The organism is Paracoccus sp. TRP, from assembly GCF_000185925.1.
In the GTDB taxonomy this organism is placed as follows: domain Bacteria; phylum Pseudomonadota; class Alphaproteobacteria; order Rhodobacterales; family Rhodobacteraceae; genus Paracoccus; species Paracoccus kondratievae.
Genome location: NZ_AEPN01000024.1, coordinates 1 through 55,341, shown reverse-complemented (window position 1 = coordinate 55,341; position 55,341 = coordinate 1). Strand labels below are relative to the sequence as shown.

The window sequence follows — 55,341 nt, the reverse complement described above, 5'->3', positions numbered from 1 at the left end:
CACCGTCGATTCCTTGGGGTTCGACACAAAGCTTGCCGCCACGGTGGCATCAATCCACATGCCGCATTTGCCGGTCTGGAACAGCGCGAGGTTCTCGTTGAACCCGTTGGACGAGGCGCCGGGCGGGCCGGCCTCATTCATGATGGTGACATAGTCGGTCAGCGCCTTTTTCCACTTCTCACCCGAGAATTGGGGCTTCCAGTCCTTGTCGAACCATGGCGCGCCATAGCTATGTGCCATCGAGGTCAGAAAGGCCATATTCTCGCCCCAGCCCGCCTTGCCACGCAGGCAGATGCCGTAGACCTCGGCCTCTTTGTCGGTCATCTTGCGGGCGGCGTCATAGATGAACTCCCATGTCGGGCGTTCAGGCATGGTCAGCCCGGCCTTTTCCATCAGATCGGTGCGATACATGATCATCGCGGATTCGCCATAGAATGGCGCGGCATATAGCTTGCCATCCACCGACAGGCCGGCGCTGATCGGCGGCAGGATATCAGCGGCATCGTATTCCTCGCCCATATCCTCAAGCGGCAACAGCCAACCCTGCCTGGCCCAGATCGGCACCTCGTAATTGCCGACAGTGACGATGTCATATTGCCCGCCCTTGGTGGCGATATCGGTCGTCACGCGCTGACGCAGCACGTTTTCCTCAAGCGTGACCCATTCCAGCGTGATGTCCGGGTTCGCATCGGTGAACGGCTTGCTCATCTTTTGCATGCGGATCATGTCACCGTTGTTCACGGTGGCGATGGTCAGTGTCTCGGCCATGGCTGGCAGCGTCAGCGCCGTCACGGCGCAGGCCCCCATCAAACCGCGCAGCATCATGCTCATGCGATTGTCCTCCCCTACGGATCAGCATTTGCTAATGTGATGAGCAAATGCTCACACATAGTGATGAGGGCTGTCAAGAAAAATCGGCGCGGATCCTATGAGCACCCGCGCCGATAGATGATTTGCGTCAGCAAGCCTTAGCCGCGTCCGCGATAGGGTGGCACGCCCTGATCCGGGATCCAGACCCCCGAGGGCATCGGGCCGGTTTGCCAGAAAACGTCAATCGGCATACCGCCGCGCGGATACCAATAGCCGCCGATGCGCAGCCAGAGCGGAGCGAGGAACCCGGCAAGCCTGCGCCCGATAGAGACGGTGCAATCTTCATGAAAAGCACCGTGATTTCTAAAGCTTCCAAGGTATAATTTCAGCGATTTCGACTCAACAAGCCAGTCACCTGGCACATAATCAATAACCAGATGTGCAAAGTCCGGCTGACCGGTCATAGGGCAAAGCGACGTGAATTCAGGCGCGGTGAAACGTACGTTATAAGCAACATCGGCCTGCGGGTTCTGCACCCGCTCAAGCTCGGCCTTGTCGGGGCTTTCAGGCAGAACTGTTGCGCCACCAAGCTGTTTAAGGCCGCTATAGATCGTTTCGGACATTCTTCGCTCCTATGGTCTTATACGCCGCGCCGGTTGCCCCAGATCAGGACATGCAGTTGCGGCAGAATGTGGGGTTTCAGCCAGCCGCGGCCGACCGTGTTTTCGACCAGCCACAGCAACCGGTCGGCAAGGGCTTGTGGCTCGACCGGGGTTTCAGGGTCGGTTTCAGGGTTGCCGGGTTGCAGGTAAAGCGGCAGGTCGGGATAGCGGGCGGCAACCTCACGCGCCCAATCCAGATCCGCCTGATCGAAAATGACGATCTTGAGCACCCGCCGACCCGCGCCCTCGGCTGCGCTCAGGCAGCGATCAAAGGCATCCCAGTCCACCACCTGCCCGCTAGAGGGCGGCTTGGGTGACAGGACCAGCATGGCCAGATCGCCAAACCACGGCTGCGCAATCGAGCCCTGAGTTTCGCAGGCAAAGCGATACCCCCCGGCCCGCCCCAGCGCGATCAACGGGGCAAAATCCTGAATCGCCGGGTTCCCCCCTGACAGCGAAACGGTCAGCGGCTGGCCAGCCGACAGGCGGCGCACCTCGGCCCAGATTTCCCTGGCCTCCATTGGCCGCCATTCGTGTCGGTGACTGCAGTCCACGGCATGCAAGCTGTCGCACCAATGGCAGCGGTAATCACAGCCGCCAGCGCGGACAAAAACGGTCGGCTCTCCGATCAGGGCACCCTCGCCCTGAATGGTCGGGCCAAATATTTCGGCGATGCGCAGGGTCATGGCCGGTACTCGGCCCAGGTCTTGGGTGTCTCGGAAACACGGACCGCCACCGTTTCAGGCCAGCGCGCCTTGCACCAATCGTGAAAATGCCGCGCCATATTCTCGGCCGTTGAGGGGCCGTCCAGCACTTCATTCAGATGACGATGGTCGAATTGCGTGTCGATATAATGCTTTAACGGCGCAAGCTCATGATAATCACGCACGAAACCATCAGCGTTCAGCGTGGCCGAGGCCAGCTCGACCACCACGATGTAGTTATGGCCGTGTAGCCGGGCGCATTGGTGATCGGGAGGCAGATGGGATAGCTGATGCGAGGCCGAGAAATGAAATTCCTTGGAAATGCAGAACATCACTTCCGCCCCCGGTCAGCGACGGCTTGCAGCCAGAAATCCGGGTCCTCATAGGTGGTCGGGTCTGGGACACCGGCCAGTTGAAAGGCTTCGCGCCGTTCGACACAGGTGCCACAGCGGCCGCAATGCTGCTTACCACCCCTGTAACAGGACCATGTGGCGGCAAAGGGGGTGTTGTGGCGTGCCCCTTCGGCGACGATATCGGCCTTGGTGCGATGGACAAAGGGCGTCAGCAGCGTGATCCGGGCATAGCCGTCAAGTGCCGCGTCCTGCATATGCTGGAACGCCTGGGTAAAGGCCGGGCGGCAGTCGGGATAGATGAAATGATCTCCGCCATGGACGGCGATGGCCACCGCCTCATCCCCCATCGAGGCCGCGACACCAAAGGCAATCGTCAGCATGATGGCATTACGGTTCGGAACCACGGTGATGCGCATGGTTTCCTCGGCATAGTGGCCGTCGGGCACTTCGGCCCCTCCGGTCAGGGCCGAGCCGCCAAGTGCCGCCCCCACGCCGCGCAGATCTATGACGTGGTGGGGCACCTCAAGCTGCCAGGCGGTGGCGACCGCGAATTCCAGCTCTTTGCGGTGGCGTTGGCCATAATCGAACGAGATCAGGCGTGAAAGTTCGCCCCGTGCCGCGACCATATGAGCAAGCGTCACGGAATCGAGTCCGCCTGAGCAGACAACTAAAGTCTTCATATTGTGAACCCTTGTTTTGATAACCGGGTAGGCTGCGACCGGTATGGGCGCCCGGGATAGCGGGCTTTGGCGGGCGGCGCAACCGCCACGCCGGCCCGATCAGGCGGACAGCTCTAGCGGAGGCGTTTTGCCGCTGTCCTCAAGATGCCAGACCGCCTGCCAATGGCCCGCGCTGCGGGTAAGGGTCAGGTAATTGCGTTCGGCGACATAGCGGTGGCGCTGGCCGGGCAGCGGCAGGATGCGGATCGGGTGGCCGGGCAAGGGCGCCTCGCCCAGCCCGGCAAACAGGCCCAGCAGCCGGGCATAGGCGCGCGGAGGCGCACGGTGGGAAATGCCCGAGGCGACAAGCTGATGGATCTTTTGCGCCTGCGGTCCCATTTCGGCCCGTGTGGCAAGGTGGATCTCGCCCGACAGGGCGGTGACGCGCGCATGGTCGCGCCATTGCAGCACCTGCCCCAGCATCCGCCGCCATTCAGCGCGATGTGCCCGGCTTTGCCATTGGTCGCGCAAGTCATCCTCGTAATGCTGCATACGCGGGATCGCCATCATCACCCGCTCGATCAGCGACAGGCGCGGACCAAGCAGCGGGACGCTGGAGACCAGAAAGATATGTTCGCCTTGCGGCGCCAGCGCCTCGACCGATTGCCAGCCCGCCGGGCCCATGATCCGATGACGGTCGCGTTCTGAACGCAGGTCGGGTGCTGCGATGGTCAGGCCGGGCAGTTCGCGTTTCCAGCCAAGGCTGGCACCTGTGGCGTCAAGAAACAGCTCGGGGATGTCGCTTTCAACCGCGCCATGCTGGAACAGCAAATAGGTCTCGCGCGCGGCCTGAAACAGCGCCTGGCCAACGGCCGAGCGCGCGCGCTTTTCAGGCAGCGAGCCCCAGCCGTCACAAATGTCATGGTCGTCCCAGATCGCCAGCGTCGGCACCCGTGCCGCCATCCACGAATAGCCGGGCGCGCGCAGCACATGCAGATAGCGTTCGACAAAACGGTCGCGCAGATGCCGGGCCAGATCTTGCAGCGCGGCAGAGTCATCGACCTCGGGCACGTGATCGGGCCAATCCTCGCTCAGCGGGTGGCCTTGCGTCGCCTCATCAGCATAAATCTGGTCGCCGCCCTGCAATAGCAACGCAAAGGGGGCGCTGGCGTGATCCTGCGCCAACCGCGTCCACATCAGGTTACGTTCATCATCGTCGCGCTCAAGATCGCCGTTTTCCTCGCCATTACAGGAAACGAAGGCAAGGCGCAGATCGCCGCTCAGATCGGTGACGACCTCGTAAAAGCAGTCCGCGAACTCATAACCACGATCAGCGGGCGTCAGGGTAAAGTCGTGGCGCCAGATTGCGACATTGGCAATTTCGGCGATGCGGACAGGTGCGACCCCGGCCGTAGAAACCCGCAGCGACGGAGGCGCTGGCGCATTAAGCGGGCGGATGATGATAGTCGCAAGCCTGATCCCGCCCCCGGCCATGCCGCGAAAATGCAGGATCGGCCCCGCATGACCGGATTCTTGCGCCTCATCCATCATAAACCTGCCTTCTTTATACTGCAGCGATGGATATAGGTGCGGCGCGGGCACCTGCAAACCGGGCCGGCGGCGAACCGCCTCTGGCCCGGCTGCAAAGTGACATTAACCTTCGATACGCTTTCCGTTTTCGGGGTCAAAGAAATGCAGATGCGCCGGATCAGGCACCGCCTCGACCCGGTCGCCGCGATCAAGCGTACTGGTGCCGGGCAAACGCAGAACGAAAGACACATCCGAGCCTTCGATCATGCCATAGCCGAAAGCATCCGCCCCCAGCCGTTCGACCGAGCGCAGCACGACGGGGATTGCCGCCTCGCCCGGTTCGGCCATGCGCATATGTTCGGGGCGCAGACCAAGACGCAGATCGCCCCCACGCGGCACGGGCAGCGGCAGGACCGCGCCCCCCGGCAAGGTCACGCGACCGTCAGCCGCGCTGACCGTAAAGATGTTCATGGCCGGAGAGCCGATAAAGCCCGCGACGAATTCACTGGCCGGTCGCTGATAGACCTCAAGCGGGGTCGCAATCTGTTCGGCCACGCCCTTGTTCATCACGATCAGCCGGTCAGCCAGCGTCATTGCCTCGACCTGATCATGGGTGACGTAAAGGGTGGTCTGGCCTGTGCGCAGGTGCATTTCCTTGATCTGCAAACGCATCTGGACCCGCAGCTTGGCGTCAAGGTTCGACAGCGGCTCATCCAGAAGCAGCGCCGCAGGCTCGCGCACCAGCGCCCGGCCCATGGCGACGCGCTGGCGCTGGCCGCCCGACAATGCGCGAGGCTTGCGGTCCAGATAGGGCTCAAGCTCAAGCATGGTTGCGGCCTTGGCGACACGGCTGTCGATCTCGGCCTTGGACATGCGGGCGATCTTGAGGCCGTAGGCCATGTTCTCGCGCACCGACATGTGCGGGTAAAGCGCGTAGTTCTGGAACACCATGGCAATGTCGCGCTGACGCGGCTCAAGGTCGTTGACCACCTTGTCGCCGATCTCAACCGTACCAGAGGTGATCGCCTCAAGTCCCGCGACCATGCGCAGCAGCGTGGATTTGCCGCAGCCCGAGGGGCCGACAATCACCACGAATTCACCGTCAGCGATCTGCATGTTGATGCCATGGATCACCTGAGTTCCCGCATAACTCTTGCGGACGTCGTTCAGCAGGATGCGGGCCATTTATTTCTCCGTCTCGACCAGACCCTTGACGAACCAGCGCTGCATCAGCACCACCACCAGGATCGGCGGCAGAATGGCCAGCACGCTGGTCACCATCACGAGGTGCCAGGGGGTATCGGCATCAGCAAAAGAAACCATCTTCTTCAGCGCGATGACGATCGTGTTCATTTCGTTGGAATTGGTAACCAGCAGCGGCCACAGATATTGCGTCCAGCCATAGATGAACTGGATCACAAAGATCGCCGCGACATTGGTCAGCGACAGGGGCCACAGGATGTCCTTGAAAAACCGCCACGGCCCGGCACCATCGACGCGAGCCGCCTCAAGCAGCTCATCCGGAATGGTCATGAAGAACTGCCGAAACAGCAGCGTCGCCGTAGCCGAGGCGATCAGCGGCAGGATCAGACCCGGATAGGTGTTGATCAGCCCAAGATCGACCATGACCTTGTAGGTCGGCTGGATACGCACCTCGACCGGCAGCATCAGCGTGATGAAGATCAGCCAGAAACAGGCCATCCGCAGCGGAAAGCGGAAAAAGACGATCGCATAGGCCGAGGCCATCGAGATCGCGATCTTGCCAAGCGCAATCCCCATCGCAACGATGGTGGTATTGGCCAGCAGCCGCCACAGGCTGACCCCTCCAATGCGGCTGACCCCACCCGAGAATGCCTCGGAATAGTTCCGCACCACCTCGGAACCGGGCAGCAGCGGCAAGGGCGGGCGCAGGATCGTTTGCAACGAATGGGTCGAGGCGACAAAGACGTAATAGACCGGGAAGGCCACGACAATCACGCCAAGCACCATCCACAGATGTGCGATCAGCCGGCCCGAACGGCGCGCAGCGAGAGGAGCGGACTCAGCCATAATGCACCCGCCTTTCGATGAAGCGGAACTGGAAGGCGGTCAGCGCAATGACGATGATCATCAGGATCACCGATTGCGCGGCGCTGTCGCCCATGATCAGGTTGACGAAACCGTCGTTATAAACCTTGTAGACCAGCGTTTCCGTCGCCTTGCCGGGGCCGCCACCAGTCACCGCATGGATGATGCCAAAGGTGTCGAAAAGCGCATAAACCGTGTTTACGACCAGCAGGAAAAAGCTCGTCGGTGCCAGCAGCGGAAAGGTGATGGTCCAGAACGTATGGCGGCGCGATGCCCCGTCGATCGCCGCCGCTTCCAGCAGTGAACGAGGAATTGCCTGCAAGCCTGCGACAAAGAACAGAAAATTGTAGCTGATTTGCTTCCATGTCGCGGCAGCGACAACCAGCCCCATGGCCTGTGTGCTGTCAAGCAGCGGGTTCCAGCTGATACCAAGCTGCCGCAGGGGCCAGGCAAGCGTGCCAAAGCTGGGATTGAACATGAAAAGCCACAGCATACCGGCGATGGCGGGCGCCACCGCATAGGGCCAGATCATCAGCGTGCGGTAAAACCCTTTGCCCCGGACAATCTTTTCGGCCTGCACGGCCAGAAACAACGCAATCGCCATGGCGAAAAATGCCACAAGTACCGAAAACACCACCGTCACCCGCATCGAGTTCAGATAGTTCGGATCGCTCAGCACCTTACGAAAATTCGCAAGCCCCACGAAGGTGGTCTTCAGGCCAAAGGCGTCCTCGCGCAGCATTGACTGGCGAAACGCCTGCGCTGCGGGCCAATAGAAAAAGATCAGCGTGATTGCCAGCTGTGGCGCCAGCAGCAGCCAGGGCAACAGCTTGTGCGGAAAGACGGTGCGTCTCATCTGTCCCTCTTTAGGGTCGGGCGGGCGCCGGAACGCCCGCCTTCTGGTTTCAACCGCCCACGGCTTCCTTGATCGCGGCATTGCCGCGTTCGACGGCGTTTTTCAGCGCGGTGGCCGCGTCCTGCTGGCCAGCGAGCATCTTTTCGTATTCTTCGTTCTGGATGTCGCGCAGCTGCGGCAGGTTAGGCGCGCGCACCCCTTTTGAATTCTCGGTCGGCGCCTTGCCCATCATCTGCTGGATCGGCGTTTCGCGGCCCGGGTTCTGTTGATAGAAATCCGAACCTTTGGTCGCCTCATAGGCAGCCATGGTCACCGGCAGATAGCCCGATTGTTCGTGCAGGAACTGCTGAACCTCGGTCTGGGACAGGTAGTTGAAGAAGGCAGCGACGCCCTTGTAGGTCTCGTCCGACTTGCCGCCCATGACCCACAGCGAAGCACCGCCGGGGGTGGTGTTTTGCGGCGCACCCTCGGCGGTCTCGTCATAGGGCAGCTGGCCGATGCCGTAGTTCATGCCCGATTTTACGATATCGCCCAGCCCGCCCGAGCTTTCGGTCAGAATCCCGCATTCGCCAGAGGTAAAGTTCTGCTTGGCCTCGCTGGTGCGGCCGCCGTAGACAAAGACGCCCTCTTTGGCCAGATCGGCAAGCTCTTGGAAATGCTTGACAAACAGCGGTCCGTCAATCTTCAGCTCGGGCGTGCCGGCAAGGCCGTTTTCATTCGTCGCCCAGCTGACGTTGTTCCAGGCGGCAAAGTTCTCGGTGTGAATCCAGGTCAGCCAGGTCGAGGTATAGCCGCAGGTCGCCGCGCCCGACTCTTTGATCTTGCGGGCAGCCGCCCAGACCTCGGCCCAGGTCTTGGGCGGGGTTTCGGGGTCAAGGCCCGCCTTCTGAAAGATGTCCTTGTTATAATAAAGGATCGGCGAGGACGAGTTATAGGGGAAAGACAGCATATCGCCCTCGGGCGTCGAATAATAGCCGACGATACCGGGCAGATACTGGCTCTTGTCGAATTCGTAGCCACCTTCTTTCAGCACTTCGGCGACCGGTTTGATCGCGCCCTGGGCGCCCATCATCACGCCGGTTCCGACGTCAAAGACCTGAATGATGTCCGGGGCCTGCCCGGCGCGAAAGGCCGCAATACCGGCATTCAGCGTCTCGGGATAGGTGCCCTTGAAGACCGGCTTGAGCTCGTAGTCGGATTGGCTGGCGTTAAAGTCATTGGCGATCTTGGTTACCACTTCGGCATTGGCGCCGGTCATCGCATGCCACCACGAAATTTCGGTCTTGGCTTCGGCAGCGACCGGCAGGGCCATCATACCGGCCAGCCAGAACAGGTTTTTCCGCATGGATATTCCTCCGATTCATGCCTTTCGGCGTTCTTGTTCCCGGACGGGGCTGTGAAGGTTGCCCCTGCGCCCGCCATCCGCCCCCCGTTCGAATCTTTTCGAATCTGTTCGAATTTGTCCACTGCCAATGACGCATGTGTCAATTCGCAAACAAACCGACCAGTATGGAAACTGTCGGGGAGGCAAAGCGCCGGTCACGCCTGCCCTGTCGCAGCTCTTTGTAAAAATTACGCGACAACAATATGTAACAAAGATTACTTCATCTTGGCGCATGCCAAAAACTGCGGCTCTGCAGCCTGTATCGCCCGGCTTTTCATCTGCCCGTGGAACAGGCAATAAGGGGCCGCAAATCCACAACGATAGCGTGAAAGCGAACTTCTTTCCCCAAGGAACCTGCGATTCCCGGGGAGCCCGAGGGCAGCAGCCGACGCATGAGCCAAGCAAAATGAACGGGGTTGAGCATTCCCGCAGGCAGACATGTTAACGCGAAGAAAATGACCGGGCCCATGCCTCGGCCGAGGTTCTGGGCGTCAGGGGCGACCCCTTGATCGGTTATGCCGCGATGCGGGTTTTGCTCGCTGCCCCTTGATACCGTGATCAGTGTGGCGCTGCCCACGACACATTCTAAGGGCTGATGGGCGACTATGCCCGCGCCATTCTCAAGAATTCACTGATCCTGTCCCTTGGAAAGCCGGCAATCGGACGCAGGATGCCGGTTATCACCCATCGGCTGGGCGCAACCCGCCATACCGACCGTATCGTTGTCATACATGAGGGCCGCGTTATCGAGATGGACGATCATGACGCGCTGATTGCCCAAACATGGTGGGCAAACTGAGCCCTAAAATGAAACGGCCGGCCCCGGATGGGACCGGCCTTCGCATCTGGCAGCCCCGCTCAGAAACTGCGCGAGACCGACAGCTTAAAGTTCCGCCCCGGGGCCGGGCCGCTCAGCCAGGTGGCAGGCGTGTAATCGCGATCGGCGATGTTATCGATGCCCATATGAACCTCGATCCCTGCTGCGGCACCCGTTTGCGGGGCCCAGGTGGCAAAGACGTCATGGACGCCATAGCCCGCGCGATGCTCGTCATCCGCTTTGTCCCGGCCTTTCGCCAAAGTGCTGCGCAGGCCCAGTCGCCACTCGTCATTGGGCCGCCAGATCGCCTGCAGCGTGACCCGGTCATTTGGCAGCGTGTCCAGGACCTTGCCGTCCTGATCCTTGCCATCGACTATCGAAACGGCGGCGCCCAGTTCCCAGTTGTTAAGGCTGTAGCTGGCCTCCAGCTCACCGCCGCGCAGATAGGCACGGTCGATATTGACATAGGCCGGGGTCGGCGCGGCGCCATTCGTACGCATGATCATGTCGTCGATATGATTGCGAAACAGCGTCAATTTCATCACCGCCGCATCGCCCGAGGCGAACAGATCCGAGCCGCGATAGGACAGCCCGGCCTCAAGGTTCTTGCCCTTTTCATCCTTGAGATCCGGCGAAGGCGCACCACCACGGAAGCTGTCGTATAGTTCATCAACCGTCGGCATGCGCTGAACAAATGCGACCGAGCCAAAGACCGACCAGCTGTCATTCAGCCTGTAGATCGCGGCGATTTGCGGCTCGATGGCTTCGGAGTTGTATTTATCGTCCGTCGCCGTCACCGAGGATTTCGGCTCGGTGCGCTGCTTTTCATAGCGCAGACCCGAGTTCACAGTCAGATCGCCCCAGGTCAGCTCGGACAGCGCATAGGCCCCCCAGGCGCGGGTATAGGCCTCGGGGTGCGAACTTGACGGCACGCTGGACGAACGGTCCTGTTTCATGATGTCGAAACCGGTAGTCAGGTGGTGATCATAGCCCGCCCCCGACAGGTCCGAGACGTTGCGCAGCTTGAATTTCCACAGCTGATAGTCCCGCCGGCCCAGCAACGAAGCCATGATCGGCTCATCCGGGTCGTCGCCCTGCCGGACATCCTTCATGGTGTTGGTATAGGACAGGGTCGCGGTCAGGTCGATGTAGCGGTTGTCCTGCGGATTCCAGCCCCAGGTCAGTTTCATCGTCTGGTCGCGGGTGGTGATATCACCGACACCCCAGCCGGTGAAGCCGGGGAAAAGTCCGGCCTGCGCGCCCTCGACCTGATTGAAGTCCTGATTTTCGCCTTTGGCTTCCAGATGCTGATAGGAAAAAGCGATATACTGATCGCCAAAGGTGCGCCTGGCTTTCAGCAGCAGGTTCGGCGTCTTGGAATTCGAGCGCACGGTGGTATTGCCGTCGGCGTCCTTGGTATCGCCCAGCTTGCGCCATGCAAAGGCGGCCAGAGCCTCAAAATCCTCGGCCGGGCGCCAGCCAAGCGCAACGCTGCCCAGGACCGTGTCGGGGTTGCTGGCATAGCCAAGCTTGGCCTTGCCGCCGAAGGTGCTGCCCTCGGCGATCAGGTCGCTGGCCTCGATCGTCTCCATGGCGATGACGCCACCAAGCGCGCCCGAACCGTATAGCGTCGAGGACCCCGGCCCGCGCAGCACCTCGACCTGACGCAGGAAATCCGGCTCAATGAACAGCGCGCCCTGACGGTAGGATTCGTAATATTTCTTTTCGCCGTCGATCAGCTGGACAATGCCGGATTCCGCCGCCGCCATTTCCGTCGAGCCAAAGCCGCGGATGTTGAACCCCTGACCAAAGAAACTGCCCGAGCCGACCCCGGCGACACCCGGCACCGTCGCCAGGACCTCGCCGATATGGCCGGCCTCGATGTCCCGCAACTGCTCGCTGTCCACGACCGAGACCGACTGGGGTACCTCGGACGCGACTTTGGGCTTTCCGGCGCGCAGCACGAGCTGATCCAGCACAAAGGTGGTCCTGGTCTTCTCATCCTCGCCCGTGCGCTGTTGGGCAAGCAGGGGCGTGGTCAGCGTCAGCGCGGTCAGGCAGGCGGTTCCGGCCAGCAGCGCGCCGCGTAGTGAATGGCGTGGCATGTGTTTCCCGTCGTCAAATCCAGAAGTTTCCGGCTGGCGCGAGCTGGCATCTTGCGCGACGTAAAATAAACTGAGTAAAACTGTCAATGATTCTTGCGCACTGCTCCGGGTTAAGGCCACGGGCATGCAACAGCAGCGAAAGGCACAGCAATGACTGTTCATTCCCCCGCCGATCTGCGCCGCTTTCTGGCCGAAAACAGCACCCGCCCCTATGATCTGGCCGAACGGCTGGGCATCCCCGAGGCGGCGTTGGTCGCTGCGCGGGTCGGCCATGGTGCGATCCGGATTGACCCGCAACCGGGGCGGCTGATCCCCCTTGTCCAAGGTCTGGGCGAGGTGATGGCGCTGACCCGCAACCGCTCTTGCGTGATCGAAAAGATCGGCACCTATAACGAATTTCACGATGGCGAACATGCCGCCATGACCGTGGACCCCGAAATCGACCTGCGTATGTTTCCGCGCCATTGGGTCCATGCATTTGCCGTCGAACTTAAGACCGAGACGGGGACCCGCCGCTCGATCCAGATCTTTGATGCGGCGGGGGACGCGGTGCACAAGATCCACCTGCGCGATGCCTCGGACCTGACGTCATGGCAGGCGCTTTGCCATGATCTGGCGCTGTCCGATCAATCCGACAGCGCCAGCTTTGCGCCGCGCGCGCCGGTCGAGCCCGCCAAGGCCAGCCCCGAGCGCGCCGAGGCCCTGCGCCGCGAATGGGCCGAGATGACCGATACCCACCAGTTCAACATCCTGACCCGCCGGCTCAAGATGAACCGGCTGGGCGCTTACCGCATCGCGGGCGCGCCGCTGGTGCGGCAACTGGCCGTCGATGCGGTGCCGGCCCTGCTTGAGCGGGTCCACGCCCAGGGCGTCGGCGTGATGTTCTTTGTCGGCAATATGGGCTGTATCGAGATCCACTCAGGACCCATCCAGTCGCTGAAGCCGATGGGGCCGTGGCTGAATATCATGGACCCGCGCTTTAACCTGCATCTGCGCGTCGATCACGTCGCCGAGGTCTGGGCGGTGGACAAGCCGACCCGGCGCGGTCCGGCAATCTCGGTCGAGGCTTTTGATGCAGAAGGCGCGCTGATCTTTCAATGTTTCGGGCTGCGGCCCGAAAAGGGCGGCGATGCCGCAGCATGGGCGACGCTGGTTGATGGCCTGCCTGAACTGGCCGAGGCAGCGGCATGAAACGGCTGGCACTGGCGCTTGCGCTGCTGACACCGTCATGGCTTGCCGGGCCTGCCTTTGCCGAAAGCTACCCCGAGGCCCGGCGCGTGCTGTCGCTTGGCGGCTCGATCACCGAGATCATCTATGCGCTTGGCGAAGAGGCGCGGCTTGTCGGGCGTGACACCACCTCGAACTGGCCGCCCGAGGCCAATGCCTTACCCGATGTCGGCTATCTGCGCGCGCTGTCGCCCGAGGGGGTGCTGAACGTCGCGCCTGACATGATCCTGGCCGAAGAAGGCGCCGGCCCGCCCGAGGCGGTCGCAGTCCTGCAATCGACGGGCCTGCCCTATGTCGCGGTGCCCGAGCGCTATGACATCGCCGGCGTGCTCGACAAGGTGGACCGCGTGTCCGAGGCGCTTGGCGTGCCGGAAAAGGGCCGCGATCTGCGCGAAAAGCTGGCGGCCGATCTTGAGGCCGTTCAGGCCCGCTCACAGGCGGTTGGGACACCGAAAAAGGTCCTTTTCATCCTTTCGCTGCAAGGCGGTCGCGTCATGGCAGGCGGCACAGGCACGGCGGCTGACGGGATCATTCGCCTGGCCGGTGGCGAAAACGCCCTGGCCGGGTTCCAGGGCTACAAGCCCGTCACTGATGAGGCGATCATTACCGCCGCCCCCGATGTCATCCTGATGATGACGCGGGGCGATGAACAGGTCGACGCCACAATGAATGGCGGCAACACCAATGCCGAGGCAACCGAAGCAGCGCAGAAAATCCCCGCGCTTGCCCAGACCCCGGCAGGCCGTGCGGGCGCGGTAGTGGTAATGGACGGACTGAAACTGCTGGGCTTTGGTCCCCGCACCGGCGAGGCGGCGGTCGAACTGCATGACCTCATCTATGCGGGGTCGTGATGGTCGCCTTGTCCCCTGATCTTTGCCCGCCACAGCGGATCAAGGGCGACCGCAGCCAACGCGCCCGCCGTCTGGGACTGGCACTCGCAGCCCTGCTTGCAGTAATGACGGTGATCTCACTTGCCTGGGGCGCCTCGGGCACCTCGCTGACGCAGGCGATACTGGACCTTCTGGCCGGGCGCGAACTTGCGGTGCAGGATCGGGTTGTGCTGATGGATATCCGCCTGCCCCGGGTGCTGATGGGCATTTTCGTCGGCGCCTCGCTTGCTGTTTCGGGGGCGGTCATGCAGGGGCTGTTTCGCAACCCGCTGGCTGACCCGGGCATCGTGGGCATAAGCTCGGGCGCCTCTTTGGGGGCGATCCTTGCCATAGTTCTGGCCAGCGCCCTGCCCGGCTGGCTGACCGGGCTTTTCGGCTGGTATCTGGTGCCGGTCGGGGCCTTTGCCGGTGGCTGGGCCACGACGATCACGCTTTACCGCATCGCCACGCGGCGGGGGCGCACCTCGGTTGCGACCATGCTGCTTGCCGGGATTGCACTGGGGGCGATCATCGGGGCCGTTTCAGGGCTGGTCATCCTGCGCGCCGATGACCGCGAATTGCGCGATGTGACCTTCTGGAGTCTTGGCTCGCTGGCCGGGGCGAACTGGCCCAAGCTTCTGGTGGCCGCGCCGATCATGGCGCTGGCAATGATCCATGCGCCATGGCTGGCACGCGGGCTGAACGCGCTGGCGCTGGGTGAGGCCGCGGCCGCCCATGTCGGTATCCGGGTGCAAAAGGTCAAGAACCGCGCCATCCTGACTGTCGCCGCAGCAACCGGGGCCGCGGTGGCGGTCTCGGGCGGGATCGGCTTTGTCGGCATCGTCGTGCCGCATCTTTTGCGGCTTGCAAGCGGGCCGGATCACCGCTGGCTGCTTGTGAACTCGGCGCTGCTTGGCGCGGTCACGCTGCTGATCGCCGATATGATCAGCCGTACGGTCATCGCCCCGGCCGAACTGCCGATCGGCATCGTCACCGCCATCATGGGCGGGCCGTTCTTTCTGTGGATCCTCTTGCGCAATCGCGGAGTGCTGGACCTATGAGCCTGATCGCCAGCGATATCTCGGTCAGTCTTGGCCGAAAACAGGTGCTGCATGGCGTGTCGGTAAGCGCGCAGGCGGGCGAGTTCACGGCCATCGTCGGCCCCAACGGCTCGGGCAAGACGACCCTGATGCGCAGCCTGACCGGAGAGCTGGCCTGCCGGGGCCGCATCACCCTGAACGGTCGAGACATCGCACGGATGCCGCCCGAAGAACTGGCGCGCCACCGCGGCGTGCTGCCACAGGCAGCCGAGCTGTCCTTTCCCTTTACCGTTGCCGAAGTGGTTCGCATCGGGATCGAGGCGCAGGCCGAACGCACCGAGGCCCTGATCCCGCAGGCGCTGGCGGCAGTCGGTCTGCCGGGTTTTTCAGGCCGCCTTTATCAAGAGCTTTCGGGTGGCGAACAGCAGCGCGTGCAGCTTGCCCGCGTGCTGGCCCAGGTCTGGCAGCCGGTGGATAAGGAAACCGGCCCGCGCTGGCTGATGCTGGATGAACCGGTCAGCAGCCTCGACATCGCCCATCAGCTGACAGTCATGCGGCTGGCCGCCGATTACGCGCGGGCGGGCGGAGGCGTGATTGCGGTCATGCATGATCTGAACCTGACTGCGCTTTTTGCGCAGCGGCTGGTGCTGATGTGTGCCGGCCGCGTTCTGGCTCAGGGCCGTCCCGAAGAGGTGCTGTCCGATGACACCTTGTCCTGCGCCTATGGCTGCCGGCTGCGGGTGAACGCTACGCCCGAAAGCGGCATTTGGGTCCTGCCACACCTCGCGGCCTGAACGTGCGGGCGGTCAGGGGGTGCCCAGCAACCGCTCGATCTCGGCCCGCAGTTCGGACAGCTCAAAAGGTTTGGCAATAAAACCATTGGCCCCAAGCGCCAGCCCCTTGCGCCGCTCGACCACCGAGCCGCGCGCGGTCATCAGCAGCACCCGCACCATGCGCAGATCCGGGTCGGCGCGTACAGCCCCGACAATCTCATAGCCCGAAATGTCGGGCAGCATGATATCAAGCAGCACCAGATCAGGACGGCGTGCCCGCATTTCGTCCAGCGCGCCTGCGCCTCGGGCGATCCGCCTGTAGCTGTGGCCAGCGCGCAAAAGCAGAAACTCCAGCGCGGCGGCAATGTTATCCTCGTCCTCGACGATCAGGATGTGGGCCATCATCCCCTCCGCAACATCCGCAACCGGATGCGGAACGGTAACGGCCCGCCCCCGTCTGCGGGGGGGCGGGCCGCCTTTTTTCAGTGCGACGAGGCCTGGGCCGCGCCGATCCCGGTTTCAGAGCGCACCTGCTGGGCAAGGAAACCCGCCCGGTCGATACGCGCCCGTGCGCCATTGTCCATCTTTGACACGAGCCAGATGCCAAGGAAGGCAAGCGTCATCGAAAACAGCGCAGGCGAGGTATAGGGGAAGGGGGCCGAACCTGCGGGGTTACCCAGCGTCGCCTCCCAGACCGAGGGCGACAGCACCGTCAGCACCACCGACGAGATAAGCCCGAGGAAGCCGCCGACAACCGCGCCACGGGTGGTGCAATCCTTCCACAGCACCGACATGAACAGCACCGGGAAGTTGGCCGAGGCCGCCACTGCAAAGGCCAAGGACACCATGAAGGCGATGTTCTGGTTCTTGAAGGCAATGCCCAGCACCACCGCGACGATCCCCAGGACGATGGTGGTAATGCGCGAGACGCGCAGTTCACTGCCCGGCGCGGGGTTGCCGTTCTTGATCACGGTCGCATAAAGGTCATGGCTGACCGCCGAAGCCCCCGACAGCGTCAGCCCCGCAACCACCGCAAGGATGGTGGCAAAGGCCACGGCCGAGATAAAGCCCAGGAACACGTTGCCGCCGACCGCATGGGCCAGATGCACGGCCGCCATATTGCTGCCGCCGACCAATGCGCCGGTCCCGTCCAGAAACTCGGGGTTGGTCAGGACAAAGGCGATGGCGCCAAAGCCGATGATAAAGGTCAGCAGGTAGAAATAGCCGATCCAGCCGGTCGCCCACATCACCGATTTGCGCGCCTCTTTGGCACTGGGAACGGTAAAGAAGCGCATCAGGATATGCGGCAGGCCCGCAGTACCGAACATCAGCGCCATGCCAAAGCTGATCGCCGAGATCGGGTCCTTGATAAAGGTGCCCGGCCCCATGATGGACTGACCGGCAACGGCGGCCTCTTCTGCGGTCTTGCCCGAGGCAGTGGCGATCTCGGTCTTGATGCGCACCGCATCGGCAAACATCGCTTCGGGACTGAAACCATAGCGCCACATGACCATAAAGGCCATGAACGAGGCGCCGCCGAGCAGCAGGCAGGCCTTGATGATCTGCACCCAGGTCGTCGCGGTCATGCCACCGAACAGGACATAGATCATCATCAGCGCGCCGACGATCACCACTGCGATCCAGTAATCAAGGCCGAACAGCAGCTGAATCAGCGAGCCCGCACCCACCATCTGCGCGATCAGGTAAAAAGCCACCACGACCAGCGTACCCGAGGCGGCAAAGATGCGCACCGGCGCCTGGGCAAAGCGAAAGGCCGCCACGTCGGCAAAGGTGAACCGGCCGAGGTTGCGCAGCCGTTCAGCCAGCAGAAAGGTCAGTATCGGCCAGCCGACGAGGAAACCGATCGAATAGATCAGCCCGTCATAGCCCGTGGTCATCACCGCAGCCGAGATACCAAGGAACGATGCCGCCGACATGTAGTCCCCGGCAATCGCCAGCCCGTTCTGAAAGCCGGTGATGCCACCACCGGCGGTATAGAAATCCGCCGCCGATTTGGTGCGAGAGGCTGCCCATTTGGTGATATATAGCGTCCCAAGAACAAAGACGGCAAACATCACGATCGCGGTCCAGTTCGTGGCCTGTTTTTCGCCCCCCTGGATCACATCGGCCAGGGCGGCCCCCGGGACGGTCAGGGCCGCAGCGATCAGGCCCTTGCGCAGGATCTTGACGGTCATTTCAGCGCCTCCCGCCGGATCTTCTCGCTCAGATCGTCGAACTCGCTGTTCGCACGGCGCAGGTAGATACCGGTGATGATAATGGTAAAGATGATCACGCCAAAGCCCAGCGGGATGCCCCAGGTCATGACGCCCGAGCCGATACGGGCGGCAAGCAGCTCTTTGTCAAAGGCGATAAGCAGGACATAGCCGTAATAGACGACCAGCATCGCAATCGTCAGCACCCAGCCATAGCGGGTTCGTCTTTCCTTCAGTGCCTGGTAATTCGGATCGCGGACGATCCTTTCGACGAGTTCTTCTTCCATCGGGTCGTGCTCCTCCACTGCCACGATCTGCGGTTATCCTGTCCGCACCGGGTCAAGGCCGGCGCGGGCGGGCCCTCCTCTTAAGAAGAAGCGGCGCGTTACTGGCAGCCTCCCGGCCAGCCGCAGCCACCCCACGGGCGCCATGCACGCCCGTGGATAATCTTGTCCGGCTTCAGGGCCGACGTCCTCAGGCCGGCCCCTGCGTCAGTGACGGTTCATGCGGTTTGTTATGAGCTCATCGACGACGCCCGGGTCTGCGAGGGTCGAGATGTCGCCAAGGTTGCCGAAATCGTCCTCGGCGATCTTGCGCAGGATGCGGCGCATGATCTTGCCAGAGCGCGTCTTCGGCAGCCCCGGAGCCCACTGGATCAGGTCAGGCTTGGCAATCGGGCCAATCTCGGTGCGGACCCATTTCTCAAGATCCAGACGCAGCTCATCACTTGGCTCAACACCGTTCATCAGCGTCACATAGGCATAAATGCCCTGACCTTTCAGCGGATGGGGGTAACCAACCACCGCCGCCTCGGCCACCTTCTCATGCGCGACAAGCGCCGATTCAATCTCGGCCGTGCCCATCCGGTGGCCGGACACGTTGATCACATCGTCAACCCGGCCCGTGATCCAGTAATACCCGTCCTCATCCCGACGGCAGCCGTCACCCGTAAAGTAATGGCCCGGATATTGCTGGAAATAGGTCTCCATAAAGCGCTGGTGATCGCCCCAGACCGTCCGCATCTGACCCGGCCAGCTGTCGGCAATGCACAAGACACCCTCGACCGCCTCGCCCTCCTTCTCCACCAAAGCGCCGGTCTGAGCGTCCAGGACAACCGGCTTGACCCCAAAGAAGGGCAGCGTCGCCGAGCCGGGCTTGGCCTCGATCGCGCCGGGCAGAGAGGTCAGCATATGCCCCCCGGTCTCAGTCTGCCACCAGGTGTCAACAATCGGGCAGCGGCCTTTGCCGACATGCTTGTCATACCAGTTCCAGGCCTCGGGGTTGATCGGCTCACCCACCGTACCAAGAATCCGCAAGCTCGACAGATCATGCTTTTCAACCCATTCCGGGCCCTGGCTGATCAGCGCCCGGATCGCGGTCGGCGCCGTGTAAAACTGGGTGACCTTGTGTTTTTCGCACACCGCCCAGAACCGGCCCGGATCAGGCCAGGTCGGTACGCCCTCAAACATCAGCGTCGTCGCGCCATTGGCCAGAGGGCCGTAAATGATGTAGCTGTGACCCGTCACCCAGCCCACATCGGCCGTGCACCAGAAAATGTCGCCCTCTTTATAGTCGAACACATACTGGAAGGTCGTCGCCGCATAGAGCAGATAGCCCCCGGTCGTATGGACTACCCCCTTGGGCTTGCCGGTCGAACCCGAGGTGTAAAGGATGAACAGCGGGTCCTCGGCATTCATCGGGCGCGGCGGGCAGTCGGGGCTGACCTGCTCCATCATCGCCAGCACATCGACGTCACGCCCGTCGATCCAGGTGGTCTGGTCGCCGGTATGTTTGATCACAAGGCAGCGCACCCGGTCCGAGCAATGCAAAAGCGCGGCATCGGTGTTCGATTTCAGCGCGGTCTTACGCCCGCCGCGCGGCGCGGTATCGGCGGTGATGACCAGCTTGGCACCCGAGTCATTGATGCGGTTGGCCAGCGCATCGGGCGAGAAACCGGCAAAGACGATCGAATGGATCGCACCGATGCGCGCACAGGCCAGCATGGCATAAGCGGCTTCGGGGATCATCGGCAGATAGATCACCACCCGGTCGCCCCGCATCACCCCCTGGCTTAGCAGCACATTGGCAAAGCGGTTCACCTTTTCGGAAAGCTCGGCATAGGTAATGTGGCGCGCGGGCTGGCTGGGGTCATCGGGTTCAAAGAGGATCGCCGTCTGGCTGGCACGCTGCGGCAGATGGCGGTCGATACAGTTCACCGAGGCGTTCAGCGCCCCGTCCTCGAACCATTTGATCGACACCTTGCCCATGGTGAAATCGGTGTTCTTCACCTTGGTAAAGGGCTCGATCCACTCCAGCCGGCCAGCCTCGCGCCGCCAGAACCCCTCAGGGTCGGAAATCGATTCGGCATAAAGACGGGCGTAGTCACCAGGACCAATATGAACATCCTCAAATCCAGGAGGAATCGGATGTTTCAAAACCTTTTCAACGGACATGGCACGCCTCCTCAATAGCAATCCGCATCGGGTCGCTTTACCCCCACCCTCCTCTCAGGTGCCGCACGGGGGGCAGCGGTCGCCGATCAGTTTGCATGTTAATCCCAGTTTCTATTTTCAGTAAACCTTTTTTTATAAAGGAATTTTTTGTAAAAAAATTGACGGCTATTCTAATGAATTTGTAAATTTTTCACAAATCGGACAGATCTGTGGTCTTAGCCTGCGGCAATCTGGTCGGCAGAAATCCGAGTAATTTCCTTTTTGCTTGATTTTCATCAAGTCGCCTGAGCCGGAACAGGATCAGGACAGGGGCGATGGGTCGTCATGCGCCCAGTTTACCAAGGAGACCGTGATGTTTCACAAACCCCTTGCCGTCGCAGCCATCATGGTGGCGCTTGGCCTTGCCCTGCCTGCGGGTGCCGAAACCCATGAGGTGCACATGCTCAACAAGGGTGAGACTGGCGCCATGGTGTTCGAGCCGGGCTTTGTCCGCGCCGAGCCTGGCGATGTGATCACCTTTATTCCCACCGACAAAAGCCATAACGTCGAAGCGATCAAGGATATCCTGCCCGAAGGCGTCGAGCCCTTCAAAAGCAAGGTCAACGATACCTACACCCTGACCGTGACCGAACCCGGCCTTTACGGTGTGAAATGCACCCCGCATTTCGGCATGGGCATGGTCGGGCTGGTACAGGTCGGCGACGCCCCGGCAAATCTTGAGGCCGCCAAGACCGCCAAGATGCCCAAGAAAGCGCGCGAGCGCATGGATGCCGGGCTGACTCAGGTGAACTGAGGCAGCGTTTTTCAAACGGCAGCAAGACAGAGATGGGCGCGATCCGATCGCGCCCTTTGCCATTCCTGCCGCTTCGGGCCGGTGCGTTCAGGTTTTCGCCATGGCAAAATGACCCGCGCATGCCCATATGTCGCAAGCAACCACCCGGAGGGATCTGGCATGGACAGGATCGACGTGACCGAACAAGGTTTCGTAGTCGATGCGCATGAGCTGGCCGAAGCCTTTGGCCTTGAACCGGACCGCGTGCCCGAACTGATGCGCACGAGCCTGATCACCACCCGCTGTGAGACCGGCGAGGGTGAAGACGCCGGACGCCATCGCCTGACCTTCTTTTTCAAGGGCCGCGCGCTGCGGCTGACCGTTGATCAGGCGGGCCGGATCCTCAAGCGCGCGCGTTTTGACATCCCCGCCCGCAATGCTGCCCCGGGTTAAGTCTTACGAGGTCAGGGCGCGGGGAAAGAGCACCTCTTCTTCAAGGTGGATATGGGCGACCACGTCGTCGCAAAGCTTGCGCAGCCCGGTGTAAAGCGCCGTCCATGAACCACAGGCCCCTGCAGGCAGGGTCAGGCCACGGGTCACATGTTCGATCCTGTGCAGGACCTGCCCGGTATCCTCATGCTCGGCCTGCATCACCCGGATCGGCCCGGCAAGCATTGCCCCCGCCCCCTGCAGGATCGAGGGGAACAGCACCGCCTCTTCCTTGGCCATATGCGATTCAAGTTCGTCCCGCAGCAAGACCAGCGCCTCGGTCAGGCCCAAGGGGGCCTCTTCGTGATCGCCATGCACTGCCTCGACCCGCTCAGCGAGGCTGATCAGAAAGGCCAGCTCTTGCCGGTGGGTCCGATGATAACGGGTCAGGATATGTTCGATCAGCGCCGGTGTCTCAGAGGGGGCATCGCGTCCGGCCTGATCGCTCAGCGCCTGCAATTCGGCGCTGAGCGTGGCCAGCGGCACACCGGCTTTCTCAGCCGCTTCGGCCAGTGCGACATTGCCCCCGCAGCAAAAACTGATGCCGGCGCGGCGAAAGACCTCTGCCGCGCCGGGCAGCCGGGCCGCAATGTCGCCGACAATGGCTGTGGAGCCAAAGGTGATGTCAGTCATGGGTATCTCCTTCGCAGGGGTTCACAGGGGGATTGGCCGGGCTCCACGCCCGCGCCAGAGGCGGGCCGAGGCGCAGCAGATCGACCGCGCGGGCGGCGATCTGGGCGGTGACTTCGGCAAGGCTTTGCGGGCGCAGGTAAAACGCCGGAACGGGCGGCAGGATCACCGCCCCCATCCGCGTTGCAGCCTGCATATTGTCGAGATGCGCCAACGTCAGCGGCGCCTCACGCGCAAGCAGGATGAGCGGCCGGCGTTCCTTGAGCTGAACCCCGGCGGCGCGGGTCAAAAGCCCATCGTCCAGCCCATGGGCAATGGCAGCAAGGCTGCGCATCGAACAAGGCGCAACGATCATTCCCGCGACCGGACATGAGCCCGAGGCGATCTCGGCCCCGGGGTCCCCTTGGGCATGGACCCGCGCCGCCATGGCGCACAGATCAGCCAACGCCCCGGTGCCGACCTCGGTGGCAAGCGTACGCTTGGCCATGGGCGAGACAACCAGATCAACGTCAGCCCCCACGCGGGTCAGCGCCCGGGCACAATCCAGCGCCAGCGCCGCGCCTGACGCACCCGAGACGCCAAGCACCACCCTCATGGCAGCACCGTCGCAAGCAGAGCCTCGGCCCGTGCCTCATGCTGCGGATCAAGGTGCATGACGCGGCCCCATTCGCGGCTGATCTCCGCCCCGATCTTTGTGGTCGCATCAAGGCCAAGCTTGCCCGCCAGCCCCTCAAGGGGCGATGCAAAATCAAGGTAATCCATCGGCGTGCGGTCCAGCAGCACCGTGTCGCGGGCCGGGTCCATTCGGGTCGAGATTGCCCAGACGATATCGTCCCAGCTGCGCACATCAATGTCGCGGTCCACGACCACGATCATCTTGGTATAGCTGAACTGGGGCAGCATCCCCCACAGCGCCATCATCACCCGTCGCGCCTGACCGGGATAACGTTTGTCGATCGCCACCACCGCCATGCGATAGGAACAGGCAGCGGGCGGCAGCCACAGATCGGTAATCTCGGGGATCTGGGTGCGGATCACAGGCAGCGCCAGATCGTTGAAAACCTCGCCAATGACCGAGGGTTCATCAGGTGGCCGTCCGGTGACGGTCGAGAGGTAAAGCGGCGCCTCGCGACAGGTGATGCGGCTGACGCGCATGACCGGGAAAGGCTCAACGGCATTGTAATAGCCGGTGTGATCGCCGAACGGCCCTTCGGGCGCGGTCTCTCCGGGGTGGATCCAGCCCTCGATAATCGCCTCGGCGCGGGCGGGTACCATCAACGGCACGGTTTTCGCCGCGACAAGCTCGGTCCGCGCGCCGCGCAGCACCCCCGAAAACCCCAGCTCTGAAACCGTTTCAGGCAGAGGCAAAGCAGCGGCAAGCAACAACGCGGGATCCGCGCCAAGGGCGATGGCGACCGGCATCGCCTTACCCGCCCTTTCCCATGAGCGATGATGTGCCGCACCGCCGCGATGGGCGAGCCAGCGCAGAATCAGCCGGTCGGGCGCCAGAACCTGCGCGCGGTAAACACCAAGGTTATAGCGCGTCAGATCCCCGGCGCGGCTGTCCTCTGGCCGGGTCAGCACCACTGGCCAGGTAATCAGCGGCCCGCCGTCATTGGGCCAGGGGGTCTGGACCGGCAGGGCATCAAGGTCCGATAGCTCGGCCTCCTGCACCGGGCCATGACGCAAAAACCGCTGCCGCATCCTTAGTGCCGCGCGCAGCATCGGCCAGCGCGACATGGCATCCCGCATCCCCTCGACCGGCGGCGGGCTGCGCAGCGCAGCCAGAAACTCGCCGAACTCCACGATCTTATCCGGTTCCAGACCAAGGCCCGCCGCGACCCGCGCGCGGGTACCAAACAGGTTGGCGATGACCGGGATGCGCGCACCCTGCGGGTTGTCAAAGCGCAGCGCAGGGCCGCCCCGGCGCAAGCAGGCCAATTCGACAGCCGTCATCTCATGGCGCAACGACACGGGCTCGGCGATGCGCGCGAGCTCGCCCCGCGCCTCCAGCCAGGACAGAAAGGACCGCAGATCAGGAAAAGGGGGAAGGCTGCGCATCGCTGGCTCCGTCGGGCCCGCGACAAGGCGGGCGATGATGGGCGCAAAGCTAGGCGGCAAATTCCGCGCATGACTTGACGAAGATCAATCACAACCCCGATTAACCGGCCTAGACCGTCTGGCATGACCCAGCGCCCTGCCCTGCTGCCGCTGCTGACGCGGCTTCCGCCCCCGCCGCTTGCCCGCCCGGCCCTTGGGCTGGCGCTGACGGCTTTTCTGCGCCGCATCGCCCAGCGAAACCCGTCGATCCTGTCGCGGCTTGGCCCCTATGCCGGCGCGCGATTTCTGCTTGATGTCCGCGACGGGCCGTTTCTTTTGCTGATGCAGCCCGAGGCGCGGCGTCTGAGCGCCCATTCCCGCCGCACGCCTGAGCCTGCGCATGACGCCGCGATCCGTGGCGGGCTTGCCGCCTTTCTTGCCATGCTGCACGGGGCCGAGGACGGGGATGCGCTGTTCTTTTCCGGCGAGTTGCAGATCGGCGGCGACACTTCTGCCGTGCTGGCGCTGCGCAATGCGCTGGACGACGCCGAACTGGACCTGACCGAGGAACTGGCCGCCCTGTCCGGCCAGTTTGGCGGCTGGCTGCGGCGCGGCTCGGCCCTGGCCGCGCGCAAAAGCGGCCTGATCCTGTCCCGACAAGAGGTATTGCCATGATGGAGCTGGTCTGTCCGGCCGGAACCCCGGCAGCTTTGCGTGCAGCGGTCGATGCTGGCGCACATACGGTCTATTGCGGCTTTGCCGATGAAACCAATGCCCGCAACTTTCCCGGCCTGAACTTCAGCCGCGAGGAAATGGCCCAGGGCATCGCCTATGCCCATGCCCGCGGCGCCAAGGTGCTGATTGCGATCAACACCTTTCCCCGCGCGGGTGATCAGGCGCTGTGGCACCGCGCCGTCAGCGATGCAGCAGGTCTGGACGCCGATGCCGTGATCCTTGCCGATCCGGGGCTGATCGCCCATGCGGCCCAGACCCATCCCCATCTGCGACTGCATCTTTCGGTTCAGGCGGCCGCCGCCAATCCCGACGCGATCAATTTCCATGCCCGAACCTTTGGTATTCGCCGGGTGGTTCTGCCCCGTGTGCTTTCGGTCGAGGAAATCACCGCCATCAACCGCGAAATCGACATCGAAACCGAAGTCTTTGTCTTTGGCGGGCTATGTGTGATGGCCGAGGGGCGTTGTTCGCTATCCTCATACGCTACGGGGCTTTCGCCGAATATGAACGGCGTCTGCTCACCCGCCAGCCACGTTGCCTATGCCGATACCGGCGGCAATCATGAGGCGCGGCTGGGGGAATTCCTGATCCACCGCACGCCCAAGGGCATGCCTGTACCCTATCCGACGCTGTGCAAGGGCTGCTTTACCTCGCCCGGCGATGGCAGCAGCCAGACCGGCCATATTTTTGAGGATCCGGTCAGCCTTGATGCAACCCGGCTGATCCCGGCCCTGCAAAAAGCCGGCGTCACCGCCCTGAAGATCGAGGGGCGGCAGCGGTCGCGCGCCTATGTGGCGCAGGTGGTGCGCGCATTTCGCGCCGCGGTCGAGGCCGCCGATCAGGGCGCACCGATGCCCGAGGGGCTGCTGGCCCGGCTGACCGAGGGGCAGGCCGCGACCACCGGCGCCTATGCCAAGACATGGAGATGAACATGGATCTGACCATTGGCCCCATCGCCTTTTTCTGGAGCGCAGAGCAGGTCCGCGCCTTTTACCAGAGGCTCGCCAGCACTCCGGTTCAGCGGGTGGTGATCGGGGAATGGGTCTGTTCGAAACGCCTGCCCTTCTGGCAGCACGAGATCCCGGCCGCTGTCGAGGCCCTGCAAGCCGCCGGCAAAGAGGTCGCGCTGTCCACGCTGACACTCATCACGCTAAAGCGCGAGCGGCGGCAGACAGCCGGGCTGTTTGCCTCGGACCTGCCGGTCGAGATTGCCGATCTGGGGGCGCTTCAGCACCTGCCCGAGGGCGCACCCTTTTGGGTCGGCCCGACCGTGAACGTTTATAACGAGGGCACGCTGGAATGGCTTGCCGCGAAAGGCGCGCGCCGCATCTGCCTGCCGCCCGAGCTACCTCTTGCCTCGGTCGTGCAGCTTGCCCGCGCGGGCCGTCAGGCGGGCGTCGCGGTCGAGGTCTGGGGCCATGGCCGCGCACCGCTGGCAATCTCGGGTCGGTGTTATCACGCGCGGTTACATGATCGGGCCAAGGATAACTGCCAGTTCGTCTGCGCCGAAGACCCCGACGGCCGCCTTGTCGAGACATTAGAGGGCCAGCCTTTCCTGACCGTGAATGGCGTCCAGACGCTGAGCCACGCCCACATGACCGCCGCCCCGCACGCCGCGGCGCTGCGCGAGGCAGGCATAAGCGCCCTGCGCCTGTCGCCTCAGCAAGATAATTTTGATGATATCATAAATATTTACGCGCAGATTCTTGAAAATGGATTGCCTGCGCCCGATGCGCTTTCCGATCTGCGGCGCATTCTGCCCGGCACGGTCTTTGCGCAAGGTTTTCTTGACGCGCAGCCCGGTGCAACCCCCTGCCCCTGACCCTTTTCGGATGGAGACGCGCAATGTCCACCGCGGAACGCATGCGCAATTATCGCGGGCCAGTCCTGTTCAGCCACGGATTTCGGGCCTTTTTCCTGCTCTCATCACTATGGGCGGCACTGGCCATGCTAGTGTGGGTCGCCATGCTGAGCGGGGCCGGGATCCTGCCTCTGGCCATGGATCCCTTTAGCTGGCACGCGCATGAATTCCTTTTTGGTTATACAAGCGGGGTCATTGCCGGATTCCTTTTGACGGCGGTGCCGAACTGGACCGGACGGCTGCCGGTGATCGGCACGCCATTGGCCGGGCTGGTCGGGCTGTGGCTGCTGGGGCGGGTGGCGCTTGCAATCTCGGGCCTGCTTGACTGGCGGGTGGTGATGGTGGCGGACCTGGCCTGCACCCTGGTCCTGCTTGCCTTTCTGGCGCGCGAAATCCTGCATGGCCGCAATTGGCGGAACCTGCCGGTGCTGGCGCTGTTGGCGCTGTTTGCCACCGCCAATGCGCTGTTTCACCTTGAGGCCGCACGAGGAGAGGCCGCCTTTGACGGTATGGGTATGCGGCTGGGGCTGGCTGCGGTCCTGATGCTGGTGGCGCTGATTGGCGGGCGGATCACCCCCAGCTTTACCCGCAACTGGCTGGCTGCAAGGGGCCGCACACGCCTGCCCGTGCCCTTTGGCCGCGCGGATGGCGCGGTGCTGGGGCTGACCGGGCTGACGCTGGCCGGTTTCATTGCAGCGCCCGAGGCCGCATGGATGCCATGGCTGATGCTTGTGACGGGGGCGGCACAACTGTGGCGCCTTGCGCGCTGGCAGGGCCTGCAAACCGGGGCCGAACCGCTGCTTTGGGTCCTGCACCTTGCCTATGCGCTGCTTGCGCTTGGCTTTTGGGCCGAGGGGGCGGCAGGGTTCGGCCTGATCGCCCCAGCCCCCGCCCGGCATATCTGGCTGGCCGGGGCGATCGGCCTGATGACGCTGGCGGTCATGACCCGCGCAAGCCTTGGCCACAGCGGCCGATCGCTGCACGCCGGGCCGGGCACTACGGCACTGTATCTGGCGCTTTGTGGCGCGGTGGTCACGCGGCTGCTGGCCGGCTGGCTGCCCGCACAGCTGTGGCTGCTGCATTTGTCGGGCACGCTGTGGGTTATCGGGTTCGGCGGCTTTGCCCTGTTGTATCTGCCGGTGCTGGCGCGTCCGCGGGTGGCAAAAAAGCCGGTCTCAGGGCCGGGCCGCACCGCCTGAGCCTTGCAGCAAAAAGCCCGGTCGCGTGACCGGGCCTTTCTCATGGGAAAAGACAGATCAGGCCGGCTGCAGCCCGCAGGCGCGCTGGCACCAGTCAAGGACCGCCGCCTCATCCCCCGGCAGGGCTGTGGCAAGCCCCTCGGCAAAGCCTTGAAACGCGGGCAGGTTCAGCCCGTTTACCCCGCACAGGACCGGAATGCCGCGCGACAGCGCCTCGGCGATCAGGGGGGCAAATCCCCGGCCTTCGCTTTCCTGCTTGCCAAATTTATTGACAAGCAGCAGATCCGCACCGGGCAGTGCGGCGGCAACGCCCGAGACAGCCGCCTCCAGCACACCCGCATCCAGCCGACAGCCGCGTGCGCCATTGCCGCGGTCCTCGCTGATGCGCAGCACCGGACCATCCGGCAGCACGCGCAGGTCCATATCGCATTTGATCCGCCCCTCGCGCCGCGGGTTGGTCTGAACGGTCCCGGCAAGCCGGATACCACCGTCCAGCAACCGCGCGGCGACACCGGCCAGAAACAGGTCATTCGCACCACGACCGGGTATGCTGACATAGGCGAGTTGCATCATGCGCCCCCTTCGCGTTGAAACGAGACGCCCGAGATCCGGGCCCTTGCGATCAACCCATCTATATAGTCATGGCTGGCGCGCAGCCATGCCGCCTTGTCATGCGCCTCACGCAGGCGCGGAAGGACGGCGGCAAAGGGCAGCACCTCGCCCCGCGCCCGCGCATCAAGGCGGATGATGTGCAGCCCATAGCGCGTTTCGGCGATGGTCAGCGCGCCTTCCTCCATCGTGGCCAGCGCCGCCTCGAACTCGGGTACCGTATCGCCGGCGGTCAGCTGGCCCAGCACGCCGCCCGAGGTTTTCGAGGAACAGGCGCTATGGCGTGCTGCCAGCTCAGCAAAGCGGCGCGGCGCGGCACAAAGCTCGGCCAGAACCGCCCCGGCCTCGGCGCGCGCCCTTTCACGCGCCTTGGCATCATCCGGGGCAGCGGCGAAAAGGATATGCGCCGCCTCGTATAGCGAAGGAGAGCGGAACTGTTCCGGATGCGCCGCGTGATAGGCCGCCAGCACCGTCTCATCGACGGGATCGGGTTGGATCTCCTGATCCAGCAGAGCGCGGATCAGGGCCTCTTCCGCAGTTTCCCACTGGCCGGGCGCAAGCTCGGCAGGTTCAGCGGTGATGCCTTGCGCGCGGGCCTCTTGCAACAAAAGTTCGCGCACCGCCAGCGCCCGCGCTGCTGCGCGCCAGGCATGACCGGGCTTGCCCTTGGGCGCGGGATGGTTCTGCGCCTCGGCCGCGATGCGGCCGGGGTCGATGGTGACGCCGTTCACCACGACCGGCGGCAAAAGCGGTTTCATCTCCATCGCCCTTACTCCGCCGGGAAGCGGCGCGAGCGCACGATCTGATAGCCCGGTCGCCACAGATAGCGCACCGGAGCCGAAATCATGTGCACAAGCCGGGTAAAGGGAAAGAGCACAAAGATCGTCAGCCCCAGCAGGATATGCAGTTTGAACAGCCAATGGACATGGGCCAGATGTTCAGCCGCACCGGCGCGCAGATAGACGATCCCCTGCGCCCAGGACATGAGCAGGGTCATCTCATGCCCGTCAAGATGCTGCATCGAAACCAGAATCGTCGCCAGCCCAAGGACCAGTTGCGCGACAAGCAGCGCAAGAATGCCGGTATCGGCCAGAGTCGAATGGGCGCGCACGCGCGGGTCGGTCAGTCTGCGATGCAAAAGCAGCGCCCCGCCGATAAGCGCCATAACCCCGGCGATGCCGCCCACGGTCATCGCCATCACCTGTTTTGCGCCATGGCTGATGCCGATGGCGTCAAAGACGGCGATCGGGGTCAAAAGCCCGACCAGATGGCCGCCAAGAATAATCAGCACGCCGACATGAAACAGGACCGAACCGATGACGAATTGACGACGACGCAGGATCTGGCTGGACTTTGATTTCCAGCTGAAAGGGTCGTGGTCATAGCGGATGACAGAACCCAGGATCATCACCGTGATGGCGATATAGGGGTAGATGCCGAAAAGAACATAGTTCATCTGCGCCTCCTGTTCATTGCGCCGGGCTTTGGGCGCGCGGGGCGTCCATACGGGCCAGAATGTCGCGGCTGACCGGACAGCCGGCGTTGGGATCGGGGCCAAACGTCACCTGTGCCTCTTCCCAGACGGCGTCTAGCGCGGCTAGATCCTCGGGGTCGTCATCGGGGACGGCGGCCAGTTCTTCGGGCAGTTCGACCGGCTCGGTCACCACAAGCGCCACCAGCGCGCCAAGGACAGCGGCATAGGCGGACTCGCGCCGCGTCAGCCGCTCGGCCAGCGCGACAAGGATATGCGAGGCATCGGCCAACAGCGCCAACGCCTCGGGCAGAGGCCGGGTGGACAGGTATTCCAGCAGCACCGGCAGGTGATCGGGCAGCTCGGACCCCGCAAGGTCAAAGCCGCCGTCGCGATAGGTTTCAAGCAGGTCCACCATCGCGCCGCCGCGGTCGCGGCTTTCGCCGTGGACATGCTCAAACAGGTTCAGCGACAGGCTGCGCGAGCGATCAAAAAGCAGCACATAACGTTCCTGCAAATCGTATAGGTCGCCCTGCCCCAGCTTTTGCAACAGGCTGCGGATTTCATCCATGCGCCGGGGACCAAGCAGGCCCTCGGATTGCAGGACCTGCTCAATCTGGGGCAAAGCGGCGATCAGATCTTCGCCGGGATAGCTCAGCAGCGCGGAAAGGGCCTTGAAGGTTTTCATGCGATGAACTCCTGCGGGCTGCGGAATTTCTTGCCGCCAAACAGCGAGGGGCTGTTGCCCGACGAGCAGCCATGCCCATCGGTAAAGCCACAGCCGCCGCGCAGGTCATAGGCATCCTCGACCAGCTCACGATGCGTGGTCGGGATGACAAAGCGATCCTCGTAATTGGCGATGGCCAGCAGGTGATACATCTCATCAATCTGCTGGGGGGTCAGGCCGACCCGTTTTGCAATGGCAAGGTTCACCACGCCGTCCAGCGTCCTGGAACGCATGTAGCTGCGCATCGCCAGCATCCGTTCAAGCGCGGCTGCGACAGGGGCTTCGTCCCCGGCGGTCAGCATATTGGCCAGATAGCGCAGCGGGATGCGCAGGCTGCGCACGTCGGGCATATCGTCCTGCGCCGCGATCTTGCCCGCCTCGGCCGCGTTCTGGATCGGCGACAGCGGCGGCACATACCAGACCATCGGCAGGGTGCGGTATTCAGGGTGCAGCGGAAAGGCAATCTTCCACTCCATCGCCATCTTCCAGATCGGAGATTTCTGCGCGCCGCGGATCCAGTCCTCGGGGATGCCCTCGGCCCGGGCGGCGGCAATCACCTCGGGATCGTCCGGATCAAGGAAAACACCCAGTTGCGCGTCGTAAAGATCCATCTCGGACTCGGTGCTGGCAGCCTCGGCGATGCGGTCGGCGTCGTAAAGCATCACACCCAGATAGCGGATGCGCCCGACGCAGGTTTCCGAACAGACCGTGGGCTGGCCGGATTCCAGGCGCGGATAGCACAGGATGCATTTTTCCGATTTGCCGGTGGACCAGTTGTAATAGATCTTTTTGTAGGGACAGCCCGAAACGCACATCCGCCAGCCCCGGCATTTGTCCTGGTCAATCAGGACGACGCCATCCTCTTCGCGCTTGTAGATCGCGCCCGAGGGGCACGAGGCGACGCAGGCCGGGTTAAGGCAATGTTCGCACAACCGCGGCAGGTACATCATGAAGGTGTTTTCATATTCACCATAGATGTCCTTCTGAACGCCCTCAAAGTTATAGTCCCTGCTGCGTTTTTCGAACTCGCCGCCAAGGATTTCTTCCCAGTTCGGGCCCCATTCGATCTTTTCCATCCGCTCGCCCGAAATCTTTGAGCGCGGGCGGGCGCTTGGGAACGCCTGCATCTCGGGCGCCGATTTCAGATGGTCGTAATCGAAATCAAAAGGTTCGTAGAAATCGTCGATCTCGGGCAGGTCGGGGTTGGCAAAGATATTGGCAAGGATGCGCCACTTGCCGCCCTGCCGGGGTTGCAGATGCCCCGATTTCGTCCGCACCCAGCCGCCGTTCCAGCGTTTCTGGTTTTCCCAATCCTTGGGATAGCCGATGCCGGGCTTGGTCTCGACGTTGTTGAACCACGCGTATTCGACCCCCTCGCGCGAGGTCCAGACGTTCTTGCAGGTGACCGAACAGGTATGACAGCCGATGCATTTGTCCAGGTTCAGCACCATGCCGATTTGTGCGCGCACTTTCATTCCGCTGCCTCCGTGGCTTGGGTTGCGGGGCGATCGAGCCAGTCGATCTTGTCCAGCTTGCGGACGATGACGAATTCGTCCCGGTTGGCGCCCACCGTGCCGTAATAGTTGAACCCATAGGACAGCTGTGCATAGCCACCGATCATATGGGTGGGCTTCAGCACCGTGCGGGTGACCGAGTTGTGGATGCCGCCGCGCAGGCCGGTAATCTGGCTGCCCGGCGTGTTCACGATCTTTTCCTGAGCGTGATACATAAAGAGCGTGCCTTCCTTCATGCGCTGGCTGACGACGGCACGCGCAGTGATGACGCCGTTGCTGTTAAAGACCTCGACCCAGTCGTTATCGACCAGCCCGGCCTTTTTCGCGTCGATCTCAGATATCCACACCACCGGACCGCCGCGGTTCAGCGTCAGCATCAGCAGGTTGTCGGTATAGGTCGAATGGATGCCCCATTTCTGGTGCGGGGTGATAAAGTTCAGCACCACATGCTTTTCGCTGGCCCCCAGCGACTTGCGGGCATCCGCCGTGATCGTCTTGAGATCGACCGGAGGCCGCCATGTCACGAAAGCCTCGCCAAAGGCGCGCATCCATTCGTGATCCTGATAAAGCTGCTGGCGGCCGGTCACGGTGCGCCACGGGATCAGCTCATGCACGTTGGTCCAGCCGGCGTTGTAGCAGACCTCTTCGCTTTCGATGCCTGACCAGGTCGGAGACGAGATGATCTTTCTGGGCTGGGCAGCGATATCGCGGAAGCGGATCTTTTCATCCTCTTTGACCTCGGCCAGATGCTGGTGGCTGCGGCCCGTGGCCTTGCCAAGCGCCTGCCATGCCTTGACCGCAACCTCGCCATTGGTTTCGGGGGCCAGCATCAGGACCACTTCGGCGGCGTCGATCGCCGTCTCGATCCGCGCCATGCCCCGGGTCGGGCCATCCTCGGTCACGCATCCGTTCAGGGCCTGCAGGTGGTGAACCTCATCCCTGGTGTCCCAGGAGATGCCCTTGCCGCCGTTGCCAAGCTTTTCCATCAACGGGCCAAGCGCGGTGAACCGCTTGTAAAGGTTCGGATAATCGCGCGTCACCTCGATATAGTTCGGCGCGGTCTTGCCGGGGATCAGATCGCATTCGCCCAGCTTCCAGTCCTGTACAAAGGGTTGGGCGATCTCGCCCGCGCTATCGTGCTGCAAGGGCAGCTGCACGACATCGGTTTCGACCCCCAGCACCTCGGGTGCGATCTCGGAAAACTTGCGGGCAATGGATTTGAAGATTTCCCAATCGGTGCGCGACTCATAGGCCGGGTCCACCGCCGCCTGCAGCGGGTGGATAAAGGGATGCATGTCCGAGGTGTTCATATCGTCCTTTTCGTACCAGCTGGCGGTTGGCAGGACGATGTCGGCATAGACAGCGGTGGTGGACATACGGAAGTCGATGGTCACCAGCAGGTCCAGTTTGCCCTCGGGCGCCTTGTCATGCCAGGTCGCCTCGACCGGCTTCTGACGCCCCTCCTGCCCCAGATCCTTGCCAAGCACGCCGTGATCGGTGCCAAGCAGGTGCCTGAGGAAATATTCATGCCCCTTGCCCGACGAGCCAAGCAGGTTCGAGCGCCAGACAAAGAGGTTGCGCGGCCAGTTCTCGGGCGTGTCCGGGTCCTCGCAGGACATTTGCAAGGCGCCGGATTTCAGCCCGCGCGCGACATAATCGGCAACCGGAACACCCTCGGCGCGGGCGGCACGGCCGACCTCCAGCGGATTGGTGCGCAGTTGCGGGGCCGAGGGCAGCCACCCCATCCGTTCAGCCCGGATATTATAGTCAATGAGGCTAAGCTGGCCCCAGTCCCCCTTGGGCGCGGTCGGGGACAGGATCTCCTGCGCCCCCACCGTTTCATAGCGCCACTGGTCGGTATGGGCATACCAGGCCGAGGTCGAGTTCATGTGGCGCGGCGGACGCGCCCAGTCCAGCGCAAAGGCCAGCGCCGTCCAGCCGGTTTGCGGCCGCAGCTTTTCCTGTCCAACGTAATGCGCCCAACCACCGCCCGACTGGCCGACACAGCCGCACATCACCAGCATGTTGATGACGGCGCGGTAATTCATGTCCATGTGGAACCAGTGGTTCATCGCCGCGCCGATGATAACCATGGAACGCCCGTTGGTCTTTTCGGCATTGGCGGCGAATTCCCGCGCCACCTGGATGATCTTGTCACGGCGGACGCCGGTGATGTGCTCGGCCCAGGCGGGGGTAAAAGGCACGTCAGCGTCATAATCGCGCGTGACGTGGTCGCCCCCAAGCCCACGGTCAAGGCTGTAATTGGCACACAACAGGTCAAAGACCGTCGCGACAAGCGCCTCTTCCCCATTGGCCAGGGTCAGCCGCTTGACCGGTACATTGCGGGTCAGGACCTCGCCCCGGTCATCAATGGCAAAGCCGTTGGTCGCGGCACCGCCGAAATAGGGGAAATCGACGCCCACAATATCATCGCGATCCTCGTCAAGGATCAGGCTCATCTTAAGGCGAACCGCGTCATCGCCGGCCTTTTCCTCAAGGTTCCAGCGCCCCTCTTCGCCCCAGCGGAAACCGACCGAGCCGTTCGGGACCACGATACGGTCGCTGATTTCGTCAATGGCGACGGTTTTCCATTCGGGATTGTTGGCCTGACCCAGCGCGCCGTCTAAATCGCTGGCGCGCAACTGGCGGCCCGGGATCAGACGGCCATCGCGCTGATCAAGCCTGACCAGCATCGGCATATCGGAATAGCGGCGGCAGTAATCCTCAAAATACTCGGCCTGCCGGTCCAGGTGGAATTCACGCAGGATGACGTGGCCAAAGGCCATCCCAAGCGCCGCATCGGTGCCCTGCTTGGCGTTCAGCCAGATGTCGCCGAATTTTGCGGCCTCGGAATAGTCGGGGCAGATCACCGCCGATTTGGTGCCGCGATAGCGCGCCTCGGTATAGAAATGCGCGTCAGGGGTGCGGGTCTGCGGCACGTTCGAGCCCCAGAGCAGCAGATAGCCCGCATTATACCAGTCGGCCGATTCCGGCACGTCGGTCTGTTCGCCCCATGTCTGCGGGCTTGCCGGCGGCAGGTCGCAATACCAGTCGTAAAAGGACATGCAGGTCCCGCCCAAAAGCGACAGATAGCGCGTCCCGGCGGCGTATGAGATCATCGACATGGCCGGGATGGGCGAAAAGCCAAAGACCCGGTCGGGGCCGTATTTACGTGCGGTATAGGCATTGGCAGCAGCGATGATCTCGGTCGCTTCGTCCCAGCCTGCGCGCACAAAGCCGCCCTTGCCGCGGATGCGGGTATAGCTTTCGCGGGCGGCGGGGTCGTTCTGGATCGCCTCCCACGCGGCGACCGGTGACATGCTGCGGCGCTTTTCGCGCCACAGCCGCATCAGCCTGCCCCGGATCATCGGCGTTTTCACCCGGTTGGCCGAGTAAAGATACCAGCTGTAGGACGCACCCCGCGCGCAGCCGCGCGGTTCATGGTTGGGCAGATCGGGGCGGGTACGCGGATAATCGGTCTGCTGCGTCTCCCATGTGACGATGCCGGATTTGACATAGATCTTCCACGAACAGGACCCGGTGCAGTTCACCCCATGGGTCGAGCGCACGATCTTGTCGTGGCGCCAGCGGGCGCGATAGCTTTCCTCCCAGTCGCGGTTTTCGACCGTGGTCTGGCCATGGCCCTCTGAGAACACGTCCTTGCGGGCGGGCCTCAGAAAATTCAGACGGTCCAGCAGATGGCTCATTGCTGTCTCCTTGGGATTCTCATGCGGGGGTGGCGGCGCCGCTTTCGGCGCGGCCGCGTTCGATGTCATGCAAAAGGCCGCCCGGGCGGGTGTAGAACACCCAGGTCACGGCAAGGCAGAGCACGTAGAAGCCCAGAAAGGCCCACAGCGCGCCCAGCACAGACCCGGTCAGGGCGATCGAGCTGCCATAGGCCTTGGGGATGAAGAAACCGCCATAGGCACCGATCGCGCTGGTAAAGGCGATGATGGCGGCGGACTCGCGGTCGGACTGGCGGCGACGTTCGTCCGGGCTCAGTTGCGGCTCCAGCCGGGCGACCTCTTTGCGCATGATCACGGGGATCATCTGGAAGGTCGAAGAGTTGCCGACCCCGGTAAAGAAGAACAGCGCCATGAACCCGGCAAAGAAGCCCATAAACGAGGCCGCTTGCAGCGATACGATCACCAGCGCGACCGAGGCGATCATGCCGGCAAAGACCCAGAAGGTCACCCGTGCGCCACCGACCCTGTCGGACAGCCAGCCCGAGCCAGCCCGGCTCAGCGCGCCGACAAGCGGGCCAAGAAAGACGTATTGCAGGGCGTTCACCTCGGGGAAGGCAAGGCCGATCAGCAGCGGAAAGCCCGCCGAATAGCCGATGAAGCTGCCAAAGGTGCCGATATACAGCAGGCACATCACCCAGTTGTGCAGCCGGGTAAAGATCACTGCCTGTTCGCGGAAGCTTGCCTTCGCATCGGCGATGTCATTCATGCCGATCCAGGCAGCAATGGTCACGGCAATGATAAAGGGCACCCAGATGAAGCCCGCGTTTTGCAGCCACAACCGGCCGCCGTCCGACAGCGGTTGCGGGTCGCCGCCGACGGCACCAAACACGCCGACGGTGATGACCAGCGGGACAAGGAACTGCATCACCGAAACGCCAAGGTTGCCCAGACCAGCGTTCAGCCCCATGGCGCTGCCTTTTTCCGATTTGGGGAAAAAGAAGCTGATATTGGCCATGGATGAGGCGAAATTGGCCCCGCCCAGCCCGCATAGCAGCGCCAGCGCGACAAAGATGATGTAGGGCGTGGCGGGGTCCTGCACCGCATAGCCGATACCCATCGCCGGGATCAGCAGCGAGGCGGTCGAAAGCGTCGTCCACAGCCGCCCGCCAAAGATCGGCACCATAAAGCTGTAAAAGATGCGCAGCGTCGCCCCCGACAGTGCCGGCAGTGCCGCCAGCCAGAACAGCTGGTCCTGACTGAAGGCGAAACCGATCTGGGGCAGCTTTGCCACCACCACCGACCAGACCATCCAGACGGCAAAGGCCAAAAGCAGCGCCGGGATTGAAATCCACAGGTTCCGTTGCGCAATCCTGCGGCCCTTTTCCGCCCAGAAGGCCGGGTCCTCGGGCCGCCAGTCGTCAAGGACGCGCGGCATCACGGTGCGCTCGGGGTCATGCACCTCGGCCAGTTCGGGAAAGTTCGGCAACCGGTCCAGCGCCTTGCCCTGCGCCTGCCGCTCCATCGCGCGGATCGACAGATGCATCCACGCCATCGACACGATGACGACAAGAAACAGCAGCGCAAAGCACGAAGTCCAGATCCCGGTCAGGTCCAGCAGGGCGCCAAAGACGATGGGCAGGATGAACCCGCCAAGCCCGCCGATCATGCCGACCAGACCACCGACCGAACCGACATGGTTCGGATAATAGACCGGGATATGCTTAAAGATCGCCGCTTTCCCAAGGCTCATAAAGAACCCCAGTGCAAAAAGCGTGACCACAAAGGGCCAAAGTCCCATCTCGGTCGAGAACGAAATCAGCCCGTCCTTGCCACGGATCGTGTAATCCGTCGGCGGATAGGACAGCATGAACAGAAACAGCGCACTAAAGCCAAAGGTCCAGTACATCACCGTACGCGCGCCAAAACGGTCCGACAGCATGCCGCCATAGGCACGAAACACGCTTGCCGACAGGCTGAAGGCCGCAGCCGCCATACCGGCAACCCGCAGATCGACGCCATAAACCTCGGTCAGGTAATGGGGCAGCCACAGCGCCAGCGCGACAAAGCCGCCAAAGACAAAGAAATAGTAAAGCGCAAAGCGCCAGACCTGCAGCTTTTTCAGGGGGGCGAATTGCTCGGCCAGCGAAGGGGCGGCGATACCCGCCGCGCGCCGGGCCTGAAAATCGGGATCGTCCCGCGCGATCAGCAGGAAAATCACGCCCATCAGCGCGATGCCGACCGCCCAGATCTGCGCAACGGCCTGCCAGCCCCAGGCGACAAGGATAAAAGGCGCTAGGAACTTGGTCACCGCCGCGCCGACGTTGCCCATGCCAAAGATGCCAAGCGCCGTACCCTGACGCTGGCTTGGGAACCATTTCGAGACATAGGCGACGCCGATGATGAACGAACCGCCTGCCAGCCCGACGCCAAGCGCGGCCAGCAGAAAGCCCGTGTAGCTATGCGCCCAGGTCAGCGCCCAGGTCGCCGCGCCGGTCAGCAGCATCTGCAATGAGAACACCAGCCGTCCGCCATAACGCTCGGTCCAGACGCCGAGGATCAGCCGGACGAGTGAGCCGGTCAGGATTGGGGTTGCGATCAGCACACCATACTGGAACTCGGACAGGCCAAGGTCGTGTTTGATGGTGACACCGATGATGGAAAAGATCGTCCAGACGGCAAAGCACAGCGTGAACGCTATGGTGCTAAGCCACAGGGCCATCTGCTGCTCCAGTGGGGACGGAGAACGGGTTTCCGGCATGGCGGCTGCTCCGGTTTTGGGTCTTTCACGCGCATTTCCACCGCTCACCCAACACGGACAGGTGTCACCAGATTTGATCTAGATCAACCTGCACCCCCTCTTGGGGAAAAATCGTCCGGATTTGGTTTTTACGCTTCCTGCCAAGGAAACTGCTCAAATCGCCGTATCGGATCTATTAGTTAACTGAATAACAAAATTGGCAGTATTGATTGACAATAGTCAAACAAACTGCCAGCTTGCACCTGATTCCAGCCACGACAGCAAGGATCATCAGATGCGCGAAGAGGACCGCAACGACATCCGCAAGCTGACCCTGTTTCGCAACATGACCAGCCCGGCCTTTGATGAGCTGATGCACGCTGCCTACGATCAGGTTTTCCCCGCACAGCTTGAACTGGTCCGGCAGGGCGAAGCCGCGAATTTCCTGCATGTCGTGCTGGAGGGTGCGGTCGAGCTTTATGCCAATTGGCAGGATCGCGATACCACCATGGCGGTGGTCCAGCCGGTTGCGACCTTTATCCTTGCCGCCTGCATGCGCGATGCGCCCTATCTGATGTCAGCGCGCACGCTGCAACGTTCGCGGATCGTGCTGATCCCGGCGGTGGATGTGCGGGCGGCCTTTTCGCGCGATCCGGGCTTTGCCCTTGCTACGGTGCAGGAACTGGCCGAGGGCTATCGCAGCCTCGTGCGCCATGCCAAGAACCTGAAACTGCGCAATGCCCGCGAAAGGCTGGGGGCGTATCTGTTGCAACGATCGGATTATGCCGGGGCGCAGGGCTTTGTATTGCCGCAGGAAAAGCGGCTGCTCGCTTCTTATCTGGGCATGACGCCGGAAAGCCTGTCACGCGCCTTTAAGGCGCTGCGTGACCATGGCGTCCATATCGACGGAATGCGTGTGACCATCACCGACCCGGCCGCGCTGAAGGCGCTCGTCCAGACCGACAGCCTGCTTGACAGCCCGTTGAACATTCCCTGACCGCGCGAATTTGACCGCAAGCGGCGGAGTGCCCGGCTGCCCCGTCGGCGATATCCGTGGTAAGGAACTGTTCAGCAGAAAGGCTCTTGCCATGACCGATGCCGCCCTTCCTACCAAAGCCGATCCGCGCTGGCAGCGGGTGCTGGCACGCGATGCCGCAGCGGATGGAAGTTTCGTCTATGCCGTCCATACGACCGGGGTCTACTGTCGGCCCTCTTGCCCGGCGCGGCGGGCCAAGGCGCAGAATGTAACGCTGTACCCCGCGCCCGACGAGGCCGAAGCGGCGGGCTTCCGCCCCTGCCGACGCTGCAATCCGCGCGGTCTTTCAGCGGCCGAGGCGAATGCCGCGCTGGTCGCGGCCGCCTGCCGCCTGATCGAAGGCGCTGAAACCACGCCCAGCCTGGAACAGCTGGCCGAGGCGGCGGGGCTGAGCCCCTTTCATTTTCACCGCCAGTTCAAGGCCGCGACCGGAATGACGCCCCGCGCCTATGCCATCGCCCATCGCGCCGGCCGGCTGCGCGAGCAGTTGCACGACAGCGACAGTGTGACCGGGGCGATCTATGATGCAGGTTTCGGCTCGGCCAGCCGGTTTTATGAGAACGCGGATCAGATGCTGGGAATGACGCCTTCGGCCTGGCGCAAGGGAGGCGCCGGGGCCGAGATCCGCTTTGCGCTTGGTCAGAGCCAGCTTGGCGCGATCCTTGTTGCGCAAAGCCAGCGCGGCATCTGCGCCATCGCATTAGGGGACGATCCCCAGGCGCTGCTGCACGAATTTCAGGACCGCTTTCCTGCCGCCACCCTCATCGGCGATGATCCAGAATTTCAGGCCCTGATCGCCCGGGTCATCGGCTTTGTCGAGGCTCCGGGCGTCGGGCTTGACCTGCCGCTTGATCTGCGGGGCACGGTGTTTCAACAGCGGGTCTGGCAGGCATTGCGTCAGATCCCGCCCGGCAGCACCACAAGCTATGCCGAGATTGCCCGCCGCATCGGCGCCCCCCGCGCCCATCGCGCCGTAGCGGCGGCCTGCGCAGCAAACCCGGTCGCGGTCGCCATCCCCTGCCACCGGGTGGTGCGCAGCGACGGCGCGCTTTCGGGCTATCGCTGGGGCCTTGCACGCAAACGCGCGCTTCTGGAACGGGAAAGCCGGGACTAGTGGCGCAGCAGGATGATCAGGTTGAGTTCGACATCTTTCATCACGCGGCAGCCCGCCCCGCGACTAGGCCGAACGGACGCGACCCGGCAATCCACTGGCCCTGGCCCCGGGGGTGACAGCTGGCCCCAGACCGCGCATCCGGGGCTTTTCGGGGATAAAACCGCCCTGCGAGCCACGCCCGGATATGGGGCCGCTGACCCACAATTCACGCGTCAGACGCTGCGATGATCTGTTGGCCGTACCGGACGCTGCCGAATTCTGACAAGGCCGGCTTTGACGTGACCGCCAGCCGACCTGTCGGTTTACCGGCCCCACGCATGAGGGGCGCGAGGCATGGCGGCGGCTAACCGGGTGCAATCTGGCCCGGGTTGTGTTCACCGCCGCCCATCGCAGTAAACCCTTACGCCAGCAGCCGCAGGCGGGGCAGCGAGGCCGCGGCCGCGGCCCATGCCAGAACCGCGCACAGCGCAATCGCTGGCACCATCGTCACCGAGGTATTGTCAAGGAAAGGGCTGGTGACGGCGATCATCAGCCCGCCGGTCAGCATCTGGATCGTGCCACCCAGTGACGAGGCCAGCCCGGCAATATCCGGATGCGGATCCAGCGACATGACCATGGCGGTCGGCATCACCAGGCCCAGACAAGCATTGGCCATGAACAACCCGGCGATCACCACCGGCAGAGCATCAAACCCCGCCATCACCACCACCGACAAAAGCAGCGCAAGTCCCGCAAAACCGGTGATGGCAAACGAGATGACCCGCTCCATCCCATAACGCTCGGCCAGCTTGCCCGCGAATTGCGAAGCAGAGAAAAAGCCGATCGCATTCACGGCAAAGGCCAGCGAAAAGCCGGTCGGGCTAAGCCCATATTGCCCGGTATAAACAAAGCTCGCCGAAGCAAGGAACACAAAGAAGCTTGCCATGCCAAAGCCACCGATCATGGTCAGCCCCATAAAGCGGCGGTCGGACAAGAGACGTCTTGCTCCTTCGGCCATGGTGGTCAGACGCACGGGACGGCGCTCTGCCTGAGGCAGGGTTTCCGGCAGCACAAAAAGAATCAGCGCAAGGCTCAGCAGAGCGGCGGCCGCCAGCACCGCAAAGATCTCGCGCCAGCCGCCCCAGGCCATCACGGCCGAGCCGGTCAGCGGCGCAAGCATGGGCGAGACCGAAATCACAATCATGATCGCGGCCATCATCTTTGCGGCCGCTGGGCCGGTCGCCATGTCGCGGATCACCGCGCGCGGCACCGCCATCAGCGTCGCCGCACCAAGCCCCTGCAGGGCGCGGGCCGCAATCAGCCAGCCGATGGTCGGCGCAAGGCTGGCGGCCACCGTAGCGACAAGAAAGATCGCCACACCGATCACCAGAGGTTTCTTGCGCCCGACCGCGTCGGCCATCGGGCCGTAGATCATCTGGGCGATACCAAAGACGATGAAATACGAGGTCAGCGTCAGGGCGGCCTTGGCCTCGGACGTGCCAAGGTCGCGGGCCACCTGCGGCAGCGCGGGCAAATACATGTCGATCGCAAAGGGACCGACGGCGGAAAGCAGGCCAAGAATCAGGGCCATGCGGAACAACGGATCACGCATCGGAAAACCTGTAAATGTTCAGATATGAAAATAGCGGCGCAGAATCGCGCCAAGGGTCATTCACCGCCGCCGAGCGCCCTTCCTGCCATGCCCAGACGGCAAGGACAACCACCACGACCTGAAAAATCTCGCGCCGGGCGAAAAACCGCGCCTCGGCCGGGTCCGGCACCATGCGGCAACGCTGTCATTGATCTGGTGACAAAAAGGCACCGACCTCGACTGGACGGCTTGACAGGTGCGCCTGACGTGCAACATTGGCGCCATGAACAAGGTGGCTGATTGGTTGTCCAAGAAGAGCCCGGTCAGTCGGAAAAACGCCGCCGAAACGGTGTTCGAGGATCTGCGAGGCGCAATTTTGACCGGTCGTTTACCGGTCGGCATCCGGTTGCCTTCTGAAGCCAAGCTTGCCGAACATTACGGCGTCAGCCGCCCGATCATCCGCGAGGCCATGCGTTCATTGCAGACGCTGGGGCTGACCCGCAGCCGCAGCGGCAGCGGCAGCTTCGTGATCTCGGACAGGCAGGTGCCCGAGCTTGCCTATGGCAGCTATTCCGCCCGTGAGCTGATCGAGGCGCGGCCTTTTATCGAGATCCCCGCCGCCGGCTGGGCCGCCCTGCGCCGCAGCGAAGAGGACATGAAACGCCTGCTGCAACTGTGCGACAGCATGGAGCGGCAAGAGGATGCGCTGAAATGGGTGCGCCTAGATTCCGATTTCCACTGCCTGATCGCCGAGGCAGCGCGCAACCGGCTGTTTGCCCGCATCGTCACCGACTCTCGCGATGCGTTGATGCGCCAGTCCGAGCTGGTGAACCTGATGGCTGACCGGCGCATTACCTCAAATCACGAACATCGCCGCATCGCCGAAGCGATTGCCACAGGCTCGGAATCCGAGGCGCAGACCGCCATGCGCGACCACCTGCACGAGGTCGAACAGGCGATGACCTGGATCATCAACCAGCGTCCGGCGAATTCGTGATCTTCCACATTGCGGAACCCGGGCGCAATTTTCCTTTCATTGACTGACCCGTGACGCAAGATTATGCCGGGCTTTCGCGATGGCGTCTTGACCCTGCCGCAGGCTGTGCTAATCCCCAAGCTGTCTGACAGATTGAGATAACCGGAGCCCAAGACCCGGAGGCCGATCTGAAACAGGGCCAAATCTGCAGGGGGAAAATGTGCAAGGCCATAGGGCTTATGTCGTGACCGGAACGGGCCAGAACCCGCTGCTGGTGGTCCTGACCACCGGCGGAACCATTGCAAGCAGCCTGGATTCCGACGGAGCCGCACGGCCAAACCTTGGGGCCGCCGAGCTGCTGTCATTGCTGCCGCCGATGGCGGTGGATCTGCGCGCGCAAGAGGTGCTGGCCAAGGACTCGGCCAGTCTGACGCTGGCCGACATGCAGCGGATCAGCGATGCGGTGGGGGCAGCACTGGCCGATCCGCAGGTCACGGGGGTCATCGCACTGCACGGCACCGACGCAATGGAGGAAACCGCGCTCCTCGTTCAGTTGCAGCATGGCCCGCAAAAGCCGGTGATCTTTACCGGGGCGCAGTTTGCATCTGACCATCCACGCTCGGACGGCGCGCGGAATTTCACTGATGCTGTCCGGGCGGCACTGCAACCCCAGGCAGATCCGGGGGTCGCCCTGGCCTTTGGCGGTCAGGTCATGCCGGTCTGGGGGCTTTACAAATTCTCGACCGATGCACCCGACGCCTTTCGGCGGGTGGCGGATGAAGGGGCAACCATCTCGCACCCCTTGCCCGCCCCTGTCAGCGATCTGAGGGTCGATATCATCGCCGCCCATCCCGGCAGCGACGGGCTGCTGCTTGAGGCCAGCCTTGCAGCCGGCGCCCGCGGCATCGTCATCGCGGCACTGGGGTCCGGCAATGCCACGCCCGAACTGGTCGCGGCAATCGCGCGAGCCCGCAACGAAGGCGCGGTTGTCGTCGTCTCAAGCCGCGTGCCCGAAGGACTGCTTTCGCCAATCTATGGCGGCGGGGGCGGCGGCCACGACATGCGCCGCGCCGGAGCCATCCACGCCCGTGTGCTGCGCCCGGGGCAGGCGCGTATCCTGCTGGCGGCAATGCTGGCCAATGGCTGCTGCGAGACAGAAATCGCTAACGCATTCGAAGGCACCCCTGATACCGTGCCGCAATCCCGCCCTGCCTGAGGGGCGGGACCGCTCTCTCACCCGGCCCCACGACGGGTGCCGGGATTGCACATTCCCGTCATGTAGCGCTAAATCGCCCCCGGAAACGGGAAGGAACCAGCATGAAACACGTCTTTGCCGCCGCGCTGCTTTGCGCTGCCGTCGCCGCGCCGTCATTCGCGCAGGAAATCAAGATCGGTTACGCTCTGGCCGAGGACAGCCACTACGGCGCGGGTGCCAAGGCATTCGAAGCCTCGCTCAAGGAAAGCCTTGGCGACCAGTTCACCTTCCGCCATTTCCCCTCATCGGGTCTGGGCGGTGAGCGTGAGGTTCTCGAAGGGCTGCAGCTTGGCACTGTCGAAATGACCATCGCCTCGGACGGTACGCTGACCAATTTCGTCCCCGAAGTCGGCGTTTTGGGCATCCCCTTCCTGTTGCGGGACAAAGATCACGCCCGCAAGGTTCTGGACGGCGAGGTCGGGCAGGAGATGCTGGCGAAATTCGACGCCGCCGGTCTGCACGCGCTGGCCTGGGGTGAGCAGGGCTTTCGCCATATCACCAGCAACCGCGGCCCGGTCGAGAAACCCGCCGACCTGAGCGGGCTCAAGATCCGCACCATGGAAAACCCGGTGCATATCGAGGCGTTCCGCGCCCTTGGCGCCGCCCCTACCCCGATGGCATGGCCCGAGGTGATCGGCGCGCTTGAACAAGGCGCCATCGACGGGCAGGAAAACCCGCTGTCGGTGATCGTATCGGCCAAGCTTGACGAGGTGCAGAAGTTCCTGACCCTCGACGGCCATGTCTATTCCTCGACGATCATCCTTGTTTCGCCTTCGCTGTGGAACGGGCTCGACGACACGCAGAAAGCCGCCTTTGACAAGGCCGCTCGCGATGCGGTGACGGCGATGCGCGCCTATGTGGACGATGTCGATGCCTCGGGCGTCGAGGCGATGAAACAGGCCGGCATGCAGATTAACGAGCTGTCGCCCGAAGAAAAAGCCGCCTTCCGCGACGCGCTGGCCGGGCCTTACAAGCAATATGAGACCCAGTTCGGCAAAGAGCTGATGGACCGCATCCAGGCGGTCGAATAACCGATGCGCCGGATCGAACACGCCTTTGTCGCGCTGAACGGTGCCGTTCTGGTTCTTGGACTTGCCGCCATGGCGGGGATCCTTGGCTGGAACGTCGCCGGTCGCTACCTGACCGGCAATTCGCTGACCTGGGCCGATGAGGTCGCGCGTTACTCGATGATCTGGCTGACCTTTCTGGGCTGCGGGCTGGCGCTGCGCCACGGCGCCCACGCCGCCATCACCAATGCACAGGACGCCCTGCCCGCCAGGGGTCAGCTTGTCCTGCGCGGCGTGATCCTGTTGATCCTGTTCGGCTTTTTCGCCTTCATGGTCTGGGTCGGCATCGACTACATGAACCGGACCTCGATCCAGCGGTCGGCGGCACTGCAGGTGCCGATGAAGTGGATCTATGCCGCAATGCCCGTCGGTTTCCTGCTGATGATCCTGCATCTGGCGCTGGTCGCACCACAATATCTGCGGGCGGGCCTGCAGCAATCTGACGAGGCCCCAGTTGGTTGAGATTCTGATTGTCGCATTTCTGATCCTGATGATCATGGGGGTGCCCATCGCCTTTGCGCTGGCCATGGCCGCCTTTGCCGCGGTCGGCCTTTCAGGCCGCTATCCGCTGGTCGTGGTGGTGAAAGAGATGTTCACCGGTCTTGACAGCTTTCCGCTGCTGGCTGTGCCCTTTTTCATCCTCGCGGCCGAGATCATGTCCACGGGCGCGATCTCGCGCATGTTGCTGCGTTTTGCCTCGCAATTCGTCGGGCATCTGCGCGGCGGGCTTGGCTATGCCAATATCCTGACCGGGACGCTGTTTGCCGGGATCTCGGGCTCGGCGCTGGCCTCGGCTGCCGGCCCCGGCGCAATGATGGCACGGATGATGGAGCGCAGCGGCTATTCCAAAGCCTATGCCGGGGCGCTGACCATCTCGGTCGCGGTCATCGACCCGATCATTCCGCCCTCGATCACCATGATCATCTATGCGCTGCAGGATCGCAATACCTCGGTCGGCTCGCTGTTCATGGCAGGCATCCTGCCCGGTATCCTGATCGCCGGCCTTTTGGCCGCCGTGAACTGGTGGATCAGCCGCAAACGCAACTATCGCAGCGGAGAGCCGCGCCCGCCGCTGGGCGATATGCTGCGCAACACCGGTGCTGCGCTGCCCGCGCTTTTGTTGATCGTGCTGATCGTCGGCGGCATTCGCGGCGGGGTCTTTACCCCGACCGAAGCCTCGGTCGTCGCAGTTTTCTACGCGATCCTGACCAGCGCCTTTATCTATCGCGGCTTTACGCTAAGCGATCTTTGGGGGGCTTTCCTGCGCTCGGCTATCATGTCGGTCGCGGTGCTGATGATCCTGGCTGCCGCACGTGCCTTTGCCTGGGTGCTGATCATCGAGGGCGTGCCGCAGGCCATGGCTGACGCGGTCATCGCCATGGACCTGTCACCCATAGCGTTTCTGCTGATGGTGAACCTGCTGCTGCTGGTGTTTGGCATGTTCATGGACCCGCTGCCCGGGGTGATGATCCTTGTGCCGATTCTTGCGCCCATCGCGCATAACCTTGGCATCGCAGCAGACCATTTCGCCATCATCGTCATCGTCAACCTGACCTTCGGGCTGATGACGCCCCCGGTCGGAGGGCTGATTTTTGTCGTCGCCTCGGCGACACGGCAAAAACCCTCGGCGCTGATCCGCGAATTGCCGCCGTTCTTTCTTGCGGCGCTGGCATCATTGCTGATCCTGACCTTTGTGCCTGCGCTTTCAACCTGGCTGCCCCAGATCAGCGGCTTTGCGCGCTAAGATATCGCGGCAAGGCGCGGACCTCTGTTGCCTTGCCGAATTCCTTAAGCCGAAGGGCGGGTAAAGACATAGCCGAGCCCCAGCCCCATCAGCCCGGCCACCGCCAGTACCAGCGGCCAGCCCGGGTGGCTGAAGAATAAAAACAGCCCAAAGCCTGTCAGCGTCCCGATAAGCGCCGCCCATTTGGCCCGCATCGGGATCGCCCCGCGCTCACGCCAGTCCGAAAGCAGCGGGCCGAATTGCGGATGTGAAAGCAGCCAGTTCTCCAGCCGCTCGGACGAGCGGGCAAAGCAGGCGGCGGCAAGGATCAGAAAGGGCACCGTCGGCAGCAGCGGCAGAAATATCCCGACAAAGCCCAGACCGGTAAAGCCAAGGCCAAGCGCAAGAAACAGCGCCCGCATCACGGCAGAATGGCGCTCAGGCCCGGGCATGGCCGACCTCGCGCCACCCGGCGTCAGTCCACGCCATGGCCTGGCACCTCTTTTACATGTTCGGGCCGGAACCCCATGCCGATCAGCCGGCCCATGGTATGGGCAAGCAGCGGAAAGCGGGCGATTGCACGGATAAAGCCCGGCGGGCGCGGCGCGGCCTCGCCCTTTTCGTTACGCTTGCGACGCATCATGCGCTGCAATCCCTGCGTGGCCTTGGTCGGGAAACGGCGGCGGGCCTCGACCCGGGCCAGATCGGCATCCTGCAACCGCCCCTCGCGCAAAGGGCGGGCAAGGATATTTGCCGCCGCCACCGCGTCCTGAATGGCAAGGTTGACGCCGAACCCCCCGACCGGCGACATGGCATGTGCCGCATCGCCGATGCACAACACCCCCGGCGCCCACCAGCGTTTCAGCCGGTCCATGCGGATCGAAAGCAGGTGCACCTGATCCCAGCCCTGTATTTCGTCAAACCGCCCGGCCGGCAGGGGCGCCAGCGCAGCCAGCGCGGCGCGAAATGCGGGCAGGCCGCGCGCCTTGAGGTCATCGAAACTGCCCTTGCGGATGACATAGCCGCATTGCCAGAAATCGCCGCGGTCGATCAGCACCAGCCCTTGCTGCGGGCCGGCATGGCTCATCGCAGGGACCGGATCGTCGGGCAGGCGCGTCAGCCGCAGCCACAGCACATCAACCGCTGAGCCAAAGTCCTGAACCTCCAGCCCTGCCTTGGTACGCACCACCGAATGCCGACCGTCCGCACCAATGACCAGCGGCGCACGGATCTCGCCTTTCGCGCCGCTTGTGTCCTGCCAGATCACGCCGTGGATACGCCCGTTTTCGCGTAAAAGGCCGCTGACGCCATGGCCCATACGCAGCGAAAAACCCGGCAGCTCCTGCGCCTTTTCCGCCAGAAAATTCAGGAAATCCCATTGCGGCATAAAGACGATATAGCGACAGTCGAGCGGCAGGCGACTGAAATCGGCGATGGTGACCTGCTGGCCCGCGATCTCGGCATGCAGGTCGGGCGCCTTTTGATGCGGCAGGCGCAGGAATTCGTCCAGCCAGCCCAGTTCGGCCATCAGTTGCAGGGTGGCTGGATGGATGGTGTCGCCGCGAAAATCATGCAGGAAATCGGGATGCCGCTCCAGGACCGTGACGCGGGCACCCGCCCGCGCCAACAGCAGCCCCGCCATCATCCCCGCCGGTCCGCCGCCCGCAATCACGCAATCCCGTTCCTCGGCCATGTCAGTCCTCCGATCTTGCTGAGAGCCGCCTGGCAGGACGCCCCCCGAAAGTGCCGGAGGGGCCAGAGGGGCTGGACGGCCATGCCCGGTGTTGTCACTCACCGCCAGTATAGCCATCACCGCGGCCCTGCCGCGCTTGGGCCAATTGACGCAGAAAAGGCGCCGTCAGCCCGCCACCGGACCGGGGGCATAGACGGCCAGAAAACGTGCGACGCGGCGGCGGATAAAGGCCTCGATCTCATCATCGCTCAGCGGAGGCATCATCAAAAGCGCGCGGCGCTGCAAACCGCCCAGCAACAGGTCGACGAATTCGGCCCCCGCCTCAAGGCAGTCGCTCATTACCAGATCGCCCTGGGCCACGCGGCGCTCAAAATACTCTGCCAAAGCCTTGATCGAGCGGGTGGGCCCGGCCTGATAGATCAGCCGAGCCAGTTCGGGGAATTTCTCACCCGCGCCGATCATCATGCGCATCGCGGCCAGCACCTCACACTGTAGCAGCGTGCCGATCATGCGTCGGGCGATCTGGCACAGCTCATGCCCGACATCCTCCGTACCCGATCCGATCTGGCGGATGGTCTGTTGCAGGCGACCGCATTCGGTCGAGACCAGCGCCTGAAACATCGCCTCTTTGCTGTCGAAATACACATAGAGCGTACCCTTCGACACCCCCGCCGCCTTGGCGATATCCTGTACCGAGGCGGCCTCGAACCCATGCGTCAGGAACATCCGCCGCGCGCCATCAAGGATCTGGCGGCGTTTGGGATTGTCCTCGGGCTGCATCGTCAGGTCGCAGGGATCACCCTGATCACCCTTGTCAGATGCCGTCTTGCCGCCGGGTTGGTTCAAACCTGCCTCCTTTTCCTGCACGCTGCGGATGTCGTGCGGCAGGATATGCCACCCCGTCAGGAAAAGTCATTCCCTATCCCGCAGGGTCCCTTAATATGTATATTGACCGAACGGTTCGGTCAATACTATAAGCAGCCTGACCGCGACTCGAATCCCCCCTCCTCCACCGGGGCTGGCTCTTCGATCTGCTGGCAGCGGTCACTATCGGAAAGGCGCGATATACCATGGCTTCGACGCACGAAGATTCGTCTGCGGCAACCGGCCCCTCGCCCGGGGCACAGCCGGCGGCGAAAAAACCCGGCAAGGCCAAACGCATCCTTGGCGCGCTGGCGCTTATCCTGCTGGCGGTGGTCGGTTACGAGGGCTGGCAATGGTTCACCTCTGGCCGCTTTCACGAAAAAACCGACGACGCCTATCTGCAAGCCGATCTGGTGACGCTGCAGGCGCGCGAAAGTGGCTATATCGCCGAGATCCTTGTCGCGGCCAACGCGCCCGTCCGCAAGGGTGAGGTCATCGCCCGCATCGACCCCGAGGATTATGAACTGGCGCTGGAAAGCAGCCGCAACGGCCTGGCCGTCGCCGAAAGCAACGTGCGTCAGCTTGAGGCGCAGATCACCGCCGGAGAGGCCGCAATCCGCCAGGCCCACGCCGCAGTGACCGCCGCCGAGGCAACCAGCGACGGCGCACAACGGGCCTATCGCCGGGCGCGCGAGCTAAAGACCACCTCCGCCGGCACGCAGGCCGCATTGGATGCAGCCGAGGCGAATGCGAAATCCTCGGCCGCGCAGGTTGAAAGCGCACGCGGCGCGCTGGCCCAGGCCGAGGCCGAGCTGGTGTTGTTCAAGGCCCGGCTGGACACCGCCCGGCTTGAGGTGCAATCGGCCCGCACGGATCTGAGCAAGGCGCAGCGCGATCTGGACTTTACACAGATCCGCGCCCCTTTTGATGGCATCCTGACCGAACGGCGGGTCGAGGTCGGCTCATACGTCGGCCCGGGCAGCCCGATCGGGACGCTGGTGCCGGTGCAGGAGGTCTATGTGGATGCCAATTTCAAGGAAACCCAGATCGCCGATATCCATCCCGGCGCCAAGGTTTCGATCCGCGTCGACGCCTGGCCCAAAGAGGTTCTGCATGGCACGGTGGACAGCCTTGCCGCCGGTACGGGACAGGTGTTCAGCATATTGCCCTCGTCGAATGCCACGGGCAATTTCACCAAGATCGTGCAGCGCGTTCCGGTACGGATCCAGATCGACGCACAGGACCGCGCTCGCCTGCCCCTGCGCCCCGGCTTGTCGGTCATTGCCGAGATCGACACCCGCACCGGTGCCAGTCAGCAGCTGATGCCGCCCACGACCACGCCCGAAGAAGCCGCTCCGGATATCGCCGCCACCTCTGCCGCGCCCGAAGCTGCGGCCAAGGACGCCGCCCTGCCCGACAGCCACAACAGGGGCTAGACCATGGCTGCCAACGGCACCGCCGAAGTGACCGCCGCGCCCGTCGTAATGACTGCCGCGGTGGATGAGGACCGGATCGACCCACGCCGCCTCATCACCTTTCTGCTGATGGTGCTGGGCATGTTCATGGCGATTCTGGACATCCAGATCGTCTCGGCCTCACTCTCTGAAATTCAGGCCGGGCTTGCGGCATCAAGCGATGAGATCCCGTGGATCCAGACCTCGTATCTGATCGCCGAGGTCATCATGATTCCGCTGTCAGGCTATCTGTCGCGGATGCTGTCGACGCGCTGGCTGTTCACCATCTCGGCGGGCGGCTTTACATTGATGAGCCTGATGTGCGGCCTGTCAAACTCGATGACCGAGATGATCATCTGGCGCGCGCTTCAGGGTTTCATCGGCGGGGCAATGATCCCCACGGTCTTTGCCTGCGCCTTCACGATCTTTCCGCGATCAAAGATGCATATCGTCTCGCCCATGATCGGGCTGGTGGCGACGCTAGCCCCAACGATCGGGCCGACGCTTGGCGGTTATCTGACGGAATACCTTAGCTGGCACTGGTTGTTTTTCATCAACGTCATTCCCGGCATCATCGTCACCAGCGCGGCTTTTCTGATGATCGACTTTGACAAGCCGGACATGAGCCTGCTGCGCCGCTTTGACTGGTGGGGTTTTCTGGGCCTTGCGCTGTTTCTTGGCGCAATGGAATATGTGCTGGAAGAAGGCGCGGCAGACGACTGGTTCGCCGACGAACTCATCGTCGCCATGACCGCAGTGATGGCGGTTGGCGGTTTTCTTTTCTTCTGGCGCGCATTCACGGCCCAAGAACCTATCGTGCGGCTCGACGCCTTTGCCGACCGCAACTTTGCCATGGGCTCGCTGTTTTCCTTTGGCCTTGGGATCGGGCTTTATGGGCTGATCTATATCTTTCCGCTCTATCTGTCGGGGGTACGCGGCTATAATTCGCTACAGATCGGCGAAGCGATGATGGTGTCGGGCGTGTCGATGTTTCTGACCGCCCCTATCGCCGGACGGCTGTCGCAAAGCGTCGACCCCCGGCTGATGATGGGTATCGGGTTCGGGATCTTTGCCTTTAGCTGCTGGATGATGACCGGGCTGACCGAGGATTGGGACTATTGGGAAATCTTCCTGCCTCAGATCCTGCGCGGTGTCTCGCTGATGCTCTGCATGGTGCCGGTATCGAACATCGCACTGGGGATGCTGCCACCTGAAAAAGTCAAGAACGCCTCGGGCCTGTTCAACCTGACGCGCAACCTTGGCGGCGCGGTCGGGCTGGCGCTTATCAACACCGTGCTGCGCAACCGCGAGGATCTGCATTATGCCCGCATCGCCGAAAGCGTCAGCGGCACCAACCATGCCGCGCAAGAGACGATGCGGATGCTGGAACAGGTTTATTCCAGCCTTGGCGAGGCAGCCGATACCGCGGCGCTGGCGACACTGACCCAGATGGCGCGTCTGCAATCAATGCTTATGTCGCTGGCCGATATCTTTGTGCTGCTGACCGCTCTTTTCGCCTCTCTCGCGCTGCTTTTGATATTTGTCGAACGCCCCGCGTCCGGCGGCGGCGGCGGTGGCGGCGGGCATTAGACCGACCACATTGCCCTGCCCTCACGGGAATGATGCTATGGCCCGGTCGTGGGCCCCACAGCCCCGATTCGACCCCGCGCGACAGGAGGAGAGCATGGGTTTCGTCAGCATGAAGATCGGTGGAAAGGCACGCCCTGCCAGCGACGGGCGCAGCTTTCACCGCCGCAACCCGGTCACCGGCGCGATTGCCAGCGAAGCCGCCGCCGCAAGCCCGGCCGATGCAATCGCGGCGGCTGACGCGGCCGCCGCAGCCTTTCCCACCTGGGCCGCACTTGGCCCCAACGCCCGGCGCGCAGCGTTGCTTGGTGCGGCCGATGCGCTTGCCGCCCGCGCCGATGCTTTCGTCGCCGCCATGGCTGACGAGATCGGTGCGACCGAACCCTGGGCACGTTTCAACACCATGCTGGCTGCCTCGATCCTGCGCGAAGCGGCAGCGCTGACCACGCAGGTCGCGGGCGAGGTCATCCCGTCAGACAAGCCGGGCTGCCTTGCCATGGCCAGCCGTGAGCCGGTCGGGGTGGTGCTTGGCATCGCACCCTGGAATGCGCCGGTGATCCTGGGTGTCCGGGCTCTGGCGACCCCTCTGGCCTGCGGAAATGCCGTGGTCTTCAAAGCGTCCGAGACCTGCCCGCGCACCCATTCGCTGATCGTCGAGGCCCTTGAGGAAGGCGGGGTGCCCCGCGGCCTTGTCAGCCTTGTCACTAACGCCCCCGAGGACGCAGCCGATATCGTCGGGACGCTGATCGATCATCCTGCGGTGCGACGGATCAACTTTACCGGATCGACCAAGGTCGGCCGCATCATTGCCGAACGCGCCGCACGGCAGCTTAAACCCTGCCTGCTTGAATTGGGCGGCAAGGCCCCGTTTATGGTGCTGCACGACGCCGATCTGGAAGAGGCGGTGAATGCCGCGATCTTTGGTGCCTTTTTCAATCAGGGCCAGATCTGCATGTCGACCGAACGTATCATCCTTGCCCCCGGGGTTGCCGAGGATTTCGTTGCACGGTTTATCGCCCGTGCTGCTGCACTGAAGGCCGGAGATCCTCGCGAGGGCAAGGCCCCTCTGGGCGCACTGGTCGATGTCCAGACCGTCACCAAAGTCACGGCTCTGATCGAGGACGCCCGCCAGAAAGGCGCAACCCTGCATTCTGCCGGAACGGCCGAGGGTGTGCTGATGCCGGCGCAGGTGGTCGATCACGTCACGACCGATATGCGCATCGCCAACGAAGAGAGCTTTGGTCCAGTGGTCGCCATTTTCCGCGCCCGTGACGAAGAGGACATGATCCGCCTTGCCAACCACGGGGAATACGGGCTGTCAGCAGCAATATTTACCCGCGACGTGGCGCGCGGGCTGACGGTGGCACGCCAGATCAGGTCAGGCATTTGCCACATCAACGGCCCGACCGTGCATGACGAGGCACAGATGCCCTTCGGCGGGACCGCCAGTTCCGGTTATGGCCGCTTTGGAGGCAAGGCGGGTATTGCCGAATTCACCGAGCTGCGCTGGATCACCGTGGAAACCCAGCCCGGCCAATATCCACTGTAGGATCACAGCCCCAAGCCACCAGATGGCGCGGAATTGCACATCATTAGCGGCAGCACCTAGTTGCTCAGTCCCGGTATCTGATGGACCGGGTTCAGGATGAATCTGTCGGGCTCTGATGTCGAAATCTCGCAGATGTATTAGTAAGGCGTGAGACCGCCGGGGATCTTTAGCCTTCGTGCGAAGTTGTAGGCCGCCATGAAGTCTGCGAGGTGTGTTCGCAGTTGGTCGTGGGTTTCGTAGTGGAAGCGTTTGACGGTGGCGTCCTTGATCGTGCGGTTCATCCGTTCGACCTGGCCGTTGGTCCAGGGATGGTTGGGCTTGGTCAGCCGGTGCTCAATCCCGTTTGCCTCACAGATCATGTCGAAGCGCATCAGCCGGGAGTAGAGGGTGTTCCGGTTCCACGGCTGCTCTGCGAACTGGATTCCGTTGTCCGTGAACCGCACCGGGTTTGCCGGAGGCTC

51 protein-coding genes and 1 pseudogene (1 of these 52 only partly in view) are annotated in these 55,341 nt (G+C 62.9%); 21 read left to right on the top strand and 31 right to left on the bottom strand.

The window, feature by feature from the left end; translation table 11 throughout:
* From PARACOCCUSGL_RS0113640 to ugpB, 10 genes are all read right to left on the bottom strand, one after another.
* Window positions 1–831, bottom strand: the 5' portion of a protein-coding gene (locus tag PARACOCCUSGL_RS0113640; protein ID WP_029372265.1) for a sugar ABC transporter substrate-binding protein. Its footprint begins 477 nt before the window's first position; the window shows 831 of its 1,308 coding nt (coding positions 1–831); it begins with the start codon at window positions 829–831; the stop codon falls past the left edge of the window.
* A 137-nt stretch (window positions 832–968) separates the two neighbouring features.
* Complete coding sequence (gene queF / locus PARACOCCUSGL_RS0113635) at window positions 969–1,433, bottom strand: preQ(1) synthase (protein ID WP_010397578.1); 465 nt, start codon at window positions 1,431–1,433, stop codon at window positions 969–971.
* A 17-nt stretch (window positions 1,434–1,450) separates the two neighbouring features.
* Window positions 1,451–2,158: a 7-carboxy-7-deazaguanine synthase QueE gene (queE, locus tag PARACOCCUSGL_RS0113630; protein ID WP_010397576.1), complete on the bottom strand. Its 708-nt coding sequence runs from the start codon at window positions 2,156–2,158 to the stop codon at window positions 1,451–1,453.
* On the bottom strand, window positions 2,155–2,508 hold the full coding sequence (locus tag PARACOCCUSGL_RS0113625) for a 6-pyruvoyl tetrahydropterin synthase family protein (protein ID WP_010397574.1): 354 nt from the start codon (window positions 2,506–2,508) through the stop codon (window positions 2,155–2,157). Before PARACOCCUSGL_RS0113625 ends, queE begins: the two co-directional genes overlap by 4 nt.
* Window positions 2,508–3,209, bottom strand: a complete 702-nt coding sequence (gene queC, locus PARACOCCUSGL_RS0113620; RefSeq protein ID WP_029372263.1) for a 7-cyano-7-deazaguanine synthase QueC — start codon at window positions 3,207–3,209, stop codon at window positions 2,508–2,510. Before queC ends, PARACOCCUSGL_RS0113625 begins: the two co-directional genes overlap by 1 nt.
* A 99-nt stretch (window positions 3,210–3,308) precedes the next feature.
* Window positions 3,309–4,739: an alkaline phosphatase D family protein gene (locus PARACOCCUSGL_RS0113615; protein ID WP_010397569.1), complete on the bottom strand. Its 1,431-nt coding sequence runs from the start codon at window positions 4,737–4,739 to the stop codon at window positions 3,309–3,311.
* A gap of 102 nt (window positions 4,740–4,841) precedes the next feature.
* On the bottom strand, window positions 4,842–5,903 hold the full coding sequence (locus tag PARACOCCUSGL_RS0113610) for a sn-glycerol-3-phosphate import ATP-binding protein UgpC (RefSeq protein ID WP_010397567.1): 1,062 nt from the start codon (window positions 5,901–5,903) through the stop codon (window positions 4,842–4,844).
* Window positions 5,904–6,767, bottom strand: a complete 864-nt coding sequence (gene ugpE / locus PARACOCCUSGL_RS0113605; protein ID WP_010397564.1) for a sn-glycerol-3-phosphate ABC transporter permease UgpE — start codon at window positions 6,765–6,767, stop codon at window positions 5,904–5,906.
* A complete protein-coding gene (gene ugpA, locus PARACOCCUSGL_RS0113600) occupies window positions 6,760–7,641 on the bottom strand; it encodes a sn-glycerol-3-phosphate ABC transporter permease UgpA (RefSeq protein ID WP_010397561.1) in 882 nt (293 codons plus the stop codon). The genes ugpE and ugpA overlap by 8 nt, the downstream gene beginning before the upstream one ends.
* A gap of 49 nt (window positions 7,642–7,690) precedes the next feature.
* On the bottom strand, window positions 7,691–8,986 hold the full coding sequence (gene ugpB, locus PARACOCCUSGL_RS0113595) for a sn-glycerol-3-phosphate ABC transporter substrate-binding protein UgpB (protein WP_010397559.1): 1,296 nt from the start codon (window positions 8,984–8,986) through the stop codon (window positions 7,691–7,693).
* Window positions 8,987–9,620: 634 nt separating this feature from the next.
* Here ugpB and PARACOCCUSGL_RS0113590 point away from each other — a divergent pair.
* Window positions 9,621–9,824, top strand: a complete 204-nt coding sequence (locus PARACOCCUSGL_RS0113590) for an ABC transporter related protein (RefSeq protein ID WP_010397557.1) — start codon at window positions 9,621–9,623, stop codon at window positions 9,822–9,824.
* A 59-nt stretch (window positions 9,825–9,883) separates the two neighbouring features.
* On the opposite strand, the gene PARACOCCUSGL_RS0113585 is transcribed toward PARACOCCUSGL_RS0113590, so the two are convergent.
* Entirely contained in the window at window positions 9,884–11,947 is a 2,064-nt protein-coding gene (locus PARACOCCUSGL_RS0113585) for a TonB-dependent receptor domain-containing protein (RefSeq protein ID WP_010397555.1), read from the bottom strand.
* Between the two features lie 150 nt (window positions 11,948–12,097).
* On the opposite strand from PARACOCCUSGL_RS0113585, the gene PARACOCCUSGL_RS0113580 reads away from it, so the two are divergent.
* The 4 genes from PARACOCCUSGL_RS0113580 to PARACOCCUSGL_RS0113565 are packed head-to-tail and all read left to right on the top strand — an operon-like array spanning window position 12,098 to window position 15,877.
* Complete coding sequence (locus PARACOCCUSGL_RS0113580) at window positions 12,098–13,138, top strand: hemin-degrading factor (RefSeq protein ID WP_010397553.1); 1,041 nt, start codon at window positions 12,098–12,100, stop codon at window positions 13,136–13,138.
* Window positions 13,135–14,025: a hemin ABC transporter substrate-binding protein gene (locus PARACOCCUSGL_RS0113575; RefSeq protein ID WP_010397551.1), complete on the top strand. Its 891-nt coding sequence runs from the start codon at window positions 13,135–13,137 to the stop codon at window positions 14,023–14,025. Before PARACOCCUSGL_RS0113580 ends, PARACOCCUSGL_RS0113575 begins: the two co-directional genes overlap by 4 nt.
* A complete protein-coding gene (locus PARACOCCUSGL_RS0113570; protein WP_010397548.1) occupies window positions 14,025–15,104 on the top strand; it encodes an iron ABC transporter permease in 1,080 nt (359 codons plus the stop codon). The genes PARACOCCUSGL_RS0113575 and PARACOCCUSGL_RS0113570 overlap by 1 nt, the downstream gene beginning before the upstream one ends.
* The gene (locus PARACOCCUSGL_RS0113565) at window positions 15,101–15,877 is read left to right on the top strand and encodes a heme ABC transporter ATP-binding protein (RefSeq protein ID WP_010397546.1); all 777 of its coding nucleotides are present in this window, start codon (window positions 15,101–15,103) and stop codon (window positions 15,875–15,877) included. Before PARACOCCUSGL_RS0113570 ends, PARACOCCUSGL_RS0113565 begins: the two co-directional genes overlap by 4 nt.
* A gap of 12 nt (window positions 15,878–15,889) precedes the next feature.
* Here the strand turns inward: PARACOCCUSGL_RS0113565 and PARACOCCUSGL_RS0113560 are convergent, their stop codons facing one another.
* From PARACOCCUSGL_RS0113560 to acs, 4 genes are all read right to left on the bottom strand, one after another.
* Window positions 15,890–16,258 carry a response regulator transcription factor gene (locus PARACOCCUSGL_RS0113560; protein ID WP_029372256.1) on the bottom strand — a complete coding sequence of 123 codons (369 nt, stop codon included), beginning with the start codon at window positions 16,256–16,258 and terminating at the stop codon, window positions 15,890–15,892.
* An 80-nt stretch (window positions 16,259–16,338) separates the two neighbouring features.
* A complete protein-coding gene (locus PARACOCCUSGL_RS0113555) occupies window positions 16,339–18,051 on the bottom strand; it encodes a cation acetate symporter (protein ID WP_010397540.1) in 1,713 nt (570 codons plus the stop codon).
* A complete protein-coding gene (locus tag PARACOCCUSGL_RS0113550; protein ID WP_010397538.1) occupies window positions 18,048–18,356 on the bottom strand; it encodes a DUF485 domain-containing protein in 309 nt (102 codons plus the stop codon). The genes PARACOCCUSGL_RS0113555 and PARACOCCUSGL_RS0113550 overlap by 4 nt, the downstream gene beginning before the upstream one ends.
* Window positions 18,357–18,560: 204 nt before the next feature.
* The gene (acs, locus tag PARACOCCUSGL_RS0113545) at window positions 18,561–20,522 is read right to left on the bottom strand and encodes an acetate--CoA ligase (protein WP_010397536.1); all 1,962 of its coding nucleotides are present in this window, start codon (window positions 20,520–20,522) and stop codon (window positions 18,561–18,563) included.
* Between the two features lie 352 nt (window positions 20,523–20,874).
* On the opposite strand from acs, the gene PARACOCCUSGL_RS0113540 reads away from it, so the two are divergent.
* Window positions 20,875–21,315, top strand: coding sequence for a pseudoazurin (locus PARACOCCUSGL_RS0113540; protein WP_010397534.1), 441 nt, complete (start codon window positions 20,875–20,877; stop codon window positions 21,313–21,315).
* Window positions 21,316–21,474: 159 nt separating this feature from the next.
* Window positions 21,475–21,747: a DUF6522 family protein gene (locus tag PARACOCCUSGL_RS0113535; protein WP_010397533.1), complete on the top strand. Its 273-nt coding sequence runs from the start codon at window positions 21,475–21,477 to the stop codon at window positions 21,745–21,747.
* 3 nt (window positions 21,748–21,750) lie between these two features.
* Here PARACOCCUSGL_RS0113535 and ric read toward each other — a convergent pair whose 3' ends face one another.
* From ric to PARACOCCUSGL_RS0113520, 3 genes are read right to left on the bottom strand one after another with little or no spacing between them, the layout of a single operon-like run.
* A complete protein-coding gene (gene ric, locus PARACOCCUSGL_RS0113530; RefSeq protein WP_010397531.1) occupies window positions 21,751–22,416 on the bottom strand; it encodes an iron-sulfur cluster repair di-iron protein in 666 nt (221 codons plus the stop codon).
* Window positions 22,409–23,008, bottom strand: a complete 600-nt coding sequence (locus tag PARACOCCUSGL_RS20650; RefSeq protein ID WP_010397529.1) for a UbiX family flavin prenyltransferase — start codon at window positions 23,006–23,008, stop codon at window positions 22,409–22,411. Before PARACOCCUSGL_RS20650 ends, ric begins: the two co-directional genes overlap by 8 nt.
* Window positions 23,005–24,474, bottom strand: coding sequence for a UbiD family decarboxylase (locus PARACOCCUSGL_RS0113520; RefSeq protein ID WP_010397527.1), 1,470 nt, complete (start codon window positions 24,472–24,474; stop codon window positions 23,005–23,007). Before PARACOCCUSGL_RS0113520 ends, PARACOCCUSGL_RS20650 begins: the two co-directional genes overlap by 4 nt.
* Before the next feature lie 123 nt (window positions 24,475–24,597).
* Between PARACOCCUSGL_RS0113520 and PARACOCCUSGL_RS0113515 the strand changes: the two genes are divergently transcribed.
* The 4 genes from PARACOCCUSGL_RS0113515 to PARACOCCUSGL_RS0113500 are packed head-to-tail and all read left to right on the top strand — an operon-like array spanning window position 24,598 to window position 28,248.
* The gene (locus PARACOCCUSGL_RS0113515; protein WP_010397524.1) at window positions 24,598–25,128 is read left to right on the top strand and encodes an SCP2 domain-containing protein; all 531 of its coding nucleotides are present in this window, start codon (window positions 24,598–24,600) and stop codon (window positions 25,126–25,128) included.
* Window positions 25,128–26,117: a peptidase U32 family protein gene (locus PARACOCCUSGL_RS0113510; protein WP_029372254.1), complete on the top strand. Its 990-nt coding sequence runs from the start codon at window positions 25,128–25,130 to the stop codon at window positions 26,115–26,117. The genes PARACOCCUSGL_RS0113515 and PARACOCCUSGL_RS0113510 overlap by 1 nt, the downstream gene beginning before the upstream one ends.
* Before the next feature lie 2 nt (window positions 26,118–26,119).
* Window positions 26,120–27,010: a U32 family peptidase gene (locus PARACOCCUSGL_RS0113505; RefSeq protein ID WP_010397520.1), complete on the top strand. Its 891-nt coding sequence runs from the start codon at window positions 26,120–26,122 to the stop codon at window positions 27,008–27,010.
* A gap of 23 nt (window positions 27,011–27,033) precedes the next feature.
* A complete protein-coding gene (locus tag PARACOCCUSGL_RS0113500; protein WP_010397518.1) occupies window positions 27,034–28,248 on the top strand; it encodes an NnrS family protein in 1,215 nt (404 codons plus the stop codon).
* A gap of 57 nt (window positions 28,249–28,305) precedes the next feature.
* On the opposite strand, the gene PARACOCCUSGL_RS0113495 is transcribed toward PARACOCCUSGL_RS0113500, so the two are convergent.
* From PARACOCCUSGL_RS0113495 to PARACOCCUSGL_RS0113465, 7 genes are read right to left on the bottom strand one after another with little or no spacing between them, the layout of a single operon-like run.
* The gene (locus tag PARACOCCUSGL_RS0113495) at window positions 28,306–28,818 is read right to left on the bottom strand and encodes a DUF2478 domain-containing protein (RefSeq protein ID WP_010397516.1); all 513 of its coding nucleotides are present in this window, start codon (window positions 28,816–28,818) and stop codon (window positions 28,306–28,308) included.
* The gene (locus PARACOCCUSGL_RS0113490; RefSeq protein ID WP_237701517.1) at window positions 28,818–29,615 is read right to left on the bottom strand and encodes a peptidylprolyl isomerase; all 798 of its coding nucleotides are present in this window, start codon (window positions 29,613–29,615) and stop codon (window positions 28,818–28,820) included. The genes PARACOCCUSGL_RS0113495 and PARACOCCUSGL_RS0113490 overlap by 1 nt, the downstream gene beginning before the upstream one ends.
* Before the next feature lie 11 nt (window positions 29,616–29,626).
* Window positions 29,627–30,313 carry a respiratory nitrate reductase subunit gamma gene (gene narI / locus PARACOCCUSGL_RS0113485; RefSeq protein WP_010397511.1) on the bottom strand — a complete coding sequence of 229 codons (687 nt, stop codon included), beginning with the start codon at window positions 30,311–30,313 and terminating at the stop codon, window positions 29,627–29,629.
* A 13-nt stretch (window positions 30,314–30,326) separates the two neighbouring features.
* Window positions 30,327–31,016 carry a nitrate reductase molybdenum cofactor assembly chaperone gene (gene narJ / locus PARACOCCUSGL_RS0113480; RefSeq protein WP_010397508.1) on the bottom strand — a complete coding sequence of 230 codons (690 nt, stop codon included), beginning with the start codon at window positions 31,014–31,016 and terminating at the stop codon, window positions 30,327–30,329.
* Window positions 31,013–32,530, bottom strand: coding sequence for a nitrate reductase subunit beta (narH, locus tag PARACOCCUSGL_RS0113475; protein ID WP_010397504.1), 1,518 nt, complete (start codon window positions 32,528–32,530; stop codon window positions 31,013–31,015). The genes narJ and narH overlap by 4 nt, the downstream gene beginning before the upstream one ends.
* Window positions 32,527–36,276, bottom strand: a complete 3,750-nt coding sequence (locus tag PARACOCCUSGL_RS0113470) for a nitrate reductase subunit alpha (protein ID WP_010397502.1) — start codon at window positions 36,274–36,276, stop codon at window positions 32,527–32,529. Before PARACOCCUSGL_RS0113470 ends, narH begins: the two co-directional genes overlap by 4 nt.
* Window positions 36,277–36,295: 19 nt before the next feature.
* Window positions 36,296–38,974, bottom strand: coding sequence for an MFS transporter (locus tag PARACOCCUSGL_RS0113465; protein ID WP_010397500.1), 2,679 nt, complete (start codon window positions 38,972–38,974; stop codon window positions 36,296–36,298).
* Between the two features lie 313 nt (window positions 38,975–39,287).
* Between PARACOCCUSGL_RS0113465 and PARACOCCUSGL_RS0113460 the strand changes: the two genes are divergently transcribed.
* The gene (locus tag PARACOCCUSGL_RS0113460; protein ID WP_010397498.1) at window positions 39,288–39,989 is read left to right on the top strand and encodes a helix-turn-helix domain-containing protein; all 702 of its coding nucleotides are present in this window, start codon (window positions 39,288–39,290) and stop codon (window positions 39,987–39,989) included.
* 91 nt (window positions 39,990–40,080) lie between these two features.
* The gene (gene ada / locus PARACOCCUSGL_RS0113455) at window positions 40,081–41,142 is read left to right on the top strand and encodes a bifunctional DNA-binding transcriptional regulator/O6-methylguanine-DNA methyltransferase Ada (RefSeq protein WP_010397496.1); all 1,062 of its coding nucleotides are present in this window, start codon (window positions 40,081–40,083) and stop codon (window positions 41,140–41,142) included.
* Between the two features lie 400 nt (window positions 41,143–41,542).
* Here ada and PARACOCCUSGL_RS0113450 read toward each other — a convergent pair whose 3' ends face one another.
* Together PARACOCCUSGL_RS0113450 and PARACOCCUSGL_RS0113445 are read right to left on the bottom strand one after the other, a co-directional pair.
* Window positions 41,543–42,733, bottom strand: a complete 1,191-nt coding sequence (locus PARACOCCUSGL_RS0113450) for a multidrug effflux MFS transporter (RefSeq protein ID WP_010397494.1) — start codon at window positions 42,731–42,733, stop codon at window positions 41,543–41,545.
* Window positions 42,726–42,905 carry a hypothetical protein gene (locus PARACOCCUSGL_RS0113445; RefSeq protein WP_010397492.1) on the bottom strand — a complete coding sequence of 60 codons (180 nt, stop codon included), beginning with the start codon at window positions 42,903–42,905 and terminating at the stop codon, window positions 42,726–42,728. Before PARACOCCUSGL_RS0113445 ends, PARACOCCUSGL_RS0113450 begins: the two co-directional genes overlap by 8 nt.
* Before the next feature lie 111 nt (window positions 42,906–43,016).
* Between PARACOCCUSGL_RS0113445 and PARACOCCUSGL_RS0113440 the strand changes: the two genes are divergently transcribed.
* From PARACOCCUSGL_RS0113440 to PARACOCCUSGL_RS0113420, 5 genes are all read left to right on the top strand, one after another.
* Entirely contained in the window at window positions 43,017–43,709 is a 693-nt protein-coding gene (locus PARACOCCUSGL_RS0113440; protein ID WP_237701516.1) for a FadR/GntR family transcriptional regulator, read from the top strand.
* A 223-nt stretch (window positions 43,710–43,932) separates the two neighbouring features.
* Complete coding sequence (locus tag PARACOCCUSGL_RS0113435) at window positions 43,933–44,904, top strand: asparaginase (RefSeq protein WP_029372248.1); 972 nt, start codon at window positions 43,933–43,935, stop codon at window positions 44,902–44,904.
* Between the two features lie 101 nt (window positions 44,905–45,005).
* A complete protein-coding gene (locus PARACOCCUSGL_RS0113430) occupies window positions 45,006–45,974 on the top strand; it encodes a TRAP transporter substrate-binding protein (protein WP_010397487.1) in 969 nt (322 codons plus the stop codon).
* Between the two features lie 3 nt (window positions 45,975–45,977).
* A complete protein-coding gene (locus PARACOCCUSGL_RS0113425) occupies window positions 45,978–46,472 on the top strand; it encodes a TRAP transporter small permease (RefSeq protein ID WP_010397484.1) in 495 nt (164 codons plus the stop codon).
* Window positions 46,465–47,754: a TRAP transporter large permease gene (locus tag PARACOCCUSGL_RS0113420; RefSeq protein WP_010397482.1), complete on the top strand. Its 1,290-nt coding sequence runs from the start codon at window positions 46,465–46,467 to the stop codon at window positions 47,752–47,754. The genes PARACOCCUSGL_RS0113425 and PARACOCCUSGL_RS0113420 overlap by 8 nt, the downstream gene beginning before the upstream one ends.
* A gap of 44 nt (window positions 47,755–47,798) precedes the next feature.
* Here PARACOCCUSGL_RS0113420 and PARACOCCUSGL_RS0113415 read toward each other — a convergent pair whose 3' ends face one another.
* From PARACOCCUSGL_RS0113415 to PARACOCCUSGL_RS0113405, 3 genes are all read right to left on the bottom strand, one after another.
* Entirely contained in the window at window positions 47,799–48,185 is a 387-nt protein-coding gene (locus tag PARACOCCUSGL_RS0113415; RefSeq protein WP_010397480.1) for a YbaN family protein, read from the bottom strand.
* A gap of 23 nt (window positions 48,186–48,208) precedes the next feature.
* Complete coding sequence (locus PARACOCCUSGL_RS0113410; RefSeq protein ID WP_010397477.1) at window positions 48,209–49,426, bottom strand: FAD-dependent oxidoreductase; 1,218 nt, start codon at window positions 49,424–49,426, stop codon at window positions 48,209–48,211.
* 165 nt (window positions 49,427–49,591) lie between these two features.
* Window positions 49,592–50,272, bottom strand: coding sequence for a TetR/AcrR family transcriptional regulator (locus PARACOCCUSGL_RS0113405; protein ID WP_010397475.1), 681 nt, complete (start codon window positions 50,270–50,272; stop codon window positions 49,592–49,594).
* A 224-nt stretch (window positions 50,273–50,496) separates the two neighbouring features.
* Between PARACOCCUSGL_RS0113405 and PARACOCCUSGL_RS0113400 the strand changes: the two genes are divergently transcribed.
* The 3 genes from PARACOCCUSGL_RS0113400 to PARACOCCUSGL_RS0113390 all read left to right on the top strand — a co-directional run bounded on the left by PARACOCCUSGL_RS0113400 (window position 50,497) and on the right by PARACOCCUSGL_RS0113390 (window position 54,880).
* A complete protein-coding gene (locus PARACOCCUSGL_RS0113400) occupies window positions 50,497–51,726 on the top strand; it encodes an HlyD family secretion protein (RefSeq protein WP_010397474.1) in 1,230 nt (409 codons plus the stop codon).
* Between the two features lie 3 nt (window positions 51,727–51,729).
* Window positions 51,730–53,334 carry a DHA2 family efflux MFS transporter permease subunit gene (locus PARACOCCUSGL_RS0113395; RefSeq protein ID WP_010397472.1) on the top strand — a complete coding sequence of 535 codons (1,605 nt, stop codon included), beginning with the start codon at window positions 51,730–51,732 and terminating at the stop codon, window positions 53,332–53,334.
* A gap of 94 nt (window positions 53,335–53,428) precedes the next feature.
* Window positions 53,429–54,880 (top strand): aldehyde dehydrogenase, encoded by a 1,452-nt coding sequence (locus PARACOCCUSGL_RS0113390; RefSeq protein WP_010397469.1) that lies wholly within the window; start codon window positions 53,429–53,431, stop codon window positions 54,878–54,880.
* A gap of 56 nt (window positions 54,881–54,936) precedes the next feature.
* On the opposite strand, the pseudogene PARACOCCUSGL_RS20645 reads toward PARACOCCUSGL_RS0113390, so the two are convergent.
* Window positions 54,937–55,341 (bottom strand): annotated as a pseudogene (locus tag PARACOCCUSGL_RS20645) (integrase core domain-containing protein); the annotation flags it as partial.

What these genes read in the sequence shown, in the direction of transcription:
- PARACOCCUSGL_RS0113520 (WP_010397527.1), bottom strand. Translation starts at nt 24,474, where the DNA reads ATGCGCAGCCTTCCCCCTTTTCCTGATCTGCGGTCCTTTCTGTCCTGG.
- PARACOCCUSGL_RS20650 (WP_010397529.1), bottom strand. Translation starts at nt 23,008, where the DNA reads ATGAGGGTGGTGCTTGGCGTCTCGGGTGCGTCAGGCGCGGCGCTGGCG.
- PARACOCCUSGL_RS0113470 (WP_010397502.1), bottom strand. Translation starts at nt 36,276, where the DNA reads ATGAGCCATCTGCTGGACCGTCTGAATTTTCTGAGGCCCGCCCGCAAG.
- PARACOCCUSGL_RS0113395 (WP_010397472.1), top strand. Translation starts at nt 51,730, where the DNA reads ATGGCTGCCAACGGCACCGCCGAAGTGACCGCCGCGCCCGTCGTAATG.
- PARACOCCUSGL_RS0113425 (WP_010397484.1), top strand. Translation starts at nt 45,978, where the DNA reads ATGCGCCGGATCGAACACGCCTTTGTCGCGCTGAACGGTGCCGTTCTG.
- ugpA (WP_010397561.1), bottom strand. Translation starts at nt 7,641, where the DNA reads ATGAGACGCACCGTCTTTCCGCACAAGCTGTTGCCCTGGCTGCTGCTG.
- PARACOCCUSGL_RS0113515 (WP_010397524.1), top strand. Translation starts at nt 24,598, where the DNA reads ATGACCCAGCGCCCTGCCCTGCTGCCGCTGCTGACGCGGCTTCCGCCC.
- PARACOCCUSGL_RS0113550 (WP_010397538.1), bottom strand. Translation starts at nt 18,356, where the DNA reads ATGGAAGAAGAACTCGTCGAAAGGATCGTCCGCGATCCGAATTACCAG.
- PARACOCCUSGL_RS0113450 (WP_010397494.1), bottom strand. Translation starts at nt 42,733, where the DNA reads ATGCGTGATCCGTTGTTCCGCATGGCCCTGATTCTTGGCCTGCTTTCC.
- PARACOCCUSGL_RS0113560 (WP_029372256.1), bottom strand. Translation starts at nt 16,258, where the DNA reads ATGGCCCACATCCTGATCGTCGAGGACGAGGATAACATTGCCGCCGCG.
- PARACOCCUSGL_RS0113590 (WP_010397557.1), top strand. Translation starts at nt 9,621, where the DNA reads ATGGGCGACTATGCCCGCGCCATTCTCAAGAATTCACTGATCCTGTCC.
- PARACOCCUSGL_RS0113500 (WP_010397518.1), top strand. Translation starts at nt 27,034, where the DNA reads ATGTCCACCGCGGAACGCATGCGCAATTATCGCGGGCCAGTCCTGTTC.
- PARACOCCUSGL_RS0113445 (WP_010397492.1), bottom strand. Translation starts at nt 42,905, where the DNA reads ATGGTGCCGGACCCGGCCGAGGCGCGGTTTTTCGCCCGGCGCGAGATT.
- PARACOCCUSGL_RS0113490 (WP_237701517.1), bottom strand. Translation starts at nt 29,615, where the DNA reads ATGAAACCGCTTTTGCCGCCGGTCGTGGTGAACGGCGTCACCATCGAC.
- PARACOCCUSGL_RS0113460 (WP_010397498.1), top strand. Translation starts at nt 39,288, where the DNA reads ATGCGCGAAGAGGACCGCAACGACATCCGCAAGCTGACCCTGTTTCGC.
- ugpE (WP_010397564.1), bottom strand. Translation starts at nt 6,767, where the DNA reads ATGGCTGAGTCCGCTCCTCTCGCTGCGCGCCGTTCGGGCCGGCTGATC.
- PARACOCCUSGL_RS0113505 (WP_010397520.1), top strand. Translation starts at nt 26,120, where the DNA reads ATGGATCTGACCATTGGCCCCATCGCCTTTTTCTGGAGCGCAGAGCAG.
- PARACOCCUSGL_RS0113610 (WP_010397567.1), bottom strand. Translation starts at nt 5,903, where the DNA reads ATGGCCCGCATCCTGCTGAACGACGTCCGCAAGAGTTATGCGGGAACT.
- PARACOCCUSGL_RS0113430 (WP_010397487.1), top strand. Translation starts at nt 45,006, where the DNA reads ATGAAACACGTCTTTGCCGCCGCGCTGCTTTGCGCTGCCGTCGCCGCG.
- acs (WP_010397536.1), bottom strand. Translation starts at nt 20,522, where the DNA reads ATGTCCGTTGAAAAGGTTTTGAAACATCCGATTCCTCCTGGATTTGAG.
- ric (WP_010397531.1), bottom strand. Translation starts at nt 22,416, where the DNA reads ATGACTGACATCACCTTTGGCTCCACAGCCATTGTCGGCGACATTGCG.
- PARACOCCUSGL_RS0113465 (WP_010397500.1), bottom strand. Translation starts at nt 38,974, where the DNA reads ATGGCCCTGTGGCTTAGCACCATAGCGTTCACGCTGTGCTTTGCCGTC.
- PARACOCCUSGL_RS0113410 (WP_010397477.1), bottom strand. Translation starts at nt 49,426, where the DNA reads ATGGCCGAGGAACGGGATTGCGTGATTGCGGGCGGCGGACCGGCGGGG.
- PARACOCCUSGL_RS0113615 (WP_010397569.1), bottom strand. Translation starts at nt 4,739, where the DNA reads ATGATGGATGAGGCGCAAGAATCCGGTCATGCGGGGCCGATCCTGCAT.
- narI (WP_010397511.1), bottom strand. Translation starts at nt 30,313, where the DNA reads ATGAACTATGTTCTTTTCGGCATCTACCCCTATATCGCCATCACGGTG.
- PARACOCCUSGL_RS0113580 (WP_010397553.1), top strand. Translation starts at nt 12,098, where the DNA reads ATGACTGTTCATTCCCCCGCCGATCTGCGCCGCTTTCTGGCCGAAAAC.
- queF (WP_010397578.1), bottom strand. Translation starts at nt 1,433, where the DNA reads ATGTCCGAAACGATCTATAGCGGCCTTAAACAGCTTGGTGGCGCAACA.
- queE (WP_010397576.1), bottom strand. Translation starts at nt 2,158, where the DNA reads ATGACCCTGCGCATCGCCGAAATATTTGGCCCGACCATTCAGGGCGAG.
- narJ (WP_010397508.1), bottom strand. Translation starts at nt 31,016, where the DNA reads ATGAAAACCTTCAAGGCCCTTTCCGCGCTGCTGAGCTATCCCGGCGAA.
- PARACOCCUSGL_RS0113400 (WP_010397474.1), top strand. Translation starts at nt 50,497, where the DNA reads ATGGCTTCGACGCACGAAGATTCGTCTGCGGCAACCGGCCCCTCGCCC.
- PARACOCCUSGL_RS0113495 (WP_010397516.1), bottom strand. Translation starts at nt 28,818, where the DNA reads ATGCAACTCGCCTATGTCAGCATACCCGGTCGTGGTGCGAATGACCTG.
- PARACOCCUSGL_RS0113510 (WP_029372254.1), top strand. Translation starts at nt 25,128, where the DNA reads ATGGAGCTGGTCTGTCCGGCCGGAACCCCGGCAGCTTTGCGTGCAGCG.
- queC (WP_029372263.1), bottom strand. Translation starts at nt 3,209, where the DNA reads ATGAAGACTTTAGTTGTCTGCTCAGGCGGACTCGATTCCGTGACGCTT.
- ada (WP_010397496.1), top strand. Translation starts at nt 40,081, where the DNA reads ATGACCGATGCCGCCCTTCCTACCAAAGCCGATCCGCGCTGGCAGCGG.
- PARACOCCUSGL_RS0113555 (WP_010397540.1), bottom strand. Translation starts at nt 18,051, where the DNA reads ATGACCGTCAAGATCCTGCGCAAGGGCCTGATCGCTGCGGCCCTGACC.
- ugpB (WP_010397559.1), bottom strand. Translation starts at nt 8,986, where the DNA reads ATGCGGAAAAACCTGTTCTGGCTGGCCGGTATGATGGCCCTGCCGGTC.
- PARACOCCUSGL_RS0113540 (WP_010397534.1), top strand. Translation starts at nt 20,875, where the DNA reads ATGTTTCACAAACCCCTTGCCGTCGCAGCCATCATGGTGGCGCTTGGC.
- PARACOCCUSGL_RS0113565 (WP_010397546.1), top strand. Translation starts at nt 15,101, where the DNA reads ATGAGCCTGATCGCCAGCGATATCTCGGTCAGTCTTGGCCGAAAACAG.
- PARACOCCUSGL_RS0113570 (WP_010397548.1), top strand. Translation starts at nt 14,025, where the DNA reads ATGGTCGCCTTGTCCCCTGATCTTTGCCCGCCACAGCGGATCAAGGGC.
- PARACOCCUSGL_RS0113585 (WP_010397555.1), bottom strand. Translation starts at nt 11,947, where the DNA reads ATGCCACGCCATTCACTACGCGGCGCGCTGCTGGCCGGAACCGCCTGC.
- PARACOCCUSGL_RS0113625 (WP_010397574.1), bottom strand. Translation starts at nt 2,508, where the DNA reads ATGTTCTGCATTTCCAAGGAATTTCATTTCTCGGCCTCGCATCAGCTA.
- PARACOCCUSGL_RS0113535 (WP_010397533.1), top strand. Translation starts at nt 21,475, where the DNA reads ATGGACAGGATCGACGTGACCGAACAAGGTTTCGTAGTCGATGCGCAT.
- narH (WP_010397504.1), bottom strand. Translation starts at nt 32,530, where the DNA reads ATGAAAGTGCGCGCACAAATCGGCATGGTGCTGAACCTGGACAAATGC.
- PARACOCCUSGL_RS0113415 (WP_010397480.1), bottom strand. Translation starts at nt 48,185, where the DNA reads ATGCCCGGGCCTGAGCGCCATTCTGCCGTGATGCGGGCGCTGTTTCTT.
- PARACOCCUSGL_RS0113390 (WP_010397469.1), top strand. Translation starts at nt 53,429, where the DNA reads ATGGGTTTCGTCAGCATGAAGATCGGTGGAAAGGCACGCCCTGCCAGC.
- PARACOCCUSGL_RS0113575 (WP_010397551.1), top strand. Translation starts at nt 13,135, where the DNA reads ATGAAACGGCTGGCACTGGCGCTTGCGCTGCTGACACCGTCATGGCTT.